The following is a 57671-nucleotide window of genomic DNA, read 5'->3' as shown; positions in this document are numbered from 1 at the left end:
TTATCTGAAACACTGAATAATGCGCGCTTCTTCATGATTTAATCTCCTCTCTCTTTTCCGCCTGAATGAGTGCTTGGATTGTCCTGGGAAAAAGCCGGTGTTCAATCTCCTGAATGGCTGCCTGTAAGGAATACCGGTCATCCTCTTCCCGGATTCTGACTGCCTCCTGATCGATAATCTTCCCGGTATCCATCCCTTCATCAACAAAGTGAACCGTTACTCCGGTCACCCTGACTCCCGTCGAAAGCGCCTGTCCGATCGCATCCTTACCGGGAAAAGCGGGCAGCAAAGAAGGATGGATATTGACAATATGACCTTCGAAAGGGTCGAGCAGCGTGCTGCCAATCAGCCTCATATAACCCGCCAAAATCAACCATTCCGCCTTGCAATCATTCAGTTTTTGCAATATATCCCGTTCATAATCCGCTTTCGTTGGATACGTTCTGGGTTGAAAAGCAAATACGGGAATTTGACGTTCATTGGCTTTTTCGATAGCCTTAGCTTCAGGTTTATCGCAAACCAACAAAGCGATTTCCGCATCCAAACTTCCCTGATCGATCGCATCCGCTATTGCAGCAAAGTTGCTGCCGGTACCGGAAGCAAATACCGCCACCCGTTGTTTCTCATGCATGACGAATGTTCACTCCCTGCCCCGCAGTCACCTGCCCGATATGATAGGCCGTTTCTCCTTGTTGTTCCAACAAGTCGATTGCAGATTCAGCTTGTTTTTCCGGCACGATTACCGCCATTCCGATTCCCATATTAAATACGCCAAACATATCTTGTAACGCAAGACCGCTATGTTTTTGCAGAACCTCATACACCGGTGGAACTGTCCACGATCCGGTGGTAACGGATACGCCGAGGTGTTCCGGAAGCGCACGCGGAAGATTTTCGTAAAAACCGCCGCCGGTAATATGGGAAATCCCTTTTACCCTGATTTGGCCGCGAAGGGATTGAACAGCCTTTGCATAAATTTTCGTCGGCTCAAGCAAGGCTTCACCCAAAGTTTGATGCAACGGTTCGTAGACTTTGTTCAAGTCGAGTTGATACTCCTCGATGACTTTTCGAACAAGGGAAAAGCCATTGGAATGGACGCCGCTCGAGGCAATCCCGATGACCGCTTCTCCCGGCTCGACTTCACTGCCAGTGATAATATTCATTTTCTCAGCAATGCCCACCACAAATCCGGCCAAATCATATTCGCCATGTTGATATATCCCTGGCATTTCTGCTGTTTCTCCACCAATCAACGCGCAACCACCATCGACACAGCCTTCCGCGATCCCTTTTACTATCTGCTCGATTTTTTCCGGTTCATTTTTACTGCATGCTATATAATCGAGGAAAAACAACGGATCTGCACCTTGCGCGACAATGTCATTGACACACATGGCTACAAGATCAATCCCCACGCTGTCGTGCTTATCCATTTCAAAAGCCAGCTTCAGTTTGGTGCCGACTCCATCCGTGCCCGAAACAAGGACAGGGTCCTGGTAAGAAAATGAACCGAGTTCGAACAATCCGGCAAAGGCGCCGACACCGCCGATCACTTCTTTTCGATCGGTTTTGGCAATATGTTTTTTCATCAACTCTACCGCGCGGTAACCAGCTTCTACATCCACGCCTGCTTGCTTATAAGCTTCACTCATATGAACGCTCCTTTTCTGTAACCAGACCTGCAGGCTACGCCTTTGTGGCTGGAAGTGCTGTTTCAGGATATATTTCAGTAGGGTAGTTTCCGGTAAAACAGGCGTTGCAGATGCCGTGTTCTGCTGCATCATCACCAGCTACTATCGCATTCTCCAATCCCTCCGTCGTTAAGTAGGAGAGACTGTCGGCACCGATCAGTTCCCTGATTTCTTCGACGCTATTATTGGAGGCAATCAGTTCGCCTTTTGTCGAGGTGTCGATGCCATAGTAGCAAGGGTTCTCGATCGGAGGGGAAGCAATCCGGACATGGACCTCTGTTGCGCCGGCTTCCTTAAGCATTCGGACAATCCGCTTGCTTGTTGTGCCGCGGACAATCGAGTCATCGACCATGACTACCCGTTTGCCGTCTACGATTCCCCTTACCGCGGAAAGCTTCATTTTGACACCCTGCTCTCGCAGCTCTTGAGACGGCTGGATAAAAGTCCTGCCGACATAGCGATTTTTAATCAGACCGAGTTCATACGGAATGCCGGATGCTTCCGAATAGCCAATGGCCGCTGAAATGCTGGAATCAGGCACACCAGTCACGACGTCAGCTTCGACCGGTGCCTCCTTGGCCAGCTCTTTGCCCATCGCCTTACGTGAAGCATGGACGTTTTTTCCGTTCAAATCACTGTCCGGGCGGGAAAAGTAAACATATTCCATCGAACAAAGTGTCCGATTTAACGGGGAAGCGAAGGTACGGGAGCTCACCCCATGGTCATCAATAATCAACAATTCTCCCGGCTTGACCTCCCGTAAGTAAGAAGCGCCGATTACATCAAAGGCACAGGTTTCGGATGAAACGACATAAGCCCCTCCGATCATGCCTAATGACAACGGGCGTAAGCCGCGCGGATCCAGCGCTACGTAAAGCTTGTTTTCGGTAAGGATGGAAAAGGCATAGGCTCCCTTGATCATACTGAGCGCCTGAATGATCGCTTCCTCCATCGACAGATGGCCGCTCCGCTTGATTAAATGAGCCAACACTTCGGTATCGGAAGTCGTCTGCAAAATGCTTCCTTGCGCTTCCAACTGATGCTTCAAGGCATATGCATTGACCAGATTGCCATTATGGGCAAGCGCCATGCTTTCCTTTTGCGACCGGAAAACAAGCGGCTGAACGTTTTCATAACCGCCGCCCCCCTGTGTCGCATAGCGGACATGCCCCAGTGCAGCCTTCCCCCTCAGCCGGGAAAACTCATCTTGTTGGAACACATCATTGATCAAACCGTTTCCTTTATGAAGATGCAGGGATTCCCCATCACTGGTCACAATCCCCGCTCCTTCCTGACCGCGGTGCTGCAACGCATGCAGCCCGTAGTATGCAACCTCTGCCGCTTTTTCGTGCCCCCAGATGCCAAATACGCCGCACTCTTCATTTAAGCCCTTGATTTCAGCAAGCATGGTATGGCCCCTTTCCAAATTGCTTTCAGGTCTTCTGTCGTCTGATCAATTCTTGTTTCACCATTAATCTGGATGCGAAACTGTCCATCGTCTGTGACGGCACCGATTGGAATAGCATCTTCCACAATCCGCTCGAATGCCTGTTGATTCTCTTGGCTGACAGATACGAGGAAACGGGATTGCGTTTCGCTGAACAATTCGGTTACAGCGTCCCCTTCCAACTGCACATCGAGACCGACCCGACCAGCGAAGCAGCTCTCAGCCAGTGCCACTGCAAGTCCTCCTTCCGCCAGGTCATGGGCTGAAACGACGGTGCCCGCCTGAATCGCCTCCAATAATTGATTTTGCCGTTTCGTTTCCAACTCCAAATCAATTGCAGGGGCTTTACCGAAATAAGTGTTTTCCAGGACGTTTTGCAGTTCGCTACCGCCAAACTCCGCTTTCGCTTCACCGATCACATAAATCACATCTCCCGCTTTCTGGAAGAAAGATGGCGTCACATGATTCAGTGAGTCCAATAAGCCGACCATTCCGACAACCGGTGTCGGAAAAATCGACTGGCCATTCGTCTCGTTATACAGCGATACATTGCCACTGATAACCGGCGTGTTCAAAACAAGACTGGCTGCACTCATGCCATCGACACTCTTTTCCATTTGCCAGAAATTCTCCGGTTTGTCCGGGTTTCCTAAGTTTAGTCCGTCGGTCAAAGCGAGCGGTTTCCCGCCTGAGCAGACGATATTTCGCGCTGCCTCTGCCACTGCTATCTTCCCGCCGGTTTCTGGATCCAAATAAATATAGCGGGAATTGCAATCTGTAGTAATGGCGAGCGCCTTGTCCGTCCCTTTAACTCTGATCACCGCTGCATCGGATCCTGGTGTCACGATGGTGTTTGTTTGCACCATCGAATCGTACTGATCATACACCCACTCCTTACTGGCGATGGTCGGCTGCTGTAACAGCGCCTTGAGCGTTTCGCTAAAGTTTTGGATACCTTCGGGATAGTAATCGACTTGTTGGTACGCTTTAAAGTATGCAGGCACTTTGGAAGGTTTATGATAAACCGGCGCGTCCTCCGCAAGGGAGTCGACCGGGATATCCGTAACCACTTCGCCTTTATGCAGCAGACGGAATTGCTTATCATCCGTCACCTGTCCGACTGCAACGGCTTCAAGTCCATATTTTTGAAAAATATCGATGATTTCCTGTTCCTCGCCTTTCTTTACTACCATCAGCATCCGTTCCTGCGACTCGGACAGCATCAGTTCATATGGGGTCATCTCCAATTCCCGCTGTGGTACCAGGTCAAGGTTCATTTCCATACCCATCCCGGCTTTGCTGGCCATTTCGCTGGCGGATGAAGTCAATCCGGCAGCTCCCATATCCTGCATGCCGACCAATGATTCACAATGGATTGCTTCGAGACACGCCTCGATCAGCAGCTTTTCCATAAACGGATCACCAACCTGGACTGAAGGACGCTTACTTTCGGATTCTTCCGACAAATCTTCCGATGCAAAAGTGGCACCATGTATGCCGTCCCGCCCAGTAGGCGCTCCGGCATACAACACGGTATTTCCGATTCCCGCTGCAATTCCTTTTTGGATATCCTTTTGGTCGATCAATCCGACACACATTGCATTGACGAGCGGGTTTCCTTCATAACAATTGTCGAATTGTACTTCTCCGCCTACTGTCGGCACACCGACACAGTTACCATATCCGGCGATTCCGTTGACAACCTCTTCAAACAAATACTTGACCCGTTCAGAAGCAAGGCTGCCGAAACGGAGTGAGTTGAGCAAGGCGACCGGCCGTGCTCCCATGGAAAAAACGTCGCGGATGATGCCTCCGACACCGGTGGCAGCTCCCTGGTATGGTTCGACAGCCGATGGGTGATTGTGACTCTCGATTTTGAACACAGCCGCCTGACCATCGCCGATATCAATGATTCCCGCTCCTTCCCCAGGTCCCTGCAACACATGAGGAGCCTTCGTCGGGAACTTTTTCAACAGCGGTTTTGACGTTTTATAGCTGCAGTGCTCCGACCACATGACCGAAAAAATACCTGCTTCGGTGAAATTCGGCCGCCGGTTCAACACCTTTTTGATGTGCTCGTATTCCGCATCGGTGAGTCCCATCTCTTTATAAAGCAAATCCTTTTCAATCACTTCCGGGCTTATCTCAGACGCCTGCAACATATGCTTCCCTCCAATGGTTCACGACCGATTTAAATAGCTTCAGACCATCATCACTTCCCAGCACCGCTTCTGTTGCTCGTTCAGGGTGGGGCATCATGCCGAGCACATTTCCTTGTTCATTGATGATTCCGGCTATATCCCCCACAGAACCGTTCGGATTGTCCGCATAACGGAAAACGATTTGCCCGTTTGCCTCCAGTTCTGCGAGTACTTTCTCGTCACAGTAATAATTGCCTTCCCCGTGGGCAATCGGAAGGGATATGGTCTCCTTTTCCTCATAGGAAGAAGTGAATTGGGTTTGATTGTTTTCCACCACCAATTCCTCCTGGTGGCACATGAACTTCAGCTTTTTATTCCGCAACATGGCACCTGGTAAAAGCCCGGATTCCAGCAGCACTTGAAATCCGTTGCAGACACCTAAAATCGGCATCCCCTCGGAAGCCTTCTGTTTGATCTGATTGACGATATTGGATGTCGCCGCAATCGCGCCGGACCGTAAGTAGTCTCCATAGGAAAAGCCCCCGGGCAATAAGATGGCATCAAACTCGACCAAGTCGGCATCTTCATACCAAACGAGTTTTGCTTCTTCGCCGAGTGAGTCTTGCACTGCATGATACATGTCTCTGTCACAGTTCGAGCCTGGGAAAACGATCACCGCAAATTTCACTGGACAGCTCCCTCCTCAATCGTGTACTGATAATCTTCAATAACTGGATTGGCAAGCAGCTTGGCACACATTTCTTTAATTTGTTGATCAATGTCCGCATGGTCATCAAGCTGAAGTTCCATATACTTTCCAACCCTTGCACCCTTTACCTCCGGGAAACCCAATTTGTTCAAGGATTCCTGGACCGCTTTTCCTTGTGGATCCAAAACACCATGCTTCAAAGTTATAAAGATTTTCACTGTTTTCATACTACCGCCTCCAGTCGTTGAAGAATTGCATCATATACTTGCAAAAGGTCGCCCAAATCTTCCCGGAATACATCCTTATCCATCTTGGCACCACTGTCTTTATCCCATAGCCGGCATGTATCCGGCGAAACCTCGTCAGATAGGATGATGTCGCCAACTGCATTTCTGCCGAACTCCAGCTTGAAATCTGCCAGTGTAAGATTAATAGATTCAAAGAATCCCTGCAGATGCTGATTCACTTCCAAAGCCATAACTTTGATGGCTTCCAACTCTTCCGATTTCACATCCGTAAGCAGCAAAGCGTGCTCATCATTGATCAGTGGATCCCCGAGTTCATCCTTTTTATAAAACAACTCTACCAAAGGTGGTGTAAAAACCGTCTTTTCTTCGATGCCGAGCCGGCGGGTGATACTGCCGGCTGCAATGTTCCGTACGACAACTTCTACCGGAATGATGTCTGTCTTTACAACGAGCTGTTCTGTATCGTTCAGGCTGCGGACAAAATGACTTGCCACTCCTTTGTCACGCAAATATTCAAAAACCTTCGCCGATATCAAATTGTTGTACTTGCCTTTTCCTGAAAAAACCGCCTTTTTTTCGCCGTTAAAGGCGGTCGCATCATTTTTATACGATAGTATCAATTGATCGATATTGCCTTCTGCTTGAAATACTTGCTTTGCTTTGCCTTCATACAATAGCTCGCCCTTCAATTTTGTCACCCCATCCATTCCTTTTTGGTTGTCTGGATTATAGTTTCAGCGCATGCACAGCCTCAAAGTCCGATACGTTCAAATATGCCGTCCACATTTTTCAAATGATACGTGTAATCGAAACAATCGGCGATTTCCCCTTCATTCAACAAGCTGGTGATTTTCGATTCCTGTTCCACCAGGCTGCGGAATGGAATACCTTCTTCCCAGGCCTTCATCGCATTTGGCTGGACCAGATCATACGCTTCCTCACGGCTCATGCCTTTGTCGATCAACGCAAGCAGCACTCTTTGAGAAAAAATAACGCCATAGGTTTTATCGATGTTGGCTTTCATGTTTTCCGGGAATACTGTCAGGTTTTTCACTATGTTCGCGAAACGATTCAGCATGTAATTCAAGGCAATCGTGGCATCTGGAAGAATGATTCGCTCTGCTGATGAATGCGAAATATCCCGTTCATGCCAAAGGGCAACGTTCTCGTATGCTGTCACCATATGCCCACGCAGCACACGGGCAATGCCAGTCATGTTTTCCGAACCGATCGGATTACGCTTATGCGGCATCGCTGAGGAACCCTTTTGCCCTTTTGCGAAAAATTCCTCTACCTCGCGAGTTTCGGTTTTTTGCAGGTTGCGGATTTCCACTGCGAACTTCTCAATCGACGTAGCCACCAACGATAGCGTCGATACATAATGCGCATGCCGGTCGCGCTGCAAGGTTTGCGTTGATACAGACGCCGGTGTGAGTCCTAGTTTTTCACAAACGTATTTTTCAACAAACGGATCAATGTTGGCATAAGTACCGACAGCACCAGAAAGCTTTCCAGTCTCGATCGTTTTCGCCGCAGCATCGAATCGCTCTAAATTCCTTTTCATCTCTTCATGCCAAAGCGCCATTTTCAAACCGAATGTTGTCGGTTCGGCATGGACACCATGTGTCCTTCCCATCATGACCGTGTGTTTATGTTCCTGGGCTTTGGCTGCCAGAATATCGATGAACCGCTGAATATCACTGCGCAAAATGTCATTGGCCTGTTTCAGCAAATAAGATAATGCCGTATCGACAACGTCGGTAGAAGTCAGACCGTAATGGACCCATTTCCGTTCTTCCCCCAGCGATTCGGATACAGCTCTTGTAAAGGCAACCACGTCATGGCGTGTTTCCTGTTCGATTTCCAAAATCCTGTCAACATCAAAGGAAGCGTTCGCCCTTAGCTTTTCCACATCCTGTTTCGGAATGACGCCAAGTTCACTCCAAGCTTCACAGGCGAGAATCTCCACTTCCAGCCAGGCCTTGTATTTATTTTCATCGGTCCAAATTGCTCCCATTTCTTCTCTTGTATATCGATTAATCATACGTTACCTCCTGAATATTCACGAACCAGTGATCGGCTATTATGTTTAGTATTCGTCAAATCCTGAAAACTACTGATGGATCACCGTTTCTTCCTCTAATTTGTTTACTAAGTCTGCCAGATGCGAGCCGACAAACGTGATGTGTCCCATTTTCCGGTTCGGCTTGACACCTTTTTTACCGTAAATATGCAAATGGCCCTCGGCAAAGGAGTCAATATTGTCGAGACAGGCTGTCATTTCTTCGCCAAGCAAGTTCATCATGACTGCTGCTCCGTGGAAACACACTGGCACGAGCGGCAAGCCGCAAACTGCACGGACATGCTGTTCAAACTGTGACACGTTGCACGCTTCGATGGTAAAGTGACCCGAGTTATGCGGTCTCGGAGCCATTTCATTAATCAGCACCCGTTCACCGGCAACGAACATTTCGATTGCAAAGGTGCCGACAACAGCAAGACTTTCAGCTACGGTTTGCGCTGCAGCCAGTGCCTTATCCCGTACAGTTTCTGAAACCGATGCCGGGGCGATTGTTTTATGGAGAATGTGGTTTTTATGTTCGTTTTCAGCAACAGGAAAAAAGGTAATATCCCCATCTGCCGAGCGGGTGAAAACAACCGAGATTTCTTTGTCGAAAGGAATCCATTCTTCCAAAATACAGCGGCCGCCATCAACGATGAACTGTGCGGCATCTTCTAGGTCCTCTTCCGATTTTGCGATCATTTGGCCTTTGCCATCGTAACCGCCGCGGCAGGTTTTTAAAACGAAAGGCAAGCCGACCTTTGCCACGGCCTCCGTCAACTGCTGCTTCTCCTCGATTATCGCAAAAGCAGGAACTGTCAGGCCGCTTTCTACCAGACGGCTCTTTTCCATTTCGCGGTCCTGGGTTACTTGCAGCAGTTCCGCCCCCTGCGGCAGCACGCCTTCCTTTTCCAGGTGGCGAGCTGCATCCAAATCTACATTTTCAAATTCGTATGTCACCACATCACTGATTTCTGCCAATTGCTTGATGGATTCCATATCGTCATATGCTGCGACAATATGATGGTCGCTCACCTGAGCGGCCGGGCAATCAGGTGTAGGATCCAGCACGGCGATCCGGTATCCCATGTGTTTGGCTGTCGTTGCCATCATTCTTCCAAGCTGACCGCCCCCCAAAATTCCGATCGTGCTGCCAGGTAAAACGTTACTTGTCTGCAAGTTGATCCCTCATTTCTGCAACTTTTTTTCGTTGATCTGCTTGAAAAGCTTCCAGTCTGACTGCCACCTGTTCATCAAAAGCCCCGATCATTTGCGCTGCAAGCAATCCGGCATTTTTAGCGCCCGCCTTACCGATCGCCACGGTGGCGACTGGCACACCGCCAGGCATTTGCACGATAGACAACAGGGAGTCCATGCCATCTAACGCTTTCGACTGTATTGGAACGCCAATGACTGGCAGGGTGGTTTTTGCGGCTACCATGCCAGGCAGATGGGCGGCACCCCCGGCACCGGCAATGATGACTTTCAGGCCCTTATCTCTTGCCGATCCGGCGTAGGCGAACATGTCATCCGGCGTCCGGTGGGCAGAAATAACCTGTTTCTCATAGCTGATCCCCAGTTCTTCCAGCATGCTGCAAGTGTGCTCCATCGTCTCCCAGTCCGAGATACTTCCCATGATAACCCCTACTTTTGCCATAGCAGACTCTCCCCATTTCTTATTTATTATGTATCGCTGGCTTCTTAGCGAATGTAAAAATGAAAATGCCCATTCATCTCCTCCTCGCTTTCATGAGAGAAGATGAATGGGCACACGTCTACCGTAATATATGCATCCATAAAACCCACCGACATACTGCGTATACGGGGGTTACATCCTCCCTCATAGTCCGTCATTTACGGTGACGGGTAGAGACTATTGGGCCCTATTCCCAAAATTATATGAGGTATGGTAAATTCAGCTGATTATGCTTTACGCGGCACGAAAGTCCGCCCTTGTTTGCGAATGCATCTCTATGATAACAAGCTTTACAAAAATGGTCAACAAAAATCGAACAATCCTTCTTCCATTAACCTTATTGTTCGTGTTTGACAGGAACAGCTTCGAATATAATTGTTCGATCTACCGGCTGATAGCTGGTTTCTCCATTCTTGCTGACCTCTTCGAAAATAGGTTCCTCTGTTCTTCTGACCGGGGTGTACCCTTCTCGGGCAATCCGATCCAGGCACTGATCGATGCTCTCTCCCTCCAACAGTTCAAACCTTCGTTTACTGTTCGTTGTGCTGGATGGCTTCCTGCTGCTCTTGCTTTTCTTCTTTTTTGCCACTTTTGATCCGTCCCCTCCTGACTTGTTTCACCCAGAATCCGCCATAGATCTGCTTCGGTTCATACGCGATGATAAAAGCTTTGGAATCGATCAGCCGAATGGTTTCGTAAAGCTGGAGTTCGTACTTACGCGGGGTCAAAATTTGCATGGCGAGCCGGTCGCCGTCCATACCGTAAGCGTACCAGCTGGTGACACCGTATCCTTTGTCGCGCAGCTGCTTCGTAAATTCGATTTCTGGATCGGATGAGATCACATTGACGGTTATATAGCCTAATGCGAGTTTCTCTTCGATCATCGAACCGACGACAACGCCGATCCCGAAGCCAAGTGCATAGGCGATAATATTTTCGATTTGATCCAGGTTGTCGAGCACCAAACCGAGTCCTAATACGTAAATGGTGATTTCAAACATGCTGACAATCGCAGCTATATATCTTCTGCCCTTCAGGGTCAGAATCATACGAATCGTGGAAAAAGAAACATAAACAATATTGATAATCAAAATGATGGATACCATGATGATTGCATTATCGAGCATTAAATTCCTCCTAAAACATTACTGAAAAACACGGGGCATTCACCCATCTTTGTTTCATGCATACAATATATCGCATTTTAATTGGCTAAAACAACTAAAAAAGGGGGAATTGTTGTGGATCCATTTAGGAACATGGGGGAATGGAAGCGGAATATGGATCACTTTTTCGGTGATAGCTTCTGGAATGAGTTTGAAGGGGTTTTGAAACCGCCTCTTCCACAGATAAACTTGTACAAGAAAGACAAAGAAGTTGTCTGTATTGCCAGCCTTCCCGGAGTCAGTAATTTAAAAAATATCGATATTTTTGTTCATCATGCGACTTTGGAAATTCGAGGAAGCATCGATATGAAGGAGGCAGAGGGACAGGTCGTCCGGGAGGAAATCTTGCATGGCAGTTTTGAACGGAAGATCGATCTACCCTACCCCGTACGCCGGGAAAAAGTGGATGCCTCCTATCAGCGCGGCTTACTGGTCATCCGACTTCATCGTTTGATGAAAAACGACGACAAGAAAACTCGTTTAGAGATTGTCGACATGGAGGAGTAGTGGGATGAATGCAAGAAAGGATTGTGTTCGAATTAAACAACACCCTTGTGTTGTTACCACCATTCCTCTCCCTTCCTTATTGAACTTGAGCGCTAGTCCACCGGTATGAAAAATAATGAAGAAAAGAGCACGGACAAATGTCACAGCGGGTAAAGCGAAAACCGAACAATGATTCGAATTTTACATTTCGAACTCGTTCGGTCTTTCTTTGCCGGTTTAATATAAACTGCGCAGTAATGAAAATTCATTTTTTATTGCTCACACTCGGTCTAATGAAGCGGAGCGTAAGTCCAGCGCGGCGGAAATCACTCCCTTTCCGGGGGCAGCACCTCAGCCTCCTCGCGAGCAAATTGCGCTCCCTGCGGGGTCTTCGGAAGCTGCTCTTCCCCCAGGAGTGTCGCAATTTCCGCCGCTTAAGATAGATTTTTGAATAAAAGTTGAAGAAGTACTAAAATATGTCTAACATGTGGAATCCCTTACCAAAACGCAGAGAACCCCTACCAGCGGAGGCAGAACACGAAGACTCCTATGGGAACAGCACGCGTCCGAAGACCCCGTAAAGAAGCGTTCTTTGCTTCTGCGGAGGCTGAGGCCGTGCCCATGGAAAGCGAAGTGTTCTGCCGCAGCGCGGTTTTGCACTCATCTATCATCAGAATAAGAGAGTTACTGCGCAGTTTCTATCCACTGCGTAATCGGTAAAATGTTGAAATTATTTCTGTTACGAATCTATATTATCCTTCAACCATTTTTCATTAGCTTAAGAAAATAAAGTACAAGATGAAAATGACAAACAGCAGATACATAACCGGATTGATTTCTTTTGCTTTCCCTTTTACCAGCATCGTGATTGGATAAAAGACAAAACCGATGGCAATTCCGGTAGCGATGCTGTAGGTCAACGGCATCATGATGATCGTCAGAAACGCCGGCACGGCAATTTCAAAGCTGCCCCATTCAATGTCCCTCAATGTGGAGCACATCAGGACACCAACGATAATCAAAGCTGGCGCCGTCACTGCAGACGTCACGATACTCAAAAGCGGCGAGAAGAATAGCGCAAGCAAGAAGAAAGCGGCTGTTACCACCGAAGTGAAACCTGTTTTCCCTCCTGCACTTACGCCGGTTGTCGACTCGACATAAGAAGTCGTCGTCGATGTGCCAAGCGTCGCTCCGACAACTGTTGCTGCGGAGTCAGAGAACAACGCTTTTCCTGCACGCGGCAATTTGTTGTCCTTCATAAGACCTGCTTTGGTCGCAACAGCCACCAGTGTTCCAGCCGTATCAAAAAAGTCAACGAACAAAAATGTCAGGATGACGACAAGCATCTGGATCGTAAAGATATCACCGAAATGGGCAAAAGCCTGTCCGAAAGTCGGCGCAAGGCTTGGAGCAGGCCCGACGACGTCGCTAGCACTAGATGGCGGGTCGATCAATCCGACAATCATACCTGCAATCGCGGTGATGATCATCCCGTAAAATACGCCGCCCTTCACATTGGAAGCAAGCAAGATGACTGTTACGACAACTCCGAATACTGCCAGCAACGTGTTCGGATCGGTCAAATCTCCAAGGGCCACCATGGTGTCCGGGTCACCGATGACGATTCCTGAATTTTGAAAGCCAATAAAAGCGATAAACAAGCCAATACCAGCTCCAACAGCCATTTTAAGATTGCCAGGAATGGCATTGATGATTCTTTCCCGCAGTCCCGTCAGTGTCAAAACGATAAAAATCAGCCCGGAAGCAAGCACGCCCGCTAAAGCTGTTTCCCACGGAATGCCATAGCCAAGGATGACCGTGTATGCAAAGAAAGCATTTAAGCCCATCCCCGGAGCGAGCGCAATCGGATACTTGGCAAACAAACCCATGACAAGGGTTCCGACAGCCGCTGCCAGTGCGGTGGCGGTAAATACGGCTCCCTGATCAATTCGTGTCACGCCTTCCGGCAGTTCCTCAACGCCCACCAGGGCAAGTGTTGCCGGGTTGACAAACAAAATATACGCCATCCCCAAGAAAGTGGTCAGACCGGCGATGAATTCCGTCCGGTAATTGGTACCAAGTTCCTCGAACCGAAAATATTTTTTCATTCTCTATTCCTCCCCTTATCCGTCGCAGTAAATTATTTCCAAAACTACATAACCAAATGAATTACTGTTCCAACGAAAAAAAGCGCTCCTGGTCTAAACCAAGAGCGCTACCGGACATACGTGTATGGGAATCAACAACAAAAGATCCTCTGTCAATCACCAGCGTAGTCAGACCATTTACGGTAGTCCGGTAGAAACTCATGGGCCATATCCCCAAAATTATACGACGGTTGTTTCAATCAGTATTTATTTAAAATTACTTTACTATCATACTAACGTCCCACATTTTCGTCAAGAGGTTTTACGAATGTTTTTATTGTTAAATGATAGAAATGTTCGTGTTTTGTTCTTCTATTCCCACTCTATTGTAACTTATCTCTTTAAAACCTTATCATTAAAGCAATCCATTGTCATAATTACAACTTTGGTGGGGATAATGGTGGGTATTGATTTCATTATCTAGCATTTATAGAATTAATAAAAACTAAATAACAAGCAAAATCACCAAAACGTTTTCTATCATTTTCAATTGTTCCTAACCGATCGAACCAAGCAGCATTCCAATTTTGCTCTTTCATATATGAGGCGATTAATTTCAAACTAGCCATAAAGCCATTGTGTTGCCTAGTTCTTCTTTCATCTACTTCTCTACGTTCAGTTGAAGTTTGTATACTCCATTTTGCTCGCGTATTCGCATAAGTAATAGCATTATCCATCATATCTTCCCAGAATTCTTGAAATTCTTGATCATTTGTATTGGCTGATTTAATAATCTCGTTATAAATATCCGTAGATTCTTCAAATGTTAAGTTATCGATTGCTTGTAAATAAGTTTCATAGGTAACAATATTACTCAAATTAAACACTCCTCTTCGCTATTTTATATTCAACCCAAGAATCATTAGTTAGTTTATTATAACTCGAGTATACACCCGTACAAGTATCAAATTTTAATAATGGAACTATATTACTTTCTATTGTTTCTCCATCAATAAAAAAATGACTCTGTCCATCCCAAAATACCTTACCCAAATAACTGTTATCATTGGTAACATCAACTGTAGAAACGTGCCCTGCTATTATATCTTTATAAAATGACCCTGTTTCAGCCGGATATTTCCATGTGAATTCATGAGGTTCTGTTGCATGCTTCCATAATTCAGAATCAGCTTCACACACTCCAGCATGCACATAAATTTGCATTTCAGTTTCATAGAAGAATTCTTTACTTTTTGATAGGAGCCATTTAAATAACCCTGTATGTTCTTTCTTCATCTCACCTTTAATAAAATTACTCATTCTTGGTGTGAAACGTTCCAGATGTTGTAATTCTCTAAAAAAATACTCCCAATGTTCTGTTTCAAAAAAACTTTTTGTAGTCAATAGTTGTTGATCTTGTGATAACCATATAAATTCATCCTCACTGCAATACCAATCCAAAAACATTTGCTCATGATTTCCAATTAATACAACTACTTGATTAGGATATTTTTCTTCTAGATTTTTAATATGATAAAGAACTCTACAACTATCCTTCCCTCTATTTATATAGTCTCCTAAAAAAAGAAGTTTACTATTCTCGTCAGATTCTAAATCAATTAAACTTAATGTATCAATCATAGCTTCGTAACATCCATGAATATCACTAATAGAAAAAATATTTGCCATTCGAATGTCTCCTTTAATGTTTATCAATTCCATGAAAAGGATTTTAATAACAGTATTCGATAGGTGTTTCAGCTAATATTAGCTTACCTTTATACTTCACTTTTTTAAATTTTGATTTCCATTAAACTTTATTTGTGTTTCCTTTGCAGTTTCGATCTTTATATTCCCTTCCATCTCATCAGCAATAACTGTATCGGCACCTTCCCACATGTGAGAATAATGCTTTAGTGTTATTTCTGGTGAACTATGTCCCATCCTTTGAGATAGCACAAGTACGGAAACATTAAATTCATTAATTAAATATGAGGCATGAGAATGTCTTAACCCTTTTGCTTGGATTTCTTTTACACTTGCTAGCTTAGCATATCTTTTAATAATCCTTGAAATAGTCGATTTCAACATAGGTAATCCATCATAACTAAAAATAAAATCATTTTCGCTACCCATGCCTATTTCAGATTGTCTTCTTTTCCACTCTCTAAGAACTTTCACTGTATCATTATCAAGAGCTATTGTTCTTTTTCCATCTTCTGTTTTCGTATAAAAATTTCTTTTCCAGTCTTGTTTATTCTTTAAAATAAGCATATTATGAACTCTTAAACGTCTTTTTTCTAAATCAACATCACTCCACCATAAGGCAGTTCCTTCATTCACTCGAATACCAGTCATGTAGTAAAGCCATAGCATTACAAAATTCAAATGTTCATAGAAATCACCAATATATATTTGTTGTAATACTTTTTCAAACTCTGCCTTAGTCCAATATGCTACAATAGCTTTACCTTTACCAATAGCCTTTACTTTTTTGGAAATATTATATTCTAAATACTGCATTTCTACAGCTATATCTAAACTCTTTCGCAATATGCCAAAAACTAAACTGGCATAGGATTGAGAATATCCATTACCGCCATCCTCTTTGCTAGATAATAACCATGTTCGGAAATTCTGAACATCTTCCACAGTGATATCTCGAAGTGGAATGGAATCAAATCTATTCCTAATTATTTGCAAAGGTGTTTTCCTAGCTAAGAAAGTACTTTCTTCTACTTCTGTTTTATAATAGGGCTCATAAACTTTATCCATAAACTGGCCATAAGCCATTTTATAATTAGCATAGCTATTGACTTTATGAAACTCTCTTTTTAGTCTTATCAATTCTTTATTTGCTTCAAAAGCAGAAGAAAAAGGCTTTCCATTTATATCTTTTCTACCTTTTTTTCTAACCCTTTTCCCCGTGACACGGTCAATTCCAAATTCCGTTTGATAAAAATAACTTCCATTCAAATCAACGTATACACCAGGATATTTCGTTTTTCGTTGTGTCTTAGGCTTCATTAATTTGACCCGTTTCGGAAACTAGGGAAACGCCTAAAATTGACTCCACAACATGCGTGGGAACTCTCCCTAACCTCTTATTATTATAATAAGGACAACCTTCTTGCACCATAATTGCTTTTGCTTGCCGTATTAATGAAATAGCTTGATATTTCTTATATCCTATCTTAATTAAATCATCTTTACATATTGTTGCACCCACTACCTCCACTCCCTTCCATGCTAGTATTCATCCTCACTCATAAGTTCTAATATGCGTTGCTCTATTAATGTTTCATCAGAATCGGTTATTTTTCCCTTCCCCATTAATATTAACTCTTTCAAGTAATGCTCGGCATATTCTTCCCCATACACTCTAGCAAATGACTCATAAACCATACTGATAGATTTTACAGTAGATTTTTCAATCCAACCTTTCTTTCTCTTTAAAGTAATTTTGTCACGAGTTACTTTTAAAGGTATCATTTCAATACCATCAATAAATTTTTGCCACCATCTCATAGTTGGCAACCTATTCTTATTATGGAAATCACTAACTTTCTTAGGTTGAGTTTTAAAACAATAGTGAGCTGACAAAATTCCTTTTACTATAACATTTAAGGGTTTTCCACCAGCTATATGAAAACCTACTTGCATAGCTTTTCCATCAGTCAATTCAAGTTCCCATCTCACCCATTTTTCGACATTAATAATTTCATCCGTATTATCTTTTCTCTCCTGTTTCTTATCATAAATTCTTAATATTTGAGGAGAAGAGCCGATATACAATGAAAAACCTGTCAACTTTCCATCAAGAATTCTACCACTGTTTATTTCAATAAATTTGTGGCTTTTCGTACTCAACTGCCCTCGTTTTATATAGTCTTGTAACACTTTAACGCTTGGTGTTGAATCATCAAAAATATCTAAAGCTAGGTCAATTCTTGTTATTTTACCCTGTCTATCTAAAATAAATGAAATGAAACCATGCCAGTGCCACCCATCTACCCTAGACATATATTCTTCATATTGTCGACATGCTTGACCTGCCATATCTACGAGAATACTACTATGGTTTTTAGAAGAATGAAGTTTAATATTTGCAAAACTGATAGAATCATCATAAGTTGGGTAAGGTGACCCCTTAACCTCCGAAGAAAATTCGGAGATAGGGATTCCTAAGATCTCATCAGCTACTACTATAAAATCGCTATTTGGAATTGAAAATCTTAAGTAATCAATTAAACAATGATTACTTAGCTTTCGGCTCATTGAATTCACCAATAGTATAACTGACTGCCTCAATTTTCAACTCAGAATATTGCCATGTATCTACCATAGGTTTTCCCTGACCTACAAAAGATTTTTTCTGAACCTTTCGTGGTTTTACATGTAGCTCTTTAAAAGTGATAGGAATAAATTCACCATCTTCAAATTTATCAAAGATAGGTAAACTATCTTGATTCTCAACTACTACAGTGATAGGTGAACCAACTTCTGTACTCCCATTCCCCAAAACCATTTCAATAAAAGGTCTGTCATAGACTTTGAAAGTGATATTATACTTTCCAGTTTCTACAAGCTCACCATTTGCATTTCTCTCTTTTGCCACTCTAGATGTAAAATCATCTTTCTGTACTACCATAGCTGACGGAACTTTGAATTGTGAAATATCAAAATGCAACTCTCCTAAATCGATATTTTCAGAATCATTTAAAGAGATTAGTTTTGAAGATTTTAAAATTAATTTTGTCATGATTTTAGCTCCTCTTTCAGTATAAATTTATAATAAATTCATCCCCTGGGCCGGGATTTCAGACAGCCTTCAAAGCTTAGAGCCACAGAGTCCTCGACGACTTTTCCTGAGGGAGAATCACCCGTGTTACTCAACGGGTGCTGCGACTTTTAGTAGTTCCTCATGTTGAGCAAAGTACGCTCAACATGAAGCCATCATTTTTCGCGAACGTTTTCGGTCACTCCGTTCGGATGGCTTTGCCTCCGCCTCAAACCTTCACGAAAAATGACGGTCAAAGTTCAATTGTTTCTTGATTTTTCATTAACTTCTCTATTTCAGTTATAAAGTCATAGTCTTTATCTATATACGGTGTTTCAAAATAAACAGGGGCAGTATGTTTCCCATCAATTTGGATATAACCCCCGCCTTTTTCTGTCACGGTTTTATATTCAATACTATTTGTATCGAAAATCATATTATAGCCAATAGAGTCCATAGCTCCTAGCCCTGTTTTGAAGCCCATTTGAGCCCTTATATTCGTAGGTAAATCATCTGCTGATGGTCGTTGCATTAGTATTTCAATCATTACTCCCGCTTGTCTTCCTTTCATCACAATCGTAAAAACATAATCTAGAGCTTCTTTAGCAACTTTTTTATCTACTGAATGCATAAACGCAGAAAATTCATCAAAAATCACGATTACTACAGGTAAATTAAAATCTCTATACGTTTTCCCGAAGGCTGATACATCATTAAAATAATCTGCATATCTTCGCTCCATCAATTCGACAGTTTCTCGGAGTATTCGACATATTTGATTAGCTTCAGTTGCAACCTTGTTTTCAAACCCTGTAACAAATCGAAGTAAACTCAAATCAGCCTTTTTAGGGTCAATAATTCGTAAATCGGCTTGCGGAGATAATTTTAAATAATTTACAATTTTACCCAAGATAAAGAAGGATTTACCTGAGCCAGTCCCACCAACGATAAGAGAATGAGGAACCTTAGAAAGCTCATAGGATATGTTTCCTGTAATCTTTATTTCTTCTGAACCATTTACTTTATTAACCATCGAATTAAGATCAATACGTTCGTCTTTACGCTTTATAAAGATATATTCAGCGTAATTTACAGTCATATTAGTAGATTCTAGCTCCATTCCTAGGCTTGATTCCAAGTTTTCTCCTAGTTTAGTTGCTTCGTTCGTAAAACGGTCTCCATCACGCATAATTCTAACAAATACATACTTTTCTGTTTCTTTGTAATAGATTCGTATAACCCTTATAATTCGTTTTTCTCGAATTACTTTATTATCATTCGTAATATTCTCGAAGTATTCCTCGTCAAATAATTTTAGAGTACCAATCATGTAAGCTAGATTATTAGCAATCCATGACTTAGTACTTTTAAGAAGGTTAAAATACACTAAAACACTTTTATATATTGTTATCCCCCATATAGCTACTATTAGTAGATTAATTACCCAATTAAAACTAATTGAACGATGAATTACAGGAATATTGAATGTTAGAGAAGGTATGGCATTTGACAATATTAAAAGGAAAATTGTCAGCAATATAATGAAGATGGATAGGAGATACTTTAATGATCCAAATTTCCTCTGAGGATATTTAATTTCCTTCCACTCACTATTGTTATTAAATTTCTTTAACATACTAAATATCATAATTTTCACTTTCCCCTACACTCTTCACTTTGAATTAGCTGCATCAATTCGTTTACCTCTAGACTTTATTGCATTAGTTAAAAAATCTATACTTGTTAGAAAATCCTTCTTAGATGGCAGTAGTTTTCCGTCAAATATACCCTCCCATAATTCTTTAGGTTTTGAGCAAGAGTTATCGGGATCTTCTAGAAAATCTTGTAGATAGTACCTCTCTATAAAATTCGCAAAGCTTGAGTAATTGTCTAGCCAGGTTTGTACATTACTTACAACTTCATCTTGATTTAAAGAAACAAAATTATTGAACCTGTTTTGGCTCAAAAATCTTGCTAATTGGTCACAAGTAGTTGAATTCAGACTTCCCATTTCTCGCTCTTCAAAATAATAGTAAATATGGTATAAAGCGACTATGAAGTTATCTTGAGTTTTGGCAACCCTTCCTATATTAAAGCCATGACATACACTACTAAAATTAGGAAAGGTATATACTGCATGTAAAAACTTAAGCATTGAATCGTGAACCTGAATAGTGTTCATTTTAGCAAAATATGCCCACACTGCCTGATTGTTAATTGTTTTAACTTTTTCTGCAATACCCTCATTAACCATTTGCTTTTTTAATGATGTAATATTAGGCACGATATATTTCTTATATCTTTCGTTATACTCTAACAAGTCAGAATGATAATAGCGCATATAGAGCGTTACATAACTTTGAGGACTTATCAGTGTATCAGTATAAGAAGCCTCACCATAAATTTTCTTCAGCATAGCTTTTGATTCTTTAGAACGATCACAATCGAACCTTAACTTTTCAGCATTTAACAATTTGTAATTAATGAAACTTTCCCATGAATTACTACCTAACAAAGAACCGTTTCTATAAAATTTTAGGTAGTTCACATTATTTATCGACAATTTCTATTCCTCCTCTAACTTTTTATAACCCTATCTACTGACTTCTGTTTAATCACCCTCCACCCTCTTAACTATTTATTACATAAATACAATATCATTAATTAATAAATATATCAACATTTATTCATTAATATATAATACATTTATTATTATTTATGCAATAAATGTATTGTAAATAGATGTAATAACCTAATAAAAAAAGGATTGCACACATTAGACATGCTAATATGCGCAATCCTTTATTGTTGTTCTTCAATCCTAAAAAGTTTGTCTTTTTCAGATAAGCTTAAAACAATATGTTTATCATTGTTTATTTCCTCTGGAATCTTATCTTTTAATATTGAAAAGACTAATTGTATATTATTTTTCCAAGCAAAGTCATTAACCTTTAATAGTTGATTTCCATGCATTAATTCTTTTTTATCATTTAAGATAAAGTCCAAATGAGGAATTCCCTCACTTCTTGCAAATAATATATATGCAATGTCAAAGCATAAAATTTCTCCTTGTTTTTTTCCGGAGCTTATATTTAGGTTAAAACATTCAAAAGCATAGTAGTTTTTCTTAGTTTTCCTGTCTTCTTTTACTGAAAACGTAATTCCATATTCTTCACCATAAAGTTCCTTCGACACTTCCTTAAAATGCTTATTAAATTTCATCAGTTGTTTTTTAAGCAAATCTTGAAATTCAGTTGTGAACCTATTACCATCCAATAACTCAATATCGTCGTTTATCTTAGTAATATTCTCTTCTGAAGTTTCTATCTGTGATAAACTATTTTCTAATTCCCCGAGTTTTTGATGATTACTAGTTAAATCTGAAATAATATTCTCTAGATCACTAAAAGTATCACTTGAAGAAAGTTTATTAATCAAATATTTTTCATTTGCTAGTTCCTTTTCCAAGTTTTGATTATGTTTTTCTATTTCTGACTCTAGGTTAGGCAGATCTTGTGTAATATATTTTATTTTCTCGAGTATCATATTATTGTGATATTGGATTAATTGTTCATAAGTTTTTTGAATATCATTGACACTTTTCTTTGCCACTGAATATAACCCTCTTAATGCATCTAAATCAACATCTGAAATATCCCGTTTTAACTCATTTTCAGTCTCTTTTAAAAGCTCTTTTCTTAAAGATAATTCACTAACCTTCGATCCGATCTTACTGATTCTATATTTAGTACTATTAAGCTCTTGTAATTCTTCTTCATATTTCTCATTTATATTTAAAACACGTTTCTTTTCTTCTAAGTTCTTGATATTGTCTTTTACTATATCTATTTGTAATTCTAATTCTGGTTTAGCTTGCTTTTTTTCTAATCTCCCTTTAAAGTTTTGCTCAATTTTAAGCTTTTTCATCAGATAAGTTCTATCAGAAACTGGTAGTCCGAACATGTATAGATAAAGTGTCTCGTACTCGACATTGGTAGAGTACCTATTAAGTACTTTTAGTGTATTATTAATCCTTTCGTCCTTATATCGAATGTTATGGGCGAAAATTTGTCTAATTCCAGGCCTATCGTTTTCTCTCTCGCCAATAATTAACCCACTTAACTTGTCTACGAAATCTTTACCTTTATTTTTAGTAAGGTTTTCACCGTTAATCTTCATGATTTTTTTATTTCTTTGCAGGAAGTTACGCTCGATAGTAATTTCCTTTGATTTTTCTTCCAATAATTCTCTCTTTAATATTAAAGTTATTAATATCTCTTCATTAACCAAGTAATCCTTAACAAAGTCTATAATCTTATTAGATTCAGGGTCTTTATAAATTTGTTCCGAATCACCGCCTAGGCAATAATCTATTAACGCAAGGACAGTTGTCTTTCCAATATTATTACCTGTCTCTATATTATTTTGATTTTGTGTTTCATCTACAATTAAATTTGTCCCCAAATGGAATGGTATTTCCCTAATTACCTTATCTCTCGATTCTATTTTTAATTCTTTTAAGTACACAAATACACTCCACCTTTTTTATCAACTTTGGCTGCTTCTATTAAGTATAGCCAATCCAGACAATAAGCAAATATCTTTAGTGAAATTCGGTGTTTTTCCTTTACAGTCTTATATAGAGAAACTATATCTTGCCCTTCTTGTTTCTTTATCTCTTTTATTAATAAAGAAGCACAATAATAGATACTCATTTCTGGTTTTATATCATTAAGTAGTAACATGAGTATAACCCCTAGGATTCTTAAATATTTTACATCGCACAAATGCATCAACAACTATAATTCTAATACACATATCAATTTCCTCTTCTGGTATCTTTCTCACTATGTCACTTTTAAGCACGTGCTCTTCAACTTTTCCAATAACATTAAAAAACTTCTCAACATTAATTGATTCTTTATTCAACACTTCTTCTTCATAAAATGAGGCTATCTTTCTTAAAACAGATACAGTCTTATTAGACCCTTCTACCACAAATTCTTTGTAAATCCTATCAAGAATACCATAATATATCTTATATTCATCAAAAGTAGACTCTTTAATATCGTTCAATTCATTAAACTCAATTTTTTCTTCAATGCCGTAATCATTTAGTTGTATTATATTAGGAACATTACCCAAATTTTCTTTAGATAAAAAGTTAACAATTGCTGCCAAATTAGAACTAAGTTTTCGAGTATCTGGTCTCTCTCCAAACTCCTTTTGTATTAGATCATGAAGCAATGTCATTCTATCAATATGTAATTGAGATATTTTTTCTAATATTGTAATTTTATCCAAAATATCCTTATTGGGATCAAAGGTAATGTTATGGATATTATTGTATGTATTCCCCTTTAAATTTTTGGCTTCATTAGCCACAAAAACAAACTTTATACTATAATCCTCATCTGATAAATCTTTCACCTTGTCTTTTCCTAAAGTATTATTAATCTTCGCTTTAGTTGCAGTTGAGGACACCTGGATAGCTATCTTGTTTTCTGTATCTATTAAATCTATGGCTTCTGCATTAGCTTTCCCAATATTAGAAGGTTCGAGGTGGTATCCATACAAAATATTTAACATATCTCTATATAACGTTTCAGAATGTATATTCAAATGAAGTAAATTTAGCTTTCCATTTGAGATGATTCTTTGAGAAAGAACTTCTAACTTTTCAGCAATATAATCAAAATATTTCTGTCTATTCAATTTCCTCATCCGTTCAAAACAATTTTTACCACCATTATACATTATATTGAAAGCATTAAATATACTTCCTCAGAAATTCCTGCCTTATTTGATACTCTATAGGAAATATTATATTCCCATAGTTTCTTATATTTACTCAGATTTAATTATCAGAGAATTTAAACTCTGTTTTTTGAGCCTTTTGTTTTATAAAGAGTTTTTTCACTTCAGAAGTTTTATTTTCTATCGCATTGAACATTTCATTAACTTCTTCCTCGGAATAGTCATAGTTATTTCTCACAGAAAGGTTAGCAATCAAATCCAGTGTATCTAAAATCTTTTGAGTTCTTTTTTCAGCCAGATTTTTAAATCGTTTATTTCTCTCATTTTGTATTTCAGTCATTCATAAAACTCTCCTTATATTAATCATTTTTATTAATAATAGTCATATATTTATGTCTATATTTTAATCTTTTTGTTATAAATATACAACAAATACTATTCATTAATATTTTATTGAAAGTGTATATCGTGGTGGGGAGACTGGTGGGGAATAATATAAAAACAAACCTATTTCACAGCTTTTAACACACAATTAACACTGTAAAATAGGCTTGTTTAATATAAATCATTTTAGTTTCTTATTCCCACTCAATCGTAGCAGGCGGCTTGCTGGTCACGTCATAAACAACCCGGTTAATATGGTCGACCTCATTGACAATCCGGGTAGAAATCTTTTCAAGCACATCCCATGGAATCCTCGCCCAGTCCGAAGTCATGCCATCGATCGAAGTGACCGCACGGATGCCGATCGTATAATCATAAGTCCTGGCATCGCCCATGACCCCTACGCTCCGGATATCCGGAAGCACAGTAAAGTATTGCCAGATATCTCTTTCCAGTCCGGCCAGCTTCACTTCTTCTCGTAAAATCGCATCCGATTCCCGGACGATCTCCACCTTCTCTTCCGTTATTTCTCCAAGAACCCGGATCCCGAGTCCTGGCCCCGGGAATGGCTGGCGCCAGACGATTTCTTCCGGTACACCAAGCTCGATGCCCAGTTCCCTTACTTCGTCTTTAAACAGTGTGTTAAGCGGCTCGAGCAGTTCGAACTGCATGTTTTCCGGCAGTCCGCCTACATTGTGGTGGGATTTGATCGTTTGGGCGGTTTCCGTTCCACTCTCTACAATGTCGGTGTAGAGGGTCCCTTGCGCCAAGTAATCAATATCCTTCAATTTATCCGCCTCGTCATCAAAGACGTAAATAAATTCATTGCCGATGATTTTCCGTTTTTGCTCCGGATCTGCCACTCCGCGCAATTTGCTTAAAAACCGCTCCTGGGCATCGACGCGGATGATGTTCATATGAAATCCGTCCCGGAATGTTTCCATGACCATGTCGCCTTCATTTTTACGCAGCAATCCGTGATCTACGAAGATACAGGTTAGCTGGTCACCGATTGCCTTATGAATCAATGCCGCCACTACAGAAGAATCCACACCGCCGCTAAGTGCACAGAGGACTTTTTTGTCTCCGACTTTGGCACGGATTTTTTCCACTTCCTGATCGACGAAGTTTTCCATTGTCCAATCACCGCTGGCCTGACACACATCAAAAACAAACTGTTTCAACAGATTGTTGCCATACTCCGTATTTCTTACTTCCGGATGGAATTGAACGCCGTACAGCTGCTTGTCCGTGTTGCTGATGGCTGCAACCGGGGTCGAATGACTGGTTGCATCGATTGTGAAACCATCGGCAGGCTCGATTACTTTATCGCCGTGACTCATCCATACTGTTTGCTTAGCCGGAGTGCCGTTGAACAAGATCGGGCTGCCGGTCAAATCGATGTCCGCCTTGCCGTACTCTCTTTCTTTCGCTCTTTCGACATGGCCGCCATAGTGCAGCGTTATCAGCTGCATGCCATAGCAAATTCCCAAAATCGGAATGCCCAGTTCAAAAATCTCTTTATCACAGCGAAAACTGTTCTCATCATAGACACTGTGCGGTCCACCTGATAGGATGATCCCCTTCGGATTCATCCGTTTGATTGTTTCAGCCGTCAAGCGATGGGAATGCAATTCGCTATATACACCGAACTCTCTTATTCTTCTGGTGATCAACTGATTGTACTGACTGCCAAAATCAAGGACTAATATCATTTCATTGTTTTCCAACCCATCCATCTCCTTAGCTCCGCAAATTGATTGCTGTCATTTTCTTGTAGTAGCTGCCAGTTTTATTATAGGAACCGGCAATCCTCCATACCAAATGCAAAAAAATAGATTTCTGCCTTCCCGTCTCGAGGAAGGCAGAAATCTATACGTCACAGCCTGGAACAGCTGGTGATTCCCACCTTCATAGTCAGGGCGTTTACGGTGCCCCGGTAGAGACTCTCGAACCTTATTATCGAGGATATATGAAGTGTTTATTCCTTTGTTTTCCGGCCCTGAATAGCCAAGCCCGCTTGAATTGTTACCATTCTATCAGCGCTGCAGACAGCTGGTCAAGACAATGCCCGTTTAATTAAGTTTTCCCACAATTCAGTAATATTGCCCCATTGCGCCGAATCTGTTTCATTACGATAAAGCATCCGTTCATACTGATGCGTAAGGCGGACCATATCCTGCGACTCGAAGCGCTTATCGACCTGGAAGGCATATTCTCTTAAAGTCTGGCCCTCCTGACGACCCAGCCCTTTATGGTTCAGCAGCTTCAACAAGAACAGATAAGCCTCCTGGTACATTTGCGGATTTTGCTGGTGATGAAACTTCCTGCGTATCCAGACCGACATCCAGTGATACCGGGTGAGAAAGAGGATCACAGCCACTGCAAGCAGTACCGCTGCCACTATGGCGACAGTCCAACTCCAACCATCTGCAAGCTGGACTTTGGGATTATCGTCAGAAGCTGCCTCATCCTCTTCCATCCCCACTTCCTGCTGGTTTCCAGGACGCTCCTGTTCTTCCTGCTCAGCAGTCTCATCGGTGTCAGGGCTGTCCTGCTGCTGATTGACATCCTGATAGAAATCAACCGGATTGCTGAAGCCTTGCGTCGGTTCGAATGGAACCCAGCCTACTTCCGGAAAGTACACTTCCACCCAGGAATGCGCGTTGGAGTTGGTCACTTTATAGTTATTAAGGCCTTCGATACTGTCATCCGAAGCCGGCGCCAGATCTCCACCTGTAAAACCTTTCACCCAGCGCGCCGGAATATCCAGTGTACGAAGCATCACTGTCATCGACGTGGAATAGTTATCACAATAACCGGCCTTTGTTTCAAATAAAAACTGGTCAACATAGTCTTGATTACGACCTGGAACCGCCACATCCTCTGTCTGGTAGACAAAGCCATTGCGGTTAAAATATTGCTCAACCGCTTTTACCTGATCATATCTCGTCTCTTCCTCAGATATGATTTGGCTGGCAAGATTCCCAACCCTGTTCGGCAGGTTATCCGGAAGCTGAAGGTATTTATCCTTGATTGCTTGAGGATCTTCGCCGTTTGCCTCTGACAGGAGATCGATTGAAAAGGAAGGATTGTCGTAGGAAATCTGGTATTGGTCGACAATTCCCTGCTGCTCAGGAGCCTCTACGGCAATCGAACCGAATTCTTCGTCGACTAGATAGTTGACATCTTCTTCCCCATCCACCTGCTTGATCCCATATGGATAGACAAGTTTAGAGAAAAAAGCATTGGATTGAAAAGTGACGATCCCTTGAAGCGACTTTGTTTCCACGGAGTTTTCAAACGTATGGAAGTCTACTGATCCATCACTGGTCAGGTTGTATTCCGGTTCTGTCGATCGTTCCCAACCTTTTCCCGTGTAAATATCTTTGGTTTCAATCCGCCAATAGTGCTTTTCTTCGACCTGTGCTTGAAAGACAAGTGAGTCATCTTGGACAAAAGAACCGCCGAGACGGGAATCATCCTCCCCATAACCCACTTTTTGCACCCCGCCTGTACCATCCTCACCAAAACCGGCATCCGGTGATGTACTGGTCAAATAAGGAACCGGGTCAGGCCACTGCGGGTCCAATTTAGGTGCCGCAAAGCCAACGAGGCTGGAAAAGACAATCACCGCAGCCAATGGTAGTACCCAGGCGGAAACCCGTTTTAATCCGGTAAAAGTCATTGCCTCCCTGCCCAGTTCTTTATAAAAATTCGAGACGCCTAGCGCTATCAGTGAAACAATAAAAGCACGGACAATTGCCGTGTTTGCCTCATAGACAGTAAACGTATCGAGTACCGTCAAGTAGATAAAGGTGAGCAGTACAAACAAGAATATCCTTTTTGAAATGACAAACCAGTAATACATTAAATAACTCATCAGCCATAACAGAACCAAAAACAACAAGCTGCGGAACAACGGTGTGATTTCCGTCCAGTTCTGACTGGAAATCATCTCTAAATTATATTGGACGTGCAAGTATAATAGATAGAACCAACCCTTTGAGAACATGGCCTCGGAAATAAACAAGCCATCGAGTACAAACAGTAAACCGCCCAATTTCAGCGGTATCGACAGCCACCATTTCATATTCAATACCGATATGATAAAACAAAATCCGGTGTAAATCACGAAGGCTGAGAGGCTGCCGGTATCCGTCAGCGTTTCCAATGGACGCAGCCATTCCCACAGCAATAAGAAACCACAAAGATAGATGATCGTACGGAAAACAAGCTGGCGTTTGCTGCTTGAAATTAACGCCATCAGCTGATCACCTCCAACTTCTGCTGCACCAGCTGCTCCTCCGTCAGTACATTCACCGACATGCCTCCAACAGATAATTGGTGAATCATTCTCTTATCTTCCCCCGTAATTTTTGCAGATGGTTTAATCAGAAAGACGATGATCTTTTTACTTTTCCGCTTTAGCCGCTCCAATGATTTGAGGGTGGCTTGATCGAGTTGATTGGTGACAACCATGGCGACCAGCCCTTGCGGAATATTTCGTGTTTCCTGGTCTAGCATTCTGGAAAACGGTACATTGCCACCAGGTTGAATCCGAGCCAGATAGTTCTGGTTCAATAAATTTTTTGCCGGATCCTCTTGAAACGGGAAAAACACACGCTCCTCTCCCAGCCCAATGAAGGTCATTTGTGAAGCTTTCCGTTTTAAGGCCTCCAATAGAGAAGCGGTCACTTCGACACTTCCTTCAAAGGCGATCTGGTCTTGGCCGGGAAAGGCAACGGCGTCAAGGATCAGCACCATGTTCGAGCTTTTCTCCTGGTCGAATTCTTTAGTCATGACCGTGTTTTTTCTGGCAGTCGTTTTCCAATCAATCCAGGAAAAACGGTCACCCGGCATATACTCCCTAACACCCGTTACGACGTTGGTATTCTTGGCATTAATATTGTAAGAAGCAGACGCTCCTTCCTCGAAGCTGTTCACTTTTTCGCGAAAGACAAGGTCCCGCTGGGAAGGAAATACGAGCAGATAACTGGCAGTCGGGTATACATATTCTTTTTTGATGAAGCCGAAAAAGTCGCCTGTTTTGACGCGGAAGGCACCAAGGTGATGCTCTCCACGCGGCACGTTGTCCAGGGTGTAGTGGTATGTCCATTTCCGCTTGAACCATGGAAAGGAGACACGTTTCACGACTCTCCGTTTTGCCAGCGCATCTGTCTGGTTCATACGCTGAAACTTCGAACGGCTGGTATCTTCTTTTTGCAGGCTTGCGGGAAAGTACTCCTCGACAATGCAATAGTAAAGCGGAAAAGCGAACCGCCGGCTCACCTCCACTTCTACTGAAAGGTGATCAGAAGCCTGGACAATATGTTTGGACAAACGGCGCTTCACTGTCCAATTGGAAATTGGATAGATCAGCAATAAAAACATGTAAACAGTGATCGGCAAAAAACTATAAAACAAAAACCAGCTGACGAAACCTCCCTGGAACATGGCATAGGCAAAAAAGATTCCAAATAACAGCAAGACGAAAAAAAACTTAAAACCCATGGAAAACGAGCGTTTCATCAACTATATTCCTTTCGAACAGGGATCGAGGCATTGCCGAGCAGCTCCTCAATGATCATTTCTGCCGTTATGCCTTCAAACTTTGCTTCCGAAGTCAAAATGATCCGGTGGGCCAACACGAACGGCGCCAAATATTTCACATCATCCGGCAGCACATAATCGCGGTCGTGTATATAGGCATACGCCTTAGCCGCTTTCATCAGGGCAATCGACCCTCGGGGACTGACCCCTAAATAGGCTCCCCGGTGTTCTCTTGTTCCTGTCACGATATCGATGATATAGCGTTGGACGTTCTGGTCCATATACACATCCTTGACTTCATTTTGAATGGTGATCAATTCTTCTTTATCGATCACTGCTTCGATATCGTTAATGGGATGGTTTTTCGATGTTTTTTCCAGCATCTGCAGTTCTTCTTGAGGAGTTGGATAGCCCATTTTTAATTTGAGTAAGAACCGATCAAGCTGGGCTTCCGGCAGTGGATAGGTTCCCTCATACTCAATCGGGTTCTGGGTAGCCATGACAAAAAAGGGATGCTTCAGCTGGATTGTATTGCCATCGACCGTGACGCTGTTTTCTTCCATGCCTTCCAACAGAGCAGATTGTGTTTTCGGGGAGGTCCGGTTGATTTCATCAGCTAAGACGATGTTGCCAAGAATCGGTCCTCCTCGAAATTCAAATTCCAATTCCTTCGGGTTGTATATCGAAACTCCGGTTACATCGGATGGAAGCAAATCCGGAGTAAACTGTATTCTTTTAAAATCACAATCTAGTGATTTGGCCAAGGTCCGGACTAACATGGTTTTTCCCACTCCCGGAACATCCTCTAGGAGAACATGTCCCCCGGCCAATAAAGCGACAAGGCTTAACGTTGCGGGTTCATCTTTTCCTACGATTACTTGGTTGATATTTCTAAGGACCTTACTAATCTTGGAGTTGTACAAAAAAGCGTGCTGGGTCATATAGATACATACTCCTTCCAAATTTTTTATGTGTAAGTTGTACACATAATTCCCTACTATAACTATACTACATTCGGACTAGAGCCGTCCAAGCTGCAACAGCAGGAAAACAAGGAAATAACCGGATTTTTCAGAAAAAACATCCGGCATTGTTAAAAATTTAAGCTAACACCTGGATAGCAGCCTAATTTCTATCAGGATAAGCTCACTCTGGGTATTAGCACAATAAGATAATGGTGAATCCAGAAAAGAAGGTGATTGACTTTGTTCCATGAAGAAGAGATGAGACAATTTTCTCCATTCGGCTATACAGGCGGCAATTATCCCGGCTACAATCAAGGGTATTCCTATCCAGGCTTCGGAGGCGGCTATGGCGGACACGGGTACCAGCCACATTACGGTGGCCAGCCTTGGCAGCATCACCACGGACACCATCACGGCGGTCCTAATTGGAACTACCCTGGACATGGCCATGGATATCCCGGACACGGCTTTCCTGGATATGGTTTTCCTAGTCAGGGCGGTTACCCAGGATACGGAGAAGGATTCCCAGGCCAAGGCTACAACCCCTACGGCCAACAACCCTTCAACTACGAATACGACGACTTCGACTAAGAACCAGGGGGAGAATAGCAGGAGAGATGTACGGGGACTGACCCCCACCGTATTAGCGCGCTGCAGTGGTAGAGTGGTGGGGGTCAGTCCCCAATAAAAAGCACCCTGAGCGGCGGCTCCGTATTGGAGCGCCTGTTCAAAGGGTGCTTTTGAATCTATAGGGTTTTAGAAAAGGTTCTGGGCTTGTGGTGAATGAGCGTTTCCGCCCTGGCCGGTGATGCCGGACATCATCGGCATCGACTGTTGGATTGTTTTACCCAGCCCCTGTCCTTTCGTCATGCTGTAATAAGCTGCGGCACCGATCCCAACTGAAGCAATCAGCGGAATCCACATACCTCTTTGCTTGTCCATGAGCTGTTCACCCCCTAGATGGTCGTTCCTTGTTACTTTTCCTCTTCCCATCCTTTTTGATACGAGGAAGTATCAAGGCAATCACTCCACATTTTGGAGTGTGTTGAATTGATAATCCCGGGAATGTTTGGAGATACTAGCTTTCATATCGCTTTTCCAACGCTTACTCCTTATCCGGATAGAACAGCACCTTGGCGGCTTTCTCTTCACGGTTGACGAGCTTTTGGAACATAGACGGCCCTTCTTCTAGTTGAATACGATGCGAAATCATTGGTTCGGCCTGGATTTCTCCCCTACTCATATAGTGGATCGTCGACGTCCATTCTTTTCCTGGAAAAGGTGCAGACACAGCATTCCAGGAACCGAGCACACGTAATTCATTGCGGACAATTTTTTCAAAATAATTCCGCTCCATCGTAACGTCGGCATAAGGAATCCCCAAAAACACCACTTCGCCGCCTTTTCGCGGTAGTGCCAACACTTGCGATGAGGTGACAGGGGATCCGGCAGACTCTACCGCCAGATCGACACCATGCCCGCCAGTCTGTTCCATGATTTGTTCGTCAGCCGGTTGTTCCAATGGATTGACCGTCACATCAGCCCCCAGCTGCTTGGCTATTTCCAGCTTTTGATCGTCGACATCGATAGCATATACTTTTTTGGCACCGAATATTCTCGCCCATTGAATCGCCAACAGACCGATATTGCCGGCTCCCATCACCGCTACTTCTGCCCCAGGTCGGACGCTCGTGCGGTAAAACCCGTGGGCAACGACCGATGCGGGTTCAACGAGAGCCGCTGTGTCATAGTCGACATTATCAGGCAACTGCATGACATGCCCGGCGGGAAGCTTCACATATTCCGCATAGGCTCCTGGATGCCGAGCCCCGATGACAGTCAATTGGGCACAGCGGGCCGGCTCGCCACTGCGACAGTTTTCACATTTCCCGCAGGCATATGCCGGACAGGCAGCAACTCTGTCACCTATTTTTATTTCGGTGACGGCTTTTCCGGTTTCCACGACCTCTCCTGAAAATTCGTGACCAAAAGTCATTCCTTTAACATATGGACCAAGCTTTTGATATCGGGAAATATCCGAGCCGCAAATCCCCGCCGCTTTTACCTTTATGATTACCTCATTCTCGTGCTCTACGACAGGCTCGGGAGTTTGCTCACAACGGAGATCCTTCACCCCGTAAAGGTTGAGTGCTTTCATCCTCCCCATCCTTTCTTTCTATCCTTCGCTGCGCGTTTGTCTGCGAGCTGGGTTGCTTTTGCGGAATAACAGCTGATATACCGCCGCTCCGACTATGATTGCATTCAATAGGCTTTGGTGCTGAAAATAAAAGGAACTGATGATACGAAAATTACCAAGCATCAAGTCCAAAAAACTATCAACCATTTCCCCACCCCTTTTCAGTATGTCCGGTACAGCAATTGCGTGCCTCAGCCAATAGGCTTGAGCAACACTTTGATTGCTTCCCCACTTTTTATCACCTCATAGGCTTTCTCCCATTCGCTAATCGGAAATTCATGGGTGACCAATGTGGCAGCATCTACCTTTCCTTCATTCATCAGTGCCAGACTAGGTTCCCAATCCGCATGCTTTTGGCTTCTCGTGCCCATTACCCGGATTTCTTTTTGAATTATTTTCTCCAGGTCAAAGTCAACATCCGCCTTCGGAAACAAACCGACCTGGACATATTGCCCCTTCTTCCGCAACAAATCCAATCCCTGTTTCGCCGCGGGAACGGCCCCTGAGCATTCCATCACTATATCTGCTCCATATCCATCCGTTAAATGGTCCACCAATTGTTTCAAATCCTCATGTTGAATATTGACCACATGATCGATCCCGATTTCTTCCGCTTTATCGAGACGAACCTGATCATGATCGAGCCCGGTAATAATGACAACGGCACCGCGGCTCTTTGCAACCTGGGCAGTCAAAAGACCAATCGGTCCAGGACCAAGAACGACAACAAGGTCACCTGGATGGATAACAGCTTTTTCTACGGCATGGTACGTACAGGCTAATGGCTCGGTCATAGCAGCAGCTTGAAAATCGACGTTCTCCGGTAAATGATGAACGCTTTCTTTCCGGGCAATCAGATATTCAGCAAAACCGCCATCCTGTTGAGAGCCGAGTCCCTTGCGATTGCTGCAGAGATTGTAATCTCCCGACAAACAATATGCACACTCGCCGCAGATCTGGTAAGTCGTTTCAGAAGTGACACGATCACCAACCTTAAATTCCGAGACATTTTCCCCGACTTCCACCACCACACCTGCAAATTCATGCCCCAATGTCACAGGCACTGCGACTCGATAGTTGCCTTCATACGTGTGAATGTCAGAGCCGCAGATGCCGGCACATTTGACCTGAATCTTCACTTGATTCTTTCCAGGCGACGGCTCCGGACGTTCCTGGATCTCCAGATGACCGAATCCGGGCGCTGTTTTGACCAATGATTTCATCTAAACATCGCTCCTCCACTTCCTTAGTTGAATAATTCGAAAAATCTCCAGATGAGCCAGTTGATTAAATTTCCGCCTTGGTCGATACTGGATATTCGTGTCGACTTTTCAGCAATGTCCATTTCTAAATCGGCGTTTGCCCCCATCTCGGTGAAAACTGGCGCAATATCTGTGGCCATATACAGCGACAATGCGATCATCACTGTCCCTACGATCACGGAATGGATTATATTGCCCCGGGCTGCCCCTACGATAAAAGCTACAACAAACGGAATAGTGGCCAAGTCACCAAAAGGCAGCAAAGCGTTTCCCGGTAAAATGACTGCGAGAACGACGGTTATCGGTACCAGGATTAAAGCAGTAGCAATGACCGAAGGATGACCAAGCAATACGGCTGCATCGAGTCCGATATTGATTTCGCGGTTGCCGAAATGTTTGTTGAGCCATTCGCGTGCCGATTCCGATACAGGCATCAGGCCTTCCATTAAAATTTTGACCATCCTAGGCATCAATACCATGACAGCTGCCATTGCCATGCCGATATCAATGATGTCACCGACTCCATAGCCTGCCAAAGCCCCGATGATCGCTCCTAAAGCCAACCCAATGAAAATCGACTCTCCAAAAATCCCGAATCGTTTTTGAATGGTATCCGGATCGGCGTTCAAGTCTTTGATAACTGGTATTTTTTGAAGCAATTTCACCATCCAGATTCCCGGCGCATAAGATACTGTACTTCCTGTTGCAATGGCCACTCCGGGCAAATCGTAAAAATCTCGGACCATCGGCGCTGTCCAATCGGCAATTTTAAGGGTGATAATTTGAAAAATGACCGCCGCGATAAGCCCTTGGACAATACTATCGGAAATGGAATATACGACCGCTCCCATGAAGGTATAATGCCAGAAGTTCCAAATGTCCACGTTCATGATTTTGGTTGTTTTCGTCAAGAGCATGACGACATTGACAACCAATCCTAGCGGGATGATAAAGGCTGCTACCACAGAGGCCCAGGCAATCGATGACGTTGCCGGCCATCCCACATCAATGACATTCAACTCTACTCCAAGCCTTTCCACCATTCCCTGGGCGGCCGGTCCTAAGTTGTTGACAAGCAGATCAACAACCAGGAAAATACCAACAAACGCTACCCCAATGGTCAGGCCGGAGCGAAACGCTTTTCCCGGCTTTTGCCCAAAGACCAGACCCAATATAAAAATGGCTACTGGTAAAATGACCGTCGCTCCCAAATCGAGAAATCCTTGTATAAAATCAACAAATCCCTGCACTTTCATCCCCCCTGATTTTTTAATTGGCGTCTAAAAAGGTTTCTTTTTGTGAAAAATTTCACAAAAAGTGTTTCACCCATACCAAGACTGTTGCTCCTCCCGTTATTTTCCTCTACTTCAGCAATGCATCGAGTATTTGTTTTTTGGTATCTTCTACTCCGATACCAGTCAAAAAGGAACGCGCCGTGATAACCGGAAAGTCGTATTCTTTTTGAATGGTCGCTGTCGTTACCAGAAGATCCGCTGTTTCTGCATAGCTGTTCACCTCTGCTATTTTGATTTGTTTGACATCCAAATCAAGTTGATGTTCTTTGGCCATTTCCTCGATTGCGTTATTTACGATGGTCGATGTTGCTATTCCTGCACCACAGGCAACTAGTACTTGTTTTTTTGCCATGTCACTTCTCCTCCTTCGTTGATTATGTCCAACTCTGATTTCACAAGTCTGACAATCTTTGCTTTGTCTTGCTCCTGGGCGATTGTGGTCAACATGGTGTTATGCTGAAAAATGCTCATCAACCGCTGCAATAGATAAAGCTGTGAATGAGCTTCATCCATCGCCAGCATGAACACTACCTTGACCCGCGTCGTTTCTTCGGGATCACCCATCACCCCGAACCCCACTTCGTTTTTTAATACCCCAATACTGATGGACTTCTGCTTCACGTGTTCGATATCGGTATGGGGTATCGCCACGGAAATGGTGCTGGTAGGAAGTCCGGTTGAAAATTCTTCCTCCCTGGCGACAATCGCATCGATAAAGCTCTCATGAACTAAACCAAGCTCCTGCAAGTTTCTCCCCATCTGAACTAGTACGTCTTTGTCGTTTTCTGCTTCCAGATTTAAAAGTATGTTGGCTTCTTCAAAATAGAAATCATTCATGTCTCCACCTCGCTACCTTGTTGGAAATAATACGTGTCGGCATATTGTTGAATCACGGCATGAACGGCGGAACGGGTATCGGCGTTCATAATTTGGCTGCGTGCTTCTTCTGATCTGGCCAGTTCCATTAGCTGGATTAAGGCCTTCAAGTGCTTCTTTTTATCCACAGCTGCGATAACTACAATGATTTGAATCGAGTAATCCTCTGTGAAGGGCACCCCTTTTTCCAGACGGAGCATGCTCATCCCCACTTTCCGGACCCCCTGATCAGGCGCAGCATGGGGAATCGCCATATTCGGCGCAAGTACAATATATGGATCTTTTTCATGCCCCAGCATCGCCTCGACATAACCCTCCGTGACAGTCCCGCTTTCCAGCAAAGGACCGCTCGCAATCCGGACCGCTTCTTCCCACGAGCCGGCTGTTTGCTTGAGTGTAATCAGTTCCGGTCTCAACAAATCGGCCAGAGTCAGGCCATCCTGCTCGGAGCTGCTGCGTTTTATCGCGGCATTAGGATCACGGTGGATATATTGGTAAAGAGCCGTGGCCAACTGCTTTTCATTTCGAATGTCAGCATGGTCAGAAATGACCTCGAGCAAATCATCTATATCAATGTCAGAGGGGAAAACCCCGCTAAGCTCGAGCATCACTTGCTTTTTGAGCCTTTCCTTTTCTTCCTGCTCCATAATCGGATTGGCAATGAACAGTTTCCTTGTCGTGTTTATCGGAACAGAGGAGAAGACGATATCATAATCCAATTGATACTCCTGAAACTCCCTCATCGACAAGGTATCGAGAAAAATAAAGTCCGGAAACAAATGACGAAGCTCGCTGTACATCATCCTGGACACTGATACACCTTTTGGACAAACAACGATTGCTTTCCACTTCTTACGGATATCATCCCCCTGTCTGGTCATCCATCCGCCAATCAGCAGCGTTAAATAACTTGTTTCGCTTTCCGGTATCGGTAATCCGATCAGCTCCTCCAGCGGTCCGGTAGACTGCTTCACCAAATGGTGCAATTCCTGCAGCTGCTTGTTCTGTTCATACGGATGTTCCGTCATTTCCGTAAGCTGGTATTTAATCCGATAATAGGCCGGTTTGACATGCAAAAGGAGTTTGTTGAGCAGCTGATCCTTATCCTGCAAGGTAATACATGCCCGTTTCTCAAATAACCGCAGCATATGTCTGAGCGCACTGATCAGATTGGGAATCGTTTCTTCTGTCAGAAAACCCGACCAATAAACATTGGTGGACAGGAGGAACAGCGTGATGAACAGTCGTTCTTCCATCGGAATTGGCCCGATGTCGGATAATATTTTTTCCGTCGCCTGGTATTGCTTGGTATCTGACAGTTCTTCATATTTGATGTAAAAAGAATTGATCAAGCACCCTTTGTCGATCCTTTTGATGACCAGAGATAGGATGTACGGCATCGTGGTCAACTTCTCATCAGTGAATTTCAAGTCGAGCTCTTTTTCCACTACACCGACTCTTTCTGCCAGTGCCTGAATCTCTGCTTCTCCAATGCCGGTTATGCTTTGAAAGTGTGTCTTGCCATTGACCATTTCCAGCGTCTTGTTCGTGGTATATGTCAACAAACGCCGCACTTGAAACTCGTTTCCTTCCAGAAGATAGCCGCGTTTACGGGAATAGCGTACAGAAAGATCAAATTTCCCGACAAGCTCCTCCACCAATTTCAAATCCTGTAATATGGTGTTTTTGCTGACATAAAATTCACTTGTGAAATGATAGAGGGATAAGTCTTCCCTGCTGATCAGCATCAACGCTATTAAATATACACGCTGTTTTTCCGATAAGACGGGTGCTCCCGCCTCTTCGATGGCCTCGGAATCCCGGTTGAAATAAAAATATACTTCCTGGCCGATCAAAAACTGGCCTTGCCTAGTCCTTTCAATGACGGGCAATTTGTTCTCTTTCAGTCTGCTGTTAATTTTGCCGAGACTATAGCCAAGCTGACGACGCGACAAATTATACTTCTTTTCCAACTGCTTGCTTGTTGTTCCAGGATAATTCAGTATCTCTTTTAAGATTCGATCACTGCGATCGTCCAAACTGCATCACCCCCTCTTGCTGATTTCATTGTAGCATGGAAAAAAAGAGCGTTGTATACGCTTTCAGTTTAGATTAATGAACAATCATTGTGCAGTATTGTGATTTACTTATTTAAAGAACCACTTGTTACAGTCATGGCGGGATGTGCCCCGTTGTCGGGAAACAATGTCTTCTTTTCCGAAATTTGCCCGAGTCTTGCTTATAAGACCAGTTAAGCTTCTTACAAAAAAAACCATTCCGTCGCGGTTTCTCCCCCTCAACAGAATGGCCTTTTCAACTATTTCATTATTATTTTTCTATGTCGACCCATTTATAATTATCGGCACTCACCTGGTAGGTGATCAGGTCCTTCACATAATCCTGTTGCAAATAGGCACTGCCTTTCTGATACAGCGGAACGAGCACGGCGCTGTCTTCAATCAGCATTCTCTCCGCCTTCAGCAAGGCATCCCATCGTTCCTGCGGCTTGTTGGCCAAATCAGATTTGGCTCCAAGGACAAGGCGGTCATATTCTTCGTTCGAATAGCCAGTGTGATTTCCCGGGCTGTCTGTAATGAACAGGTTCAAGTATGTCAACGGATCTTGGTAGTCACCGTTCCACCCTGTCAAAATCAGTTCGTATTCCTGGTTCACATTTGCTGAAATGCTTGCCTTAGGCGGGACGCTTTTGACGTTCAGCGTCATTCCGGGAAGGTTCGATTCCAGCTGATATTTGAGGTTTTCGGCAAATTGCTTGGACGTACCAGAATCTGAAGTAGTCAATGTGAACTCCAGTTTATCTTTGCCAAGCTCATCAAGTCCTTGCTGCCATTCGTCCTTAGCCTGCTCAACATCATACTCAACCAAATCGCCATTTTCGACACGGAAATCTTCACCGGTTTCCGGATTTTCAGCCAGTCCCTTTGGCACGTTGCCATTGACAACGATGGAACCATTATTAAGAATGGTATCGACCATTTTTTGTTTATCCAATGCCATGTTGATTGCTTTGCGGATATGCAAATTGGCTAAATCAGTGGTTTCTCCATCCTTGCCCTGATTCATTTTCAAGTAAGAAGTAGCACCAGTCAAGAAGGTATGGTATTCTTCACTCTCTTTATATTCATCAACGTATTCGCCGGTCAATTCAATACGATCCAGCTGATCCTTTTTATAAAGATTCACAGCCGTCGATGTATCTTTGACAACATTCATTTCGATTTTGTCGACATTCACCGCTTGTTTGTCCCAATATTGATCGTTTTTTTGGAAGGTCCACGACGTGTCAGTGCCCGACCAGTCTTCCATGACAAACGGTCCATTAAACAAAATATGCTCCGAATCTCTCGCATACGCTTCCCCCTGCTTCTCGACAAAGTCTTCAGGCTGCGGGAAGAAAATCGCCGTTGTCAGCAGTTCCTTAAAAAATGGCACAGGGTTTTCCAAGGTCACTTTCAAGGTATGTTCATCAAGTGCTTCGACGCCGAGATCATCGACCGGCTTGTCACCGACAAGAATCTCGGAAGCGTTGGCGACGATCTCCTCAAACTGCGGTCCGTAGGCCGCTGCTGTATCTGGGTTGACCGCTTTTTTCCAAGCATATTCAAAATCACCAGCCGTAACAGCCGATCCGTCCGACCATTTCGCATCCTCTCGAATGGTGAAGGTATAAATTCTTCCATCTTCGCTTACTTCCGGCTCTTCTGCTGCAAGGGCAAGCTCAGGTTTCCCCTCCTTATCAAGACGGTATAATCCTTCAAATACCTGATTGATCATGTCAAAACTGAAATCGTTGTCTGCCATCGTCGGATCCAGTCCAGGAATTTCCCCCGGAGCACTTAGCTGAAGCACTTTCTCTTCTTCTCCGCCTTGATCTCCATCGCTTGTTTCGCTGGTTTGATTATTACTGCAGGCTGCCAACAAAAGCACCAGTGTCACCATCGGTAAAAATTTTCTTATGTATCCCAATTTTTCTCCCCCTATTCTTTGCTGCAATGTTTTTCATTATATAGAGGATTAGACACGAAATTCAACTGGGACGGGTTGCCTTTTTAAAGATGGATGCTTGCGTTACAGCTTCCTGATATACTGAAACATATATTTGGAGGGAAGAAAATGAGTTTTTTTATAGACTTGGGATTAATTTTATTTATACTCGTTATACTTAGCTGTTTGATCTTTATTTTGAAGCAGTTGAAAGGCTTGAAGGATAATCAGGAATATTTAATAGAGTTGCATCAAAAGATGAAAAAGATTTTGCAGCACAAAGAGAAAAACCATTTCGATTAACTGATTAACAAAATGGCGTCAGACCGGGGCAGAAGTTACATTTTCTCCTTTGCTTCATATAATAAAGTGGCTTAACAGCCTACTTTTCAACAAGGAGTGTCGCCCAATGTCCTATGATGGTGTCCCATCCGATTCTTCTTTCCGCCACGCAAATAGCTCCGAATCAAATCGAGCTTGTTTATGACCAGCCGACAGATTTACGTTCGGCCATGAACGTACAAAATTATTGGATACGGAACAACCTGGCCACTCCCTCCGATATTGCCACCCTAGGTAGAAATGACATGATGCTGCTGCCAACAAACAGTCTCACTCCCAACATGGCCATCATTCGTCCAATGGACGATTCCAACAGTCGCTTTCTGCTGACATTTAGTGTTAATGCTACCCCTGGCGTACACTATACAGTCATTCCATGCTTCGTGAATCTGGAAGGCATGTCCGGATACGGCGGTGACAATCTGGGACCGAACAGTAAAAATACATTTGTCGCACAGTGATATCCAATCTGGCAAAGCCCTACGACTTGTAGAAAACCTTCTCTCAGGTTTCTATGAGTTTTTTCCATTCACGTTTTTTCTGCGGCTTCCCTTCTTTCTATTTCTCCGATGTCACGATGACACCGCCGATGTTGTCGCCGGATATAGAATAATCGCCATCCACCGGCACCTCGATGGTTGTGGTTTCCGATATCGGATAGTAACAAACGACATATGTTTTTCCATCCACTTCAACTGTTATTTTTTCTTCTTGTTTCAAATACTTAAGGTATTCTTCCAACGCAAGGTTTTTATCGTGCATAACCGCACTATGCGGCAAGCCAACATAACGAATATGCCACGGCTCATAGGAAATGCCGGTGACTGCCGTTTTATTCTTTGGATAACGGAGGATAAATCCATGCTTCCATGCATTTTTTTCTATCCATCTCCCTTCCTCCGCTATCCTCATTTCAGCCTCAGTCGATCCAACATCAAGTGACAGTCCGAGATTATGTTCACTCTTTCCTGCTGGCAATGCATAATCTGCCCCCATGTCTTGATACAATCGATTTTGTTCTTCGAAACCGCGATAACCGCTGCTTATGAGAAAGTGATTTACTCCATCTTGTTCAGCAGCTTGTACCATCGAAGAAAAGTCCTCGGCTAAAGCCGCCGATAGCTTTATGTCATTGTTTAGCAGTCCATAGTTCTTCGTCAATTCCGGGTGGTTAAACAATTCTACTATGTCTTGTCTGACGCTTTCTTCATGTACTGGATACTGCTCATTTACCAATAACAGCTCTCCCTCATATATCCGCTCTTTTCCAACTTCTATTTTCTCAGTATTCCGGAAACCTTCCTTTTCCTCGATTTTTACCTTATCGTGTAATATAGGACTAGTCTTATCTCCGTAAAAATAACCAAAACCGATTAATACTAACAACAATAATAAAACCCACTTCTTCATTTCTGTTTCCTCCTCATTCCGAGCTGGTTATAGAATAGGAAAAACTGTTTAAAAAAGAAGTGGGGTAAAGTTTAAATATTTCTTAAAGTATTGAGAACGGCTTCTAAGTCTGGTTCATTTCCTCTTCATTCAGCGGCATTCGGACTTCAAACACCGTACGGATTAAATTGCTGTCCGCAGTAATCGTACCGCCATGCTGCTCCATGATGTTCTTAGCGATGAACAAGCCGAGACCAGTACTGTTTTCCTGGTGCGCACGGGCTTTATCCCCCTTATAAAACATATCGAACAAGTAGGGCAATTCATCTTCTGATATACTGTCTCCATAGTTGATGACTTGGACCACCGCGTCATCTGCATCCCTATACCCCTTCACATCGACGAACTGACCATCCTGTCCATAGCGGATCGCATTAGCCAGTAGGTTTTCAAATACCCGCGCCAACAGCTCACCGTCTCCCGAAATCGGCAAATTCCGAACAATTTCCAACCTGGCGGCCAATTGATTTTGTTCAAAAACCGGATATAGTTCTTCCGTTAATTGATTCAGTAAATTACTTAGGTTTAACGGTGTTTTTTCAACGCTCAACATGCCATAATTCATCCTTGTCAGCTCAAACAATTCATCAATCAGTCTTTCCAGTCGCTGGGATTTCGTATAGGAGATGGTGATATAATGCTTCTTTTGCTCCTCGGACAAGCTGTCGTCCTTCAATATCAGCTCCAAATATCCCAATACAGAGGTAAGTGGGGTCCTCAAATCGTGCGCCAAATTCACCACCAGCTGGTCTTTGCTGCTCTCTGAAAAATCACCTCTCTCAATCGCCTCTTTCAGTTTCTCTCCTGCCAGGTTGATGTCTTGTGCTATATCTCCGAATTCATCGTTGGTCTGGATGGCAATCCTTTGTTGAAAGTCTCCTCGGGCAAGGTAGTGTATTCCCTTCGATATTTCATCGAAATAAGTTAAATAAGGCTTCGTAAGTATGAAGAAAAACAATATCGCAACCGGGATAAAAATGATTAAAAAGAAATTAATATCCCCCACCTGGAGAATAAATGCCCGCAAGCGTGTGATCGGATCCTGGTAATCAACCATGGTATGATAATAATATTGCAAACCTTTATAGATTACATATGTCACCAGCCCGGAAAGCAGCATACTCAAACCGAATAGCATTACCATTTTCGATCGAAAACTGCGTAACAGGTTACCCATCGAATGCATATCCAACGCCCCAAACTGTTTTGATAAATTTGTTTTTCCGCTTGTCTTCCTTCAGCTTCTTCCGGAGGGTACGGATATGAACCATCACGGTATTGGCTCCCTCATAATACGCTTCATCCCACACTCGCTGAAAGATATTTTCCACACTGAAAACTTTCTTCGGATGGCTGGCCAGCAAATACAAAATATCAAACTCTTTCGGCGTCAATTCGATTACTTCCCCATACAGCAACACACTTCGTTGATCAGGTGAAATATGCAAACCACCGAACTCCAAGTCGAAAGTTTGTTTTGCCTGCTTTTGATTCCATTTCTTAAATCGGCGCAACTGTGCATTGACCCTGGCAACCAATTCAATTGGATTAAAGGGCTTTGTCATATAATCATCCGCCCCGATCACCAACCCTTGAACCTTGTCAAAATCTGAAGTCTTCGCACTCAAAAAAATAATCGGCATATTGTAATGCTCCCGAATCTGGCGAGTCACTTCATATCCATCCATCTTCGGCATCATGATATCCAAAACAAGCAGATCAATGGATTGACGCCGCACTATGTCCAGCGCCTCTTCACCATCCGCTGCCACGATAAGGCGATATCCCTCTTTCTCCAGATGGATGGAAATCAAGTCGGCAATCTCCTTTTCGTCGTCTGCTATCAAAATAGAAATATCCTGCATTTATTTCACTCCTCAAAACGATTGAGTAGTACCCTTTTCGTTCGCTTTCACCAAAATCACTTTCCTCGATAACACGAACCTTTTCAATACTTCTGTTATCTATCCATTCTCTATTATAACCCTTTGATTATCAAGACTACCCAAGGATATAGTATCATTGTTTCACTTTTAAAGAACCCGCCCAGTTGACAACTTACCTATTAGTAAGTTAGTGTGTTGCCATGACAAAGAAAAAAAAACAAATCATTTTATTAACGATGAAGTTTATAAAAGAAAAGGGCTTTCTGGCTTTCAGCTATGATGATTTAGCGAAAGAGCTCGGTATCACTAAGGCGGGTATTCATTATCATTTTGAAAAGAAGGGAGATTTGGGTGTCGCCGTCTGTACTTATCTGGAGGAAACACTTGAACAAACATACTCCGACATCAAACAAGAAACGATAAAAACCACCGACAAACCGTTGGTCTTCCTCTCCAAAAGAGCGGCTCAAGTTGATCGGCATGCGGTTTGTCCGATTTCCGCCTTACAGGCAGATTATAATGACTTGCCTGGAACCATGCAGGAAAAAGTCCGCCAGATCAGTCAAAGGGAAGTTCGGATATTGACAGAGTTGCTCGAGGATGCAAAACAGGATGGCGGCTTAAAAGCGATGGATGACTTAGAAGGATTAGCAGCCCTCCTCATCACTAGTGCGAAAGGCGGCCTGCAATACCAGCGTGTCCTGGGAGATGCCTTTTTTTCAAAGGTATGGACAGCGTTCAATAAACTATTAAAATGTGATTAAGGAGATACATGGATATGACCAGAAGAGTAGTAGTAACAGGATATGGAGTTGTCTCGCCTCTCGGGAACACTGTCGAGGCGCTCTGGGACAATGTGAAACAAGGGAAGTCAGGTATTAAAAGAATCGAAGCGGATGGCTATGAAAATATAAATACGCAAATCGCCGGTTATATTACCGATTTCGACGCCACGCAATATCTCGAGAAAAAAGAAATAAGTAAGTATGACTTATTCATACAATATGCGGTTGCCGCAGCTCAACAAGCTTTGGCTCAATCCAGCTTGGATTTGGAAACAGCAAACAAGGAAAGACTCGGTGTTTATGTCGGATCCGGCATCGGCGGCATCCATACTACGCTGGAACAACACAAAGTATTTCTCGACAAAGGGCCGAAGCGAGTTTCGCCGTTTATGGTGCCGATGATGATCAGCAATATGGCTTCAGGAATCCTTTCTATCAAAAATGGTTTCAAAGGCCCAAGCTTCTCCCCTGTCTCAGCTTGTGCCACAGGGAACCAGGCCATCGGCGAAGCATATTTGAATATCAAACACGGCTACTCAGATGGAATTCTTGCCGGCGGTGCAGAGGCTTCTATCACTCCGGTAGCTTTTGCAGGGTTTTCAAAAATGAGGGCCATGTCCACCTTCAATGATTCTCCGGAGCAAGCCAGCCGCCCTTTTGACAGCGGACGGGACGGGTTTGTTATGTCAGAAGGATCAGGTATTTTGTTTTTGGAGGAATATGAGCATGCCAAAGCAAGAGGGGCTTCCATCTTGGGGGAAATTGTCGGGTATGGTTCGACCACGGATGCTCATCATATTACCGCTCCTGATTTCGAGGGTGCTGCCAGCGCCATGAAACTTGCTTTGAACATGGCAAATATCGGACCGACGGCTGTTGATTACATCAATGCCCACGGAACAAGCACGCCGGATGGAGACAAGTCGGAAACAAACGCGATTAAAAGCGTGTTCGGTTCGCATGCTTACGACCTGAAGGTTAGTTCGACGAAATCGATGACTGGACATCTGTTCGGTGCGGCAGGCGGGCTCGAAGCAGTCATCACGCTGAAAAGCATCCTGGAAGACACCGCTCCGCCGACTATTAATTATGAAACACCGGACAAGGAATGCGACTTGGACTATGTACCAAATCAAGCCGTCCAAACAGAGATAAACCATGCCATTTCCAACGGTTTTGGTTTTGGCGGGCATAATGCCGTGCTGGCATTTAAAAAGTTTAATGGGTAAAGGGAAAATCGAGCTTGTACATGCAAGCTCGATTTCTTTTTGCTCTGTGATGGACAGCGCCCTTCTAGCATGGTTTATGACTTTTCTTATCGATAACGCTGTTCCAATCTGGCGGCTGCCTCATTTCTGCCTTCACTATACAACTTTTGTAAATATCGGTCCAAATCCATGTCATCTCTTGTATGAAACGGACCACCTTCATGAATCACACTCCACATCGGATCGACGGGTGAATCAGATGTCTTCATCTGTTCTGTCACCCACTCATCCAGGATGCGCAGACCTTTCGCCACCACCTCAGGGTGTTCGTCTATCAGGTTATTGGTTTCGTGCGGATCCTTTTCAATATCAAACAACATGAAATCAGGAAGTTCCTTTAATCCGTCATGATACGTACGGATAAACATCCAATGATCGAAACGCACGCCTCGCTGACAGCTCCAAGCACACTGACTAACAACCAAATGTGGCCTCCCCGACGATTTTCCTTCAATAATGGCGGGCAAAAAACTTCGCCCATCCCACTTTTCACGCTGCTCTCCGCCAGCAAGTTTTGCCAGCGTCGGTCCGACATCGATTTGATAATGCAAGTCCTCATCAACTTGACCTTGGATAATACCTGGTCCAGATATGATAAAAGGGATACGGCAAGTGACATGATCGGCTAACTGGTGGTCGCCATAAACATTCAATTCCCCCTGGTTTTCCCCGTGATCAGCAGAAATGATGATGATTGTTTCTTCCAGGATTTCTTGTTTTTCCAACTGATCGATGATTTTTCCTATATGTTCATCTACGTAACGGATGGCGGTATCATACCCATCTATCCATGCCTTGAAATCATTACGATCGTGAATTTCTTCCGGAATCCCCGGCCATTGTCTTACTGGCGGTAAATCCCGGGCACTATAGGGGCCAAAACCGGCACGATGCTCGGCAATCCTTTCTTCGGTAAGCCATTCAGGTACTGGCTCCTTTTCAAATGGATTCCCATACGATGCCGGTGTTCGATAAGGAGTATGCGGGTCCCAAACGTTGAGGTATAAGAACCAATCCTCCTTATCCATTCCGCGGGATTCCAACCAGTCCAGCGCCTCTTTTGTTACATCATCCGCTGTTTCTCCCGCATGTTTTCCTGTATCATGTGTTTCCAGAAATCCGCGTAAAATGTGCCAGGCATCGTGCCGGCCGGGAAACGGACTGATAATCGCCGTATGCATGTTTTTGCTTCGAAGCGTATCCACCCATGTCTGGTGCTGCGAGTCATGAAAATTGAATGGTCTGTCTTTTCCGATCGGACGCATATCCGCTTGCAATCCCCCGTGGTTGACGACTCCATTATGGATTCCGAACTGCGAACTGAACAAAGCAGAGCGTGACGGGGCGCACGGTACATCGGAGGCATAATGATTGGTAAAACGGACGCCTTTTTCTGCGATACGGTCGATGTTTGGCGAGGTATTACGGTGATAGCCATAACACCCTAAATGATCAGGACGCAAAGCATCGATATCGATATAGAGTATTTTCATAGACTTGTCCTCCCTTTCAACAACTATCAGATGGTAACCAACTACTATACATAGCATGAACGATGTCCCGCTTCTGGAATCCACTATTCTTTACGTGGGTGGCTAGTGAATGTGCTGACCGAAGCCGTGCCTCCTGTTCTGCCGGAATTTGTGCAAGCATGCATACTTACCAGAAAACCAAGAAAGATAACCTGAAACATCCAAAGAACATCTTACACTGGTAAAAATTCTATCGTTTCATATTCTTCCGGCGAGTCAATAAGAACATGGTATTCTTCCGCCCTCATATCAACGACCTGAATATTCCCACTTTGTTTGGGGCGCCAGTTTTTCGAGTGAAGCATGATTTCGTCCTCGCTTTGTCTTCTCCTGATCACCATCGACAGTTTTTGATCGGACTCTGTCAGCTCGACGATTTCCGCTGTTCCATACCGAATCGATAAATCCTCGCGCAGTTGCACATTGATTGGTAACAGGAGACCGCTTTTGCCAGGGATCGTTATTGCTTTTCCGTCGAACAACTGGTTGTCTTGATAAACGACCGTTGTATCCTTGTCGTATTCATCAAAGTTGTTAAGGAATACAAACATTCCATCCCGGCCATTAATTCTCGCCGAAACATCCACTTCCGACTCGACATGGAAACGACTTTTCACATCGATCTTTGCCGCTAGATTTTTGTATACTTCCTTTTTATATTGATAGTCAAGCTCCATGCTGATGCCGAACATTACTAGCTTTCCTTTTCCCAGGCGCTTCTCAAATGCGACCACAGACTTTTCCTCGTTTTCAGCCCAGGCGAAGGCGCCTTCCTGTATGTCATACATTTCCATGCGGTCGATTTTCACATTGTCCACATCGTCTACCTGCACAAACCCGCCAGCTTCGGTCCCTTTCACATCCACATCCATGTAGTCTTTCAACACGGTGCACGGATCCCCGTTCATATCCTTAGTCGGGATGACCGGGAACAAGACGAGATTGCCGCCAGCTTCGATATAATCCATCAGCTTGCTCTGGACTTTTCCGTCCATCCGCTCATGGGCAAACACCCACAGGGAAGGAATTTCTGCTACATTTATATTGCCGTCTTTTAATAGGTTGAAGCCATCATAGACAATGTTGTTCACGCGCAGCCCTTTTGCCAGCCCATTAAAGAGATTGGCTTCTCTTTCCTGTTGTAACGATTCATCCCATTCAGCCGTGAATTGATTGCTGAATTCGGTCATGAAGTAATCTGGGTAGAAGGCAAGGTGGGTATGGATATCCGGCTTTGAACTTGCCAATGGCTGCTGATAAACCTGCAGCATACGCCCCAGATGCTCGATCACGTGATAGTGTGCCCGTTTCTCCCCCATCATTGTTAAAGGGGCCTGCCATTCATGACGCCTGCCCAGTATCCCGATTCCTCCAAAATTCTCGCCGCCGACAAACATATAATAGTTTGCCGCATTCATCCCGTTGGCAATGCAAAGACGAGTCGTTAAGTCGAATGTACTTGGCTGCAGCCTCGGTCGATCGGGAATGCTGCCTCCTTGGAATTCAGCGGAAAACAGAGGCTGCTCTTTCCATTGAATGGATTTGGTAAACGCATTCGCCAGGACAATGTCAACAAAGTTATCATATTCGATGTTTCCGATATAGTAATCACCTGCCGCCATCACCCCATCAATTTTGGCCACCTCTACTAATTGCGATAATCCGATAGGATACTTTGTCCCCCGTTTCAAGTGATCGACGGTATCGAACCCATGAATGTTTATTACGTACGGCACCTGGATGCCCTCACTATCCGCAAGCTTTTTCAAATGTTCGATGTACTGCCGGTAATGCGCCCGCATAAATAAACTCAACTCGTTTTTCAATGCCACGCCGTAGTGGGGTTGCGGCTGTCGTACCTTTGTTTTCACAAAATCAGCAATCCTGTCATCCTCGACATGAAATGTTTCCTTAAACGCGCTTAAGGTATACTTGTTTTCTAAATAGTTCGTGAAGAGGTCCAGCGTCACCGAATTAAAATCTCCCTGGTTCGTGACCCAGTGAAACATCCCGACTTCATTGTCTAATTGAAACATGATAATGGGTCCGCCGTGATGCCACTGAAATCTCTCGATAATCGGACAAATATGCTTGTACCAGTTTTGCACTTTCGCTAAATAAGTCGGGTGCATGTAGCTTACTACTCTGGTCGGATGGATATTGCCTTCCTCGGTTTTTGCCATAGCATCCGGATAACGGTCGATAAACCAGGTCGGAATTCCGTGATCAATCACCTCTGCCATCACATACGGGCCTGGACGGACCAAACAAAACATCTCTTCTTCCTTGACGATTTTTAAAAAGGAAATAAGATCCAGTTCCTCTCTCGAAGTACCCGAAAAGTCGATTTTGCCTTCTTCATATTCATGAATTCCCCAGGGGATATAGGTGCTGATCATATTCAGCCCTGCTTCTTTTGCTTGCCTGATGCGGTTTCTCCATTCCGGCTTTGGCACACGAAAATAATGCAGCTCCCCTCCAAAGAGAATAACCTCTTCTCCATCAATGATCATTTTTTCGTCTTTTACTTCTATCATTCCCATTCTCCTCTTATTCGGTTATCGTGGTAAACATATAAGAAAAGGAGAGAGGGGCAGCCGCCCCCTCTCTACTGAAAATCCTATTCGGACAAAATATCGTCTACTTCCTTCCGGTAGTTCGCTAGTGCTTCGTCTGTATCTGCTCCGCCTCGGTAAATCTGTTCCAGTGTGTCTAACAGTTCATTTCCCATTCTTTCGTACTCTGGGATTAGCGGCAGTGGTTCCGTTGACTTCAGTTGTTCTCCAAAGGTACTTACCATCGGGTCATCAGCTAAAATCGGATCTTCCCATGCCGCTTGATTGGCCGGAAGCTCGCTCATTGTTTCATACCAGGCCAATTGCGTATCTGTATCAGCCATCCAATTAATGAAATCAAGCGCTTCGTCCACCTTCTCTGAATTATGGAATATCGACAAATGCGCCCCACCCATCATCGATTTATTCGTTTCACCTTCTGGCATTAGCGCGACATCCCACTTTCCTTCAATATCTTCACCGTTATCCTTAATCGTCTTGATATCCCACGGACCGCTGAAGAACATTGGTTTAGACCCATCGCTGAACGCCTGGATAATCTCCTTGCCTTCTTCCAGTTGCGAATAACCCTCTTCATAGAATGTGGTATAAATATCAACCGCATCTTTAAAAGCAGGATCATCGAAGTTTGCTGAGCCTTCGCCTACTTCATACGTCCAACCTTGCTGCCAACCTAACATAAACGGGAACTGCGGATCTGTACGGGGTAAATCGATCGCATATTGACCGTCCCCTCTGTCCGCAAGCTTTTGAGATGCATCGATCATTTCATCCCATGTTTGTGGGCCATCGGGATAGCCGACTTCCTCTAAAATATCTGTTCGATAAAAAAGGGCCCGCGTATCCACATACCATGGAATCCCGATTACTTGATCATCATATTCCGCTGTCCCTCTAGCCCCTTCAAAAAAATTATTCAAATCTAAATTCTCATAGTCGCCAATATCCTCCGACATATCATAAAATGCGCCGGCTTCCGCAAATTCCGCGACCCATGTGGTGCCGATTTGCAACACATCAGGACCCTTCCCGGAGGCGACTGCTGTCAATAGCTTGTCATGTGCATTTTCCCAAGGAATTGTTTGTACTTCTATCTCGATATCATGTTCTGCTTCATAATCCTCTACAAACCCTTCCAATTCATCAGACATCGTCCATACTTGAAGCGTATCGTCAGAACTAGAGGAAGCATTGGAGCACGCCCCCAAAACAAAAGCAGCACCAACCAAGATTATTGCAAACAGAAAGACTTTACTTCCCTTCTTCAACATCTCCACACTCCTTTGATATGTTATAAACCCTTCAACGCTGATTGAAACGTTTCAATCAATGCCGTCATGAAACCATCGATATAATAGCTTTGAACGCACTTTTTTCGTTGTACCGTTTTCCAATAACATACCTTTATCCGGATTGTCGCCTGCTGATTTTCTTGTAGATCGGGTAAAGGGCCTTGAGAAATCCGGACTTTTGTTGAGCACTTTTGTTACCAGTTCTCCTAATCATCTTTTGCTCCGCTTCTGCTGGATTACCACTTTTGCACGCTCTGAGTTGAAAGAAAGTACACCCTTTCCCCCTTCCATTCCTAAACTTCCCGTTCTTTCCCTTTAAATCGTTGAAACGTTTCGACAATTCTACAGTACCAGAAAATGAATGCGCTTTCAACTTCTTTTTAACATTCGATCGTTTCCTCTTGATTGGAGCGGTAATTTCCCTTTGCTCGTCCCGGCAATGTTTATTCTTGCTGCGAACGAGGTAGGACACCTACATGTCCTTACAAGATTTCAGAAAGGTTGGTTTTATTTATGCCTAAGAACCCAATAGAAAAGTATTATCATAAAGATTTTCCAAAACAATATCAGAACCCGCCAGGTATTCAAAAAGAAATGGATCCTGTTCCAGACTGTGGAGAAAACAGCTATGAAGGTTCCGGCCAACTGAAAGGAAGAAAAGCGTTGATTACGGGTGGCGACTCCGGGATTGGCCGTGCTGCAGCGATTGCATATGCACGAGAAGGTGCGGACGTAGCAATCAACTACCTTCCCGTTGAAGAACCCGACGCCCAAGAGGTAAAAGAATTAATCGAGCAAGAAGGACGAAAAGCTATCTTGCTGCCTGGAGACTTGCGTGAAGAGGAATTTAGCCGCAGTCTCGTGCAAGATGCGGTCAAAGAGCTAGGTGGTTTGGATGCCCTTGTACTTGTAGCTGGGAAGCAACAGGCAGTGGAAGATATCGCTGATCTTACCACCGAGCAACTCGTTTCTACATTCGAGACCAATGTGTTTTCCATGTACTGGATGGTACAAGAAGCGTTGCCTCATATGCCTGAAGGAAGTTCGATCATCACCACCTCTTCGGTAGAGGCTTATAATCCATCTCCACTATTACCGGATTATGCAGCAACGAAAAGCGCAATTGTAGGATTCACAAAATCCATGTCAAAACAATTATCCTCCAGGGGGATACGCGTGAATTCCGTAGCACCCGGACCATTCTGGTCTGCCCTGCAAATATCCGGCGGCCAGCCACAGGAAAACATTCCGAAGTTCGGAAAAGAAACCCCGGAAACACCTTTGCAGCGCGCAGGCCAGCCTGTTGAGCTGAGCGGTATTTACGTTTTCCTCGCTTCCGAGCAAGCAAGCTATGTAACAGGCCATGTATATAGTGCAACCGGAGGACTGAATGCAAACTAGGTAGTTAAAACTTTCATTAGAAAGCACTCCTATAGTAATTAACGGGTTTAGTTTGGGGAGGAAAAAATGCTGATAACTTTAGAAAAAACACAATAATTCGCATACACTCCAAACCCCATTTAGCAGTAATAGCAAACTAAAACGCTCAGAAGATTTTCTGAGCGTTTTAGTTTGCTATTTAATTTTTCCTCTTCAACTAAAGCACCCGTTTGTTATACATAAAGACCTACACAATCATTGCATATTATATAAATGAAGTGACAATTAAATAATTACTTTTTGCCTTTTCGTTCTAAAAGTATAGGTGCTATATTTAGTAAGATAGAAACAATTGTCAAAACCCATAGTGCCCTTTCCATACCAGGTACTACATCCAATAAAGCTGCCCAATCTTCCACTTTTACCCACCGAGATACAAGACTGTACTCTGCACAAAGTGTTAATGCTGTAAATGATAATCCCATCGCCATAGCAAGCTTGTAATCCTTTCCTGCTTTATACATATACAGATTTATAAAAGTTGTTACTATAGCAATCCCCCCTAACATTAACCACATAACTATACCTCCGTAATTTTATTTATGTCCTGTAATAATACCTAATGTGCTTCATCTCAATCTTTTGCATTACTTTTTTATTAGACACTTATACGTCTAATCTATTTAAAAGTAAATGCCTTATGTGATTTCTTATTCAACAAATCTGCCAGCTAGATTAAGAACAATTTTTCACAATCTCTATACATTTATTTTCCACTTACCTTTTTAAAAAATAGTCCATCACTCCTTTAAGTAAAGCTGTCTAAAGTAAATTATATCTTTTAAATTAAACGATTTGTAAGTATATCCAATTCTTCTGCTGGTGATTTTACTGTTTTCTTTTCCACATTCGTTGTAAATGAAGGATCGTAGAGCCCAGCTAAGCATATCTCGGATTGAAATTAGAGTAGAAATACTTTCCAGAAAAAGGGGATGCAAATCTAGTTTGATTTGCATCCCCAAACAAGGTTTTATTTTATATTTTCTCTCGTACTTTAACCGTTAGCCTATAATAGGCTGCTTTCTTATTAAGTACTACTTGGCACATATGTGTAGTAACATGAGAAGAATTCATTTGATTAAACAGGTCAAACATTCATCACTCTAACGATTACCTGCATTTTTCATAATTAGTTTTTACAACCGTTTTTATCACAAGTTATTCTAGAATTTGTATTCACCCAATGATGAGAATTTGTTTGAGTGCTACTTCCACATCCAGTTACACCACCTTTAGTACCACTATGCACAATGCCAGTAGGTGTATGTTTTACTGCCATTCTTTCACCTCCCCACTATATTAAGAATTTTCTATTTATTACAATACCTTCTACGAAATTCGAGAAAATAGGTTTCACAATTCGATTATTTATTCAAATTGCTACACAGAAAATGTCCGTGATCAGTGAGGAAAGAAAATATTCCGGCCTTCGAAAAGAAACCCAAGAAACACCTTTGCAGCGCGCACACCAGCCTATTTAGCTGAGCGGGATTTAACGTTTTCCTCGCTTTCGAGCAAGCTATGGAACAGGCCAGGTATATAGAGTAACCGTAGAATTGAATGCCAAACTATAGATCTTACGTTAACAAACTAAAAAAAGATAGATTGCAGTTACGCAACCTATCTTTTTTAGTTAAATTTCCAAATAAGGAGCCCAATGACAATTAAAACTAAATAACTCAATATTACTGGAAACTTTGCTTTGTAAAAAATAATGTTTATTACTACCAAATAAGATAAATACACTACAAAATACAAAGGGATGGATATGTTGAAAAAATAAAAGGGGATGATTAATAGTAAGGCAACAATTGCATTAATTCCTGGAATCTTATTTTCCGTCCCACTCATACCACAAACCTACTTTCCTTTATCTCCAACAATAAGGTGTGTAATCACTACAAGTTTTACGTTTACTTCGCGTAGTTGTAGTTTTGTAAGTATTAAACTTACTATCTTCAAACCAAACATATTTAGTCTTAAAAGTTGCGATATATGCATTACCTTCAACTATTTTCCCATATATCTTAGCATATTTAGTAGGTTCATACCCAGATAACAAATAGGAAGCAGATGAACTCCCCAAACCAAAAATGGAAGAAAGTTCATTTTTAGTTAAACCACCAAAAGATAACCCCAGAGCACGGTTTGTTATTAAGTAATCCCAGCTAAGACCAGATTGCTTACCTAGATAGGTGTATGATTCCCCTGGTTCAGGAGCAGGTACACTAAAAGTAATTATTTCACCACCAGCAACCATGGAATGTAGACCGTTTCATGAAATAGAAAAAAATCAAAACAGTAATTACAGCCATATACCTATGCACTCTTTTGACACAACTAATAGTTAGCTCCCTAAAACCAATTCTTCTTCCATTTATAATTCTAGTAGTTTAACAAAAAAAATCTATACCTTATTTTACAATATTTAAAATTGGTCCATTTTTTTACTGTTTATAGTACTCCTATTATTGATTTTTGGGATTATATATTGATTGAGCAACTTGTTAGTCCCTCGTCTTTTAACAAGCTCACCTCCACAGTTCGGACAAACAAACTCCATACTTTCTGAACATTTCGGGCAAAAAGTATGTCGTTACAGTGCGTCAGCTATGGCCAAAACGGGTGCCCCCATTTTCAAAGAAAAATTGTTTACTTTCCAACTATTTGTTATATTTAAGAAGTAAAACTGCATATTGAATGGGTTCTCAAGCTTCGGAGACTGTCGGCAGCCATGCGGATTTTAACGTTTTACCACTTATTGAAAGCGCTTGCTTTAATACGACTAGGAGGGGTCTTATGCGAGAGAAAACGAGTTATAAACCCGGTTTGGACGGGGTGATTGCATCCGAAACACAGCTTTCTTACTTGGATGTCGAAGCGGAAGAAATTGTTCTTCGTGGATATGATCTTATCGAGCTTGCCAAAAGCAGGCAGTACCTGGATCTGGTTCAGCTATTGCTGCAGGGAGAACTACCTGATCAACAAGAACGCTCCACCCTTGAGCAACAATTAAAAAAGGAATATGACCTCCCAGATAATTTCTTCGCCCTTTTCCACAAACTGCCTAAACAGACACACCCGATGGATGCATTGCGGACAGGGATTTCCGCTCTCGCTGGATATGAACAGGATTTGAACGGACGGAGCGAAGAACAAATCAAACAAATTGCGCTCAGCTTGTTGGCGAAAATTCCCAACATCGTGGCGAACAGCTATCACATTCTTTATGACGAGAAAGTGATAGCCCCGCGACAGGAACTGTCGTACAGTGAGAATTTCTTGCATATGATTACAGGTAAAAAGCCTACCGCAACAGAAGCTGCATATTTCGATCAATCTTTGATGGTGTACAGTGAACACGAAATGCCGAATTCTACTTTTACGGCACGCGTAATCGCTTCGACGAATTCAGACATTTACGGAGCGCTTACCGGAGCAGTCGCTTCGTTGAAAGGAAACCTCCACGGAGGAGCAAACGAGGCTGTTATGCACATGCTGTTGGAAGGAAAAACAACCGATGGATTCCGCCATCTACTGTATGAAAAGCTTAAAAAGAAAGAAAAGGTGATGGGCTTCGGACACCGTGTCTACATGAAAAAGATGGATCCGAGAGCTTTGCTGATGAAAGAAGCATTACGCGAGCTTGCAGCAGTGAAAAACCGGAATGACCTCATGGAAATGTGTGAGGCAGGGGAACAACTAATGAAGGAAGAAAAAGGGCTTTATCCGAATTTGGACTATTATGCAGCCCCTGTTTATTACTTGTTGGGTATCCCGATCGACTTATACACCCCGATTTTCTTTGCAGCCAGAACGCTGGGATTGTGCGCCCATGTATCGGAGCAATATGCCAACAATAAGTTGTTCAGACCGAGAGTTCTCTATACTGGACCGCGCGGACTTCATCCTTAAAAAAACAAACTGCCGGGGTATCCCGGCTGGCTTTTTTATGACTATTACATAATGAAAAGGTGGCGTTAACAATGACAGAAATGAAAGTAAAATCGGCACAAACCGCTGACCAAGTATTAGAACGTATCGCCGATTATGCCGTATATGGCAAAATCACCAGCGAAGAAGCGTTGAAAACAGCACAATATGTATTGGTGGATACGCTTGGGTGTGGATTCTTGGCCTTACGTTACCCTGAGTGCACCAAGCATCTAGGCCCTATCGTACCAGGCACCGTGGTACCAAATGGCTCACGTGTTCCAGGTACACCTCATGAACTGGACCCTGTCCATGCGGCCTTCAACATCGGATGCATGATTCGCTGGCTCGATTACAATGA

The 57671-nt window shown here is 43.2% G+C and carries 57 protein-coding genes, 1 pseudogene and 3 riboswitches (2 of these 61 cut by a window edge); of the genes and pseudogenes, 9 read left to right on the top strand and 49 right to left on the bottom strand.

Annotated elements, in window-relative coordinates; translation table 11 throughout:
* The 13 genes from purH to BLR82_RS14410 form a co-directional block, all read right to left on the bottom strand.
* Positions 1–35 carry the beginning of a bifunctional phosphoribosylaminoimidazolecarboxamide formyltransferase/IMP cyclohydrolase gene (gene purH / locus BLR82_RS14470; RefSeq protein ID WP_074600191.1) on the bottom strand. 1498 nt of this gene lie to the left of the window's left edge, so only the first 35 of its 1533 coding nucleotides appear in the window; it begins with the start codon at positions 33–35; its stop codon lies beyond the left edge, outside the window.
* Positions 32–631 carry a phosphoribosylglycinamide formyltransferase gene (purN, locus tag BLR82_RS14465; RefSeq protein ID WP_074600190.1) on the bottom strand — a complete coding sequence of 200 codons (600 nt, stop codon included), beginning with the start codon at positions 629–631 and terminating at the stop codon, positions 32–34. Before purN ends, purH begins: the two co-directional genes overlap by 4 nt.
* Complete coding sequence (gene purM / locus BLR82_RS14460; protein ID WP_074600189.1) at positions 624–1652, bottom strand: phosphoribosylformylglycinamidine cyclo-ligase; 1029 nt, start codon at positions 1650–1652, stop codon at positions 624–626. The genes purN and purM overlap by 8 nt, the downstream gene beginning before the upstream one ends.
* Before the next feature lie 34 nt (positions 1653–1686).
* The gene (gene purF / locus BLR82_RS14455) at positions 1687–3099 is read right to left on the bottom strand and encodes an amidophosphoribosyltransferase (RefSeq protein ID WP_074600188.1); all 1413 of its coding nucleotides are present in this window, start codon (positions 3097–3099) and stop codon (positions 1687–1689) included.
* Positions 3075–5300 (bottom strand): phosphoribosylformylglycinamidine synthase subunit PurL, encoded by a 2226-nt coding sequence (purL, locus tag BLR82_RS14450; protein WP_074600187.1) that lies wholly within the window; start codon positions 5298–5300, stop codon positions 3075–3077. The genes purF and purL overlap by 25 nt, the downstream gene beginning before the upstream one ends.
* Positions 5284–5967 carry a phosphoribosylformylglycinamidine synthase subunit PurQ gene (gene purQ, locus BLR82_RS14445; protein WP_074600186.1) on the bottom strand — a complete coding sequence of 228 codons (684 nt, stop codon included), beginning with the start codon at positions 5965–5967 and terminating at the stop codon, positions 5284–5286. Before purQ ends, purL begins: the two co-directional genes overlap by 17 nt.
* Complete coding sequence (gene purS / locus BLR82_RS14440) at positions 5964–6215, bottom strand: phosphoribosylformylglycinamidine synthase subunit PurS (RefSeq protein WP_074600185.1); 252 nt, start codon at positions 6213–6215, stop codon at positions 5964–5966. Before purS ends, purQ begins: the two co-directional genes overlap by 4 nt.
* Positions 6212–6925: a phosphoribosylaminoimidazolesuccinocarboxamide synthase gene (gene purC, locus BLR82_RS14435; RefSeq protein ID WP_074600379.1), complete on the bottom strand. Its 714-nt coding sequence runs from the start codon at positions 6923–6925 to the stop codon at positions 6212–6214. The genes purS and purC overlap by 4 nt, the downstream gene beginning before the upstream one ends.
* A gap of 62 nt (positions 6926–6987) precedes the next feature.
* Positions 6988–8280 (bottom strand): adenylosuccinate lyase, encoded by a 1293-nt coding sequence (gene purB / locus BLR82_RS14430; protein WP_074600184.1) that lies wholly within the window; start codon positions 8278–8280, stop codon positions 6988–6990.
* 69 nt (positions 8281–8349) lie between these two features.
* Positions 8350–9477 carry a 5-(carboxyamino)imidazole ribonucleotide synthase gene (gene purK, locus BLR82_RS14425; RefSeq protein WP_074600183.1) on the bottom strand — a complete coding sequence of 376 codons (1128 nt, stop codon included), beginning with the start codon at positions 9475–9477 and terminating at the stop codon, positions 8350–8352.
* On the bottom strand, positions 9464–9955 hold the full coding sequence (purE, locus tag BLR82_RS14420) for a 5-(carboxyamino)imidazole ribonucleotide mutase (protein ID WP_074600182.1): 492 nt from the start codon (positions 9953–9955) through the stop codon (positions 9464–9466). The genes purK and purE overlap by 14 nt, the downstream gene beginning before the upstream one ends.
* Before the next feature lie 166 nt (positions 9956–10121).
* Positions 10122–10221: riboswitch (purine riboswitch) on the bottom strand.
* 110 nt (positions 10222–10331) lie between these two features.
* Positions 10332–10583, bottom strand: a complete 252-nt coding sequence (locus BLR82_RS14415; protein ID WP_083334874.1) for an NETI motif-containing protein — start codon at positions 10581–10583, stop codon at positions 10332–10334.
* A complete protein-coding gene (locus BLR82_RS14410; protein WP_074600181.1) occupies positions 10525–11121 on the bottom strand; it encodes a DUF2179 domain-containing protein in 597 nt (198 codons plus the stop codon). The genes BLR82_RS14415 and BLR82_RS14410 overlap by 59 nt, the downstream gene beginning before the upstream one ends.
* Before the next feature lie 114 nt (positions 11122–11235).
* Here BLR82_RS14410 and BLR82_RS14405 point away from each other — a divergent pair, with 114 nt between their 5' ends.
* Entirely contained in the window at positions 11236–11667 is a 432-nt protein-coding gene (locus BLR82_RS14405; RefSeq protein WP_074600180.1) for an Hsp20/alpha crystallin family protein, read from the top strand.
* 752 nt (positions 11668–12419) lie between these two features.
* Here BLR82_RS14405 and BLR82_RS14400 read toward each other — a convergent pair.
* The 17 genes from BLR82_RS14400 to BLR82_RS14320 all read right to left on the bottom strand — a co-directional run bounded on the left by BLR82_RS14400 (position 12420) and on the right by BLR82_RS14320 (position 31148).
* Positions 12420–13754 carry an NCS2 family permease gene (locus BLR82_RS14400; protein WP_074600179.1) on the bottom strand — a complete coding sequence of 445 codons (1335 nt, stop codon included), beginning with the start codon at positions 13752–13754 and terminating at the stop codon, positions 12420–12422.
* A gap of 145 nt (positions 13755–13899) precedes the next feature.
* Positions 13900–14001: riboswitch (purine riboswitch) on the bottom strand.
* Positions 14002–14209: 208 nt separating this feature from the next.
* Positions 14210–14611 carry a hypothetical protein gene (locus BLR82_RS14395; protein WP_245693829.1) on the bottom strand — a complete coding sequence of 134 codons (402 nt, stop codon included), beginning with the start codon at positions 14609–14611 and terminating at the stop codon, positions 14210–14212.
* 1 nt (position 14612) lies between these two features.
* Positions 14613–15422 carry a metallophosphoesterase gene (locus BLR82_RS14390; protein WP_074600178.1) on the bottom strand — a complete coding sequence of 270 codons (810 nt, stop codon included), beginning with the start codon at positions 15420–15422 and terminating at the stop codon, positions 14613–14615.
* Positions 15423–15518: 96 nt separating this feature from the next.
* The gene (locus BLR82_RS14385; RefSeq protein WP_074600177.1) at positions 15519–16760 is read right to left on the bottom strand and encodes a tyrosine-type recombinase/integrase; all 1242 of its coding nucleotides are present in this window, start codon (positions 16758–16760) and stop codon (positions 15519–15521) included.
* Positions 16750–16962: a DUF3173 domain-containing protein gene (locus tag BLR82_RS14380; RefSeq protein ID WP_074600176.1), complete on the bottom strand. Its 213-nt coding sequence runs from the start codon at positions 16960–16962 to the stop codon at positions 16750–16752. Before BLR82_RS14380 ends, BLR82_RS14385 begins: the two co-directional genes overlap by 11 nt.
* A 20-nt stretch (positions 16963–16982) precedes the next feature.
* Positions 16983–18011 (bottom strand): replication initiation factor domain-containing protein, encoded by a 1029-nt coding sequence (locus BLR82_RS14375; protein WP_074600175.1) that lies wholly within the window; start codon positions 18009–18011, stop codon positions 16983–16985.
* A complete protein-coding gene (locus tag BLR82_RS14370) occupies positions 17992–18495 on the bottom strand; it encodes a peptidase (protein WP_074600174.1) in 504 nt (167 codons plus the stop codon). The genes BLR82_RS14375 and BLR82_RS14370 overlap by 20 nt, the downstream gene beginning before the upstream one ends.
* 271 nt (positions 18496–18766) lie before the next feature.
* Complete coding sequence (locus BLR82_RS14365) at positions 18767–20161, bottom strand: FtsK/SpoIIIE domain-containing protein (RefSeq protein ID WP_074600173.1); 1395 nt, start codon at positions 20159–20161, stop codon at positions 18767–18769.
* Between the two features lie 24 nt (positions 20162–20185).
* Positions 20186–21076: a hypothetical protein gene (locus tag BLR82_RS14360; RefSeq protein WP_074600172.1), complete on the bottom strand. Its 891-nt coding sequence runs from the start codon at positions 21074–21076 to the stop codon at positions 20186–20188.
* A gap of 239 nt (positions 21077–21315) precedes the next feature.
* Positions 21316–23040 carry a DUF2326 domain-containing protein gene (locus BLR82_RS14355; protein WP_074600171.1) on the bottom strand — a complete coding sequence of 575 codons (1725 nt, stop codon included), beginning with the start codon at positions 23038–23040 and terminating at the stop codon, positions 21316–21318.
* Positions 23031–23258 (bottom strand): ABC-three component system middle component 6, encoded by a 228-nt coding sequence (locus tag BLR82_RS14350; protein ID WP_074600170.1) that lies wholly within the window; start codon positions 23256–23258, stop codon positions 23031–23033. Before BLR82_RS14350 ends, BLR82_RS14355 begins: the two co-directional genes overlap by 10 nt.
* Complete coding sequence (locus BLR82_RS14345) at positions 23245–24228, bottom strand: ABC-three component system protein (RefSeq protein WP_074600376.1); 984 nt, start codon at positions 24226–24228, stop codon at positions 23245–23247. The genes BLR82_RS14350 and BLR82_RS14345 overlap by 14 nt, the downstream gene beginning before the upstream one ends.
* 142 nt (positions 24229–24370) lie before the next feature.
* Positions 24371–24610 carry a hypothetical protein gene (locus tag BLR82_RS14340; protein WP_074600169.1) on the bottom strand — a complete coding sequence of 80 codons (240 nt, stop codon included), beginning with the start codon at positions 24608–24610 and terminating at the stop codon, positions 24371–24373.
* A 238-nt stretch (positions 24611–24848) separates the two neighbouring features.
* Positions 24849–26393 (bottom strand): glutamine-hydrolyzing GMP synthase, encoded by a 1545-nt coding sequence (gene guaA / locus BLR82_RS14335; RefSeq protein ID WP_074600168.1) that lies wholly within the window; start codon positions 26391–26393, stop codon positions 24849–24851.
* 155 nt (positions 26394–26548) lie between these two features.
* A riboswitch (purine riboswitch) is annotated at positions 26549–26650 on the bottom strand.
* 63 nt (positions 26651–26713) lie between these two features.
* Entirely contained in the window at positions 26714–28921 is a 2208-nt protein-coding gene (locus tag BLR82_RS14330; protein ID WP_074600167.1) for a transglutaminase TgpA family protein, read from the bottom strand.
* Positions 28921–30186 carry a DUF58 domain-containing protein gene (locus BLR82_RS14325; RefSeq protein ID WP_074600166.1) on the bottom strand — a complete coding sequence of 422 codons (1266 nt, stop codon included), beginning with the start codon at positions 30184–30186 and terminating at the stop codon, positions 28921–28923. Before BLR82_RS14325 ends, BLR82_RS14330 begins: the two co-directional genes overlap by 1 nt.
* On the bottom strand, positions 30186–31148 hold the full coding sequence (locus BLR82_RS14320) for an AAA family ATPase (protein WP_074600165.1): 963 nt from the start codon (positions 31146–31148) through the stop codon (positions 30186–30188). Before BLR82_RS14320 ends, BLR82_RS14325 begins: the two co-directional genes overlap by 1 nt.
* Before the next feature lie 264 nt (positions 31149–31412).
* On the opposite strand from BLR82_RS14320, the gene BLR82_RS14315 reads away from it, so the two are divergent.
* Positions 31413–31763 carry a hypothetical protein gene (locus BLR82_RS14315; protein WP_245693828.1) on the top strand — a complete coding sequence of 117 codons (351 nt, stop codon included), beginning with the start codon at positions 31413–31415 and terminating at the stop codon, positions 31761–31763.
* A 165-nt stretch (positions 31764–31928) separates the two neighbouring features.
* Here the strand turns inward: BLR82_RS14315 and BLR82_RS14310 are convergent, their stop codons facing one another.
* From BLR82_RS14310 to BLR82_RS14275, 9 genes are all read right to left on the bottom strand, one after another.
* Positions 31929–32114, bottom strand: a complete 186-nt coding sequence (locus tag BLR82_RS14310) for a hypothetical protein (protein ID WP_026569204.1) — start codon at positions 32112–32114, stop codon at positions 31929–31931.
* A gap of 163 nt (positions 32115–32277) precedes the next feature.
* A complete protein-coding gene (locus tag BLR82_RS14305; protein ID WP_074600164.1) occupies positions 32278–33330 on the bottom strand; it encodes a galactitol-1-phosphate 5-dehydrogenase in 1053 nt (350 codons plus the stop codon).
* 18 nt (positions 33331–33348) lie between these two features.
* Positions 33349–33516, bottom strand: coding sequence for a hypothetical protein (locus tag BLR82_RS21110; RefSeq protein WP_175486822.1), 168 nt, complete (start codon positions 33514–33516; stop codon positions 33349–33351).
* Between the two features lie 44 nt (positions 33517–33560).
* Complete coding sequence (locus BLR82_RS14300) at positions 33561–34592, bottom strand: zinc-binding dehydrogenase (RefSeq protein WP_074600163.1); 1032 nt, start codon at positions 34590–34592, stop codon at positions 33561–33563.
* Between the two features lie 23 nt (positions 34593–34615).
* A complete protein-coding gene (locus BLR82_RS14295) occupies positions 34616–35881 on the bottom strand; it encodes a galactitol-specific PTS transporter subunit IIC (protein ID WP_074600162.1) in 1266 nt (421 codons plus the stop codon).
* Positions 35882–35993: 112 nt separating this feature from the next.
* Positions 35994–36278, bottom strand: a complete 285-nt coding sequence (locus BLR82_RS14290) for a PTS sugar transporter subunit IIB (RefSeq protein WP_074600161.1) — start codon at positions 36276–36278, stop codon at positions 35994–35996.
* A complete protein-coding gene (locus BLR82_RS14285) occupies positions 36257–36763 on the bottom strand; it encodes a PTS sugar transporter subunit IIA (RefSeq protein WP_074600160.1) in 507 nt (168 codons plus the stop codon). The genes BLR82_RS14290 and BLR82_RS14285 overlap by 22 nt, the downstream gene beginning before the upstream one ends.
* On the bottom strand, positions 36760–38841 hold the full coding sequence (locus BLR82_RS14280; protein WP_074600159.1) for a BglG family transcription antiterminator: 2082 nt from the start codon (positions 38839–38841) through the stop codon (positions 36760–36762). The genes BLR82_RS14285 and BLR82_RS14280 overlap by 4 nt, the downstream gene beginning before the upstream one ends.
* 289 nt (positions 38842–39130) lie before the next feature.
* Positions 39131–40762: a peptide ABC transporter substrate-binding protein gene (locus tag BLR82_RS14275; protein WP_074600374.1), complete on the bottom strand. Its 1632-nt coding sequence runs from the start codon at positions 40760–40762 to the stop codon at positions 39131–39133.
* A 174-nt stretch (positions 40763–40936) separates the two neighbouring features.
* On the opposite strand from BLR82_RS14275, the gene BLR82_RS21105 reads away from it, so the two are divergent.
* On the top strand, positions 40937–41110 hold the full coding sequence (locus tag BLR82_RS21105) for a hypothetical protein (RefSeq protein WP_175486821.1): 174 nt from the start codon (positions 40937–40939) through the stop codon (positions 41108–41110).
* A 113-nt stretch (positions 41111–41223) separates the two neighbouring features.
* On the top strand, positions 41224–41610 hold the full coding sequence (locus BLR82_RS14270) for a hypothetical protein (RefSeq protein WP_074600158.1): 387 nt from the start codon (positions 41224–41226) through the stop codon (positions 41608–41610).
* A 97-nt stretch (positions 41611–41707) separates the two neighbouring features.
* Here BLR82_RS14270 and BLR82_RS14265 read toward each other — a convergent pair whose 3' ends face one another.
* The 3 genes from BLR82_RS14265 to BLR82_RS14255 all read right to left on the bottom strand — a co-directional run bounded on the left by BLR82_RS14265 (position 41708) and on the right by BLR82_RS14255 (position 44463).
* Positions 41708–42559 (bottom strand): M15 family metallopeptidase, encoded by an 852-nt coding sequence (locus BLR82_RS14265; RefSeq protein ID WP_074600157.1) that lies wholly within the window; start codon positions 42557–42559, stop codon positions 41708–41710.
* A gap of 103 nt (positions 42560–42662) precedes the next feature.
* Positions 42663–43775, bottom strand: a complete 1113-nt coding sequence (locus tag BLR82_RS14260; protein ID WP_074600156.1) for a sensor histidine kinase — start codon at positions 43773–43775, stop codon at positions 42663–42665.
* Positions 43768–44463, bottom strand: coding sequence for a response regulator transcription factor (locus BLR82_RS14255; protein WP_074600155.1), 696 nt, complete (start codon positions 44461–44463; stop codon positions 43768–43770). The genes BLR82_RS14260 and BLR82_RS14255 overlap by 8 nt, the downstream gene beginning before the upstream one ends.
* 221 nt (positions 44464–44684) lie before the next feature.
* Between BLR82_RS14255 and BLR82_RS14250 the strand changes: the two genes are divergently transcribed.
* Both BLR82_RS14250 and fabF read left to right on the top strand, forming a co-directional pair.
* Positions 44685–45248, top strand: a complete 564-nt coding sequence (locus tag BLR82_RS14250; RefSeq protein ID WP_074600154.1) for a TetR/AcrR family transcriptional regulator — start codon at positions 44685–44687, stop codon at positions 45246–45248.
* Positions 45249–45262: 14 nt separating this feature from the next.
* Positions 45263–46498: a beta-ketoacyl-ACP synthase II gene (gene fabF, locus BLR82_RS14245; RefSeq protein ID WP_074600153.1), complete on the top strand. Its 1236-nt coding sequence runs from the start codon at positions 45263–45265 to the stop codon at positions 46496–46498.
* 86 nt (positions 46499–46584) lie between these two features.
* On the opposite strand, the gene BLR82_RS14240 is transcribed toward fabF, so the two are convergent.
* From BLR82_RS14240 to BLR82_RS14230, 3 genes are all read right to left on the bottom strand, one after another.
* Positions 46585–48030, bottom strand: a complete 1446-nt coding sequence (locus tag BLR82_RS14240; RefSeq protein ID WP_074600152.1) for a sulfatase family protein — start codon at positions 48028–48030, stop codon at positions 46585–46587.
* Between the two features lie 212 nt (positions 48031–48242).
* A complete protein-coding gene (locus tag BLR82_RS14235) occupies positions 48243–50606 on the bottom strand; it encodes a beta-galactosidase (protein WP_074600151.1) in 2364 nt (787 codons plus the stop codon).
* A gap of 83 nt (positions 50607–50689) precedes the next feature.
* Complete coding sequence (locus BLR82_RS14230) at positions 50690–51916, bottom strand: sugar ABC transporter substrate-binding protein (protein WP_074600150.1); 1227 nt, start codon at positions 51914–51916, stop codon at positions 50690–50692.
* Between the two features lie 534 nt (positions 51917–52450).
* Between BLR82_RS14230 and BLR82_RS14220 the strand changes: the two genes are divergently transcribed.
* On the top strand, positions 52451–53338 hold the full coding sequence (locus BLR82_RS14220; protein ID WP_074600148.1) for an SDR family oxidoreductase: 888 nt from the start codon (positions 52451–52453) through the stop codon (positions 53336–53338).
* A gap of 272 nt (positions 53339–53610) precedes the next feature.
* On the opposite strand, the gene BLR82_RS14215 is transcribed toward BLR82_RS14220, so the two are convergent.
* The 4 genes and pseudogenes from BLR82_RS14215 to BLR82_RS20625 form a co-directional block, all read right to left on the bottom strand.
* A complete protein-coding gene (locus BLR82_RS14215; protein WP_074600147.1) occupies positions 53611–53895 on the bottom strand; it encodes a hypothetical protein in 285 nt (94 codons plus the stop codon).
* A gap of 611 nt (positions 53896–54506) precedes the next feature.
* Positions 54507–54656, bottom strand: a complete 150-nt coding sequence (locus BLR82_RS21100) for a hypothetical protein (RefSeq protein WP_175486820.1) — start codon at positions 54654–54656, stop codon at positions 54507–54509.
* Positions 54657–55247: 591 nt separating this feature from the next.
* A complete protein-coding gene (locus tag BLR82_RS20830) occupies positions 55248–55637 on the bottom strand; it encodes a hypothetical protein (RefSeq protein ID WP_139186974.1) in 390 nt (129 codons plus the stop codon).
* A gap of 168 nt (positions 55638–55805) precedes the next feature.
* Positions 55806–55961 (bottom strand): annotated as a pseudogene (locus BLR82_RS20625) (DUF1272 domain-containing protein); the annotation flags it as partial.
* 215 nt (positions 55962–56176) lie between these two features.
* On the opposite strand from BLR82_RS20625, the gene mmgD reads away from it, so the two are divergent.
* Both mmgD and BLR82_RS14195 read left to right on the top strand, forming a co-directional pair.
* On the top strand, positions 56177–57292 hold the full coding sequence (gene mmgD, locus BLR82_RS14200) for a citrate synthase (RefSeq protein ID WP_074600145.1): 1116 nt from the start codon (positions 56177–56179) through the stop codon (positions 57290–57292).
* A gap of 71 nt (positions 57293–57363) precedes the next feature.
* A protein-coding gene (locus tag BLR82_RS14195) for a bifunctional 2-methylcitrate dehydratase/aconitate hydratase (RefSeq protein ID WP_425440905.1) crosses the window boundary here: on the top strand, positions 57364–57671 show its 5' portion. 1135 nt of this gene lie beyond the right edge of the window; only the first 308 of its 1443 coding nucleotides appear in the window; its start codon is at positions 57364–57366; the stop codon falls past the right edge of the window.

Origin of the sequence: Sediminibacillus halophilus (assembly GCF_900103695.1) — a bacterium.
Taxonomy (GTDB): domain Bacteria; phylum Bacillota; class Bacilli; order Bacillales; family Amphibacillaceae; genus Sediminibacillus; species Sediminibacillus halophilus.
The sequence above is the reverse complement of the archived record's forward strand: the minus strand, read 5'-3'. Positions and strand labels throughout refer to the sequence as shown.

Excerpts from the sequence above, each read along its gene's own strand:
- fabF (WP_074600153.1), top strand. The coding sequence starts at position 45,263 with ATGACCAGAAGAGTAGTAGTAACAGGATATGGAGTTGTCTCGCCTCTC.
- mmgD (WP_074600145.1), top strand. The coding sequence starts at position 56,177 with ATGCGAGAGAAAACGAGTTATAAACCCGGTTTGGACGGGGTGATTGCA.
- BLR82_RS14290 (WP_074600161.1), bottom strand. The coding sequence starts at position 36,278 with ATGGCAAAAAAACAAGTACTAGTTGCCTGTGGTGCAGGAATAGCAACA.
- BLR82_RS14330 (WP_074600167.1), bottom strand. The coding sequence starts at position 28,921 with ATGGCGTTAATTTCAAGCAGCAAACGCCAGCTTGTTTTCCGTACGATC.
- BLR82_RS20830 (WP_139186974.1), bottom strand. The coding sequence starts at position 55,637 with ATGGTTGCTGGTGGTGAAATAATTACTTTTAGTGTACCTGCTCCTGAA.
- BLR82_RS14240 (WP_074600152.1), bottom strand. The coding sequence starts at position 48,030 with ATGAAAATACTCTATATCGATATCGATGCTTTGCGTCCTGATCATTTA.
- purM (WP_074600189.1), bottom strand. The coding sequence starts at position 1,652 with ATGAGTGAAGCTTATAAGCAAGCAGGCGTGGATGTAGAAGCTGGTTAC.
- BLR82_RS14385 (WP_074600177.1), bottom strand. The coding sequence starts at position 16,760 with ATGAAGCCTAAGACACAACGAAAAACGAAATATCCTGGTGTATACGTT.
- purE (WP_074600182.1), bottom strand. The coding sequence starts at position 9,955 with ATGGCAAAAGTAGGGGTTATCATGGGAAGTATCTCGGACTGGGAGACG.
- BLR82_RS14250 (WP_074600154.1), top strand. The coding sequence starts at position 44,685 with ATGACAAAGAAAAAAAAACAAATCATTTTATTAACGATGAAGTTTATA.
- BLR82_RS14320 (WP_074600165.1), bottom strand. The coding sequence starts at position 31,148 with ATGACCCAGCACGCTTTTTTGTACAACTCCAAGATTAGTAAGGTCCTT.
- purL (WP_074600187.1), bottom strand. The coding sequence starts at position 5,300 with ATGTTGCAGGCGTCTGAGATAAGCCCGGAAGTGATTGAAAAGGATTTG.
- BLR82_RS14400 (WP_074600179.1), bottom strand. The coding sequence starts at position 13,754 with ATGAAAAAATATTTTCGGTTCGAGGAACTTGGTACCAATTACCGGACG.
- BLR82_RS14265 (WP_074600157.1), bottom strand. The coding sequence starts at position 42,559 with ATGAAGAAGTGGGTTTTATTATTGTTGTTAGTATTAATCGGTTTTGGT.
- BLR82_RS21105 (WP_175486821.1), top strand. The coding sequence starts at position 40,937 with ATGAGTTTTTTTATAGACTTGGGATTAATTTTATTTATACTCGTTATA.
- BLR82_RS14375 (WP_074600175.1), bottom strand. The coding sequence starts at position 18,011 with ATGAGCCGAAAGCTAAGTAATCATTGTTTAATTGATTACTTAAGATTT.
- BLR82_RS14390 (WP_074600178.1), bottom strand. The coding sequence starts at position 15,422 with ATGGCAAATATTTTTTCTATTAGTGATATTCATGGATGTTACGAAGCT.
- BLR82_RS14350 (WP_074600170.1), bottom strand. The coding sequence starts at position 23,258 with ATGTTACTACTTAATGATATAAAACCAGAAATGAGTATCTATTATTGT.
- BLR82_RS14260 (WP_074600156.1), bottom strand. The coding sequence starts at position 43,775 with ATGGGTAACCTGTTACGCAGTTTTCGATCGAAAATGGTAATGCTATTC.
- BLR82_RS21100 (WP_175486820.1), bottom strand. The coding sequence starts at position 54,656 with ATGGCAGTAAAACATACACCTACTGGCATTGTGCATAGTGGTACTAAA.
- BLR82_RS14410 (WP_074600181.1), bottom strand. The coding sequence starts at position 11,121 with ATGCTCGATAATGCAATCATCATGGTATCCATCATTTTGATTATCAAT.
- BLR82_RS14230 (WP_074600150.1), bottom strand. The coding sequence starts at position 51,916 with ATGTTGAAGAAGGGAAGTAAAGTCTTTCTGTTTGCAATAATCTTGGTT.
- BLR82_RS14300 (WP_074600163.1), bottom strand. The coding sequence starts at position 34,592 with ATGAAATCATTGGTCAAAACAGCGCCCGGATTCGGTCATCTGGAGATC.
- BLR82_RS14370 (WP_074600174.1), bottom strand. The coding sequence starts at position 18,495 with ATGACAAAATTAATTTTAAAATCTTCAAAACTAATCTCTTTAAATGAT.
- BLR82_RS14285 (WP_074600160.1), bottom strand. The coding sequence starts at position 36,763 with ATGAATGATTTCTATTTTGAAGAAGCCAACATACTTTTAAATCTGGAA.
- BLR82_RS14275 (WP_074600374.1), bottom strand. The coding sequence starts at position 40,762 with ATGGTGACACTGGTGCTTTTGTTGGCAGCCTGCAGTAATAATCAAACC.
- BLR82_RS14215 (WP_074600147.1), bottom strand. The coding sequence starts at position 53,895 with ATGTGGTTAATGTTAGGGGGGATTGCTATAGTAACAACTTTTATAAAT.
- BLR82_RS14220 (WP_074600148.1), top strand. The coding sequence starts at position 52,451 with ATGCCTAAGAACCCAATAGAAAAGTATTATCATAAAGATTTTCCAAAA.
- purF (WP_074600188.1), bottom strand. The coding sequence starts at position 3,099 with ATGCTTGCTGAAATCAAGGGCTTAAATGAAGAGTGCGGCGTATTTGGC.
- purB (WP_074600184.1), bottom strand. The coding sequence starts at position 8,280 with ATGATTAATCGATATACAAGAGAAGAAATGGGAGCAATTTGGACCGAT.
- BLR82_RS21110 (WP_175486822.1), bottom strand. The coding sequence starts at position 33,516 with ATGGTTGATAGTTTTTTGGACTTGATGCTTGGTAATTTTCGTATCATC.
- purS (WP_074600185.1), bottom strand. The coding sequence starts at position 6,215 with ATGAAAACAGTGAAAATCTTTATAACTTTGAAGCATGGTGTTTTGGAT.
- BLR82_RS14325 (WP_074600166.1), bottom strand. The coding sequence starts at position 30,186 with ATGAAACGCTCGTTTTCCATGGGTTTTAAGTTTTTTTTCGTCTTGCTG.
- BLR82_RS14255 (WP_074600155.1), bottom strand. The coding sequence starts at position 44,463 with ATGCAGGATATTTCTATTTTGATAGCAGACGACGAAAAGGAGATTGCC.
- BLR82_RS14365 (WP_074600173.1), bottom strand. The coding sequence starts at position 20,161 with ATGATATTTAGTATGTTAAAGAAATTTAATAACAATAGTGAGTGGAAG.
- BLR82_RS14310 (WP_026569204.1), bottom strand. The coding sequence starts at position 32,114 with ATGGACAAGCAAAGAGGTATGTGGATTCCGCTGATTGCTTCAGTTGGG.
- purN (WP_074600190.1), bottom strand. The coding sequence starts at position 631 with ATGCATGAGAAACAACGGGTGGCGGTATTTGCTTCCGGTACCGGCAGC.
- guaA (WP_074600168.1), bottom strand. The coding sequence starts at position 26,393 with ATGGATGGGTTGGAAAACAATGAAATGATATTAGTCCTTGATTTTGGC.
- BLR82_RS14340 (WP_074600169.1), bottom strand. The coding sequence starts at position 24,610 with ATGACTGAAATACAAAATGAGAGAAATAAACGATTTAAAAATCTGGCT.
- BLR82_RS14235 (WP_074600151.1), bottom strand. The coding sequence starts at position 50,606 with ATGATAGAAGTAAAAGACGAAAAAATGATCATTGATGGAGAAGAGGTT.
- BLR82_RS14305 (WP_074600164.1), bottom strand. The coding sequence starts at position 33,330 with ATGAAAGCACTCAACCTTTACGGGGTGAAGGATCTCCGTTGTGAGCAA.
- BLR82_RS14270 (WP_074600158.1), top strand. The coding sequence starts at position 41,224 with ATGATGGTGTCCCATCCGATTCTTCTTTCCGCCACGCAAATAGCTCCG.